51 protein-coding genes and 4 pseudogenes (1 of these 55 running past the window's edge) are annotated in these 55,973 nt (G+C 68.9%); 26 read left to right on the top strand and 29 right to left on the bottom strand.

Annotated elements, in window-relative coordinates; genetic code table 11:
• Both R2S09_RS29770 and R2S09_RS29765 read left to right on the top strand, forming a co-directional pair.
• Positions 1-535 carry the 3' portion of an SGNH/GDSL hydrolase family protein gene (locus R2S09_RS29770; RefSeq protein WP_316744390.1) on the top strand. It extends 680 nt beyond the left edge of the window, so the window shows 535 of its 1,215 coding nt (coding positions 681-1,215); its start codon lies off the left edge, out of view; its stop codon occupies positions 533-535.
• Between the two features lie 373 nt (positions 536-908).
• Entirely contained in the window at positions 909-1,085 is a 177-nt protein-coding gene (locus R2S09_RS29765) for a hypothetical protein (protein ID WP_316744388.1), read from the top strand.
• 60 nt (positions 1,086-1,145) lie between these two features.
• On the opposite strand, the gene R2S09_RS29760 is transcribed toward R2S09_RS29765, so the two are convergent.
• Positions 1,146-1,700: a low molecular weight phosphatase family protein gene (locus R2S09_RS29760; protein WP_316744387.1), complete on the bottom strand. Its 555-nt coding sequence runs from the start codon at positions 1,698-1,700 to the stop codon at positions 1,146-1,148.
• The gene (locus R2S09_RS29755) at positions 1,697-3,277 is read right to left on the bottom strand and encodes a polysaccharide biosynthesis tyrosine autokinase (protein ID WP_316744385.1); all 1,581 of its coding nucleotides are present in this window, start codon (positions 3,275-3,277) and stop codon (positions 1,697-1,699) included. Before R2S09_RS29755 ends, R2S09_RS29760 begins: the two co-directional genes overlap by 4 nt.
• A gap of 369 nt (positions 3,278-3,646) precedes the next feature.
• Here R2S09_RS29755 and R2S09_RS29750 point away from each other — a divergent pair, with 369 nt between their 5' ends.
• On the top strand, positions 3,647-4,138 hold the full coding sequence (locus R2S09_RS29750) for an LPXTG cell wall anchor domain-containing protein (protein ID WP_316744382.1): 492 nt from the start codon (positions 3,647-3,649) through the stop codon (positions 4,136-4,138).
• Between the two features lie 110 nt (positions 4,139-4,248).
• Entirely contained in the window at positions 4,249-6,024 is a 1,776-nt protein-coding gene (locus R2S09_RS29745) for a DUF4012 domain-containing protein (protein ID WP_316744381.1), read from the top strand.
• Positions 6,025-6,171: 147 nt separating this feature from the next.
• On the opposite strand, the gene R2S09_RS29740 is transcribed toward R2S09_RS29745, so the two are convergent.
• The 3 genes and pseudogenes from R2S09_RS29740 to R2S09_RS29730 all read right to left on the bottom strand — a co-directional run bounded on the left by R2S09_RS29740 (position 6,172) and on the right by R2S09_RS29730 (position 8,452).
• Entirely contained in the window at positions 6,172-6,405 is a 234-nt protein-coding gene (locus tag R2S09_RS29740) for a hypothetical protein (RefSeq protein WP_316744380.1), read from the bottom strand.
• Between the two features lie 904 nt (positions 6,406-7,309).
• Positions 7,310-7,653, bottom strand: a pseudogene (locus R2S09_RS29735) (helix-turn-helix domain-containing protein); the annotation flags it as partial.
• A 139-nt stretch (positions 7,654-7,792) separates the two neighbouring features.
• A complete protein-coding gene (locus R2S09_RS29730) occupies positions 7,793-8,452 on the bottom strand; it encodes a sugar transferase (protein ID WP_316744379.1) in 660 nt (219 codons plus the stop codon).
• Positions 8,453-8,636: 184 nt separating this feature from the next.
• Between R2S09_RS29730 and R2S09_RS29725 the strand changes: the two genes are divergently transcribed.
• The 3 genes from R2S09_RS29725 (at position 8,637) to R2S09_RS29715 (ending at position 11,904) form a co-directional block, all read left to right on the top strand.
• Positions 8,637-9,635 carry a UDP-glucuronic acid decarboxylase family protein gene (locus R2S09_RS29725; RefSeq protein WP_316744378.1) on the top strand — a complete coding sequence of 333 codons (999 nt, stop codon included), beginning with the start codon at positions 8,637-8,639 and terminating at the stop codon, positions 9,633-9,635.
• A gap of 59 nt (positions 9,636-9,694) precedes the next feature.
• A complete protein-coding gene (locus R2S09_RS29720; protein ID WP_316744377.1) occupies positions 9,695-10,492 on the top strand; it encodes a WecB/TagA/CpsF family glycosyltransferase in 798 nt (265 codons plus the stop codon).
• 176 nt (positions 10,493-10,668) lie between these two features.
• Positions 10,669-11,904 (top strand): hypothetical protein, encoded by a 1,236-nt coding sequence (locus R2S09_RS29715; protein ID WP_316744375.1) that lies wholly within the window; start codon positions 10,669-10,671, stop codon positions 11,902-11,904.
• A 38-nt stretch (positions 11,905-11,942) separates the two neighbouring features.
• Here the strand turns inward: R2S09_RS29715 and R2S09_RS29710 are convergent, their stop codons facing one another.
• From R2S09_RS29710 to R2S09_RS29680, 7 genes are all read right to left on the bottom strand, one after another.
• Positions 11,943-12,902: a phosphotransferase gene (locus tag R2S09_RS29710; protein ID WP_316744373.1), complete on the bottom strand. Its 960-nt coding sequence runs from the start codon at positions 12,900-12,902 to the stop codon at positions 11,943-11,945.
• On the bottom strand, positions 12,899-13,648 hold the full coding sequence (locus tag R2S09_RS29705) for a class I SAM-dependent methyltransferase (RefSeq protein ID WP_316744371.1): 750 nt from the start codon (positions 13,646-13,648) through the stop codon (positions 12,899-12,901). Before R2S09_RS29705 ends, R2S09_RS29710 begins: the two co-directional genes overlap by 4 nt.
• A 1-nt stretch (position 13,649) precedes the next feature.
• Positions 13,650-14,555 (bottom strand): glycosyltransferase family 2 protein, encoded by a 906-nt coding sequence (locus R2S09_RS29700; protein WP_316744370.1) that lies wholly within the window; start codon positions 14,553-14,555, stop codon positions 13,650-13,652.
• Between the two features lie 134 nt (positions 14,556-14,689).
• A complete protein-coding gene (locus R2S09_RS29695; protein ID WP_316744369.1) occupies positions 14,690-15,865 on the bottom strand; it encodes a glycosyltransferase family 4 protein in 1,176 nt (391 codons plus the stop codon).
• A gap of 17 nt (positions 15,866-15,882) precedes the next feature.
• Positions 15,883-17,160, bottom strand: coding sequence for an O-antigen ligase family protein (locus tag R2S09_RS29690; protein WP_316744368.1), 1,278 nt, complete (start codon positions 17,158-17,160; stop codon positions 15,883-15,885).
• A 212-nt stretch (positions 17,161-17,372) separates the two neighbouring features.
• Complete coding sequence (gene gmd, locus R2S09_RS29685) at positions 17,373-18,410, bottom strand: GDP-mannose 4,6-dehydratase (protein ID WP_316744367.1); 1,038 nt, start codon at positions 18,408-18,410, stop codon at positions 17,373-17,375.
• Between the two features lie 55 nt (positions 18,411-18,465).
• Positions 18,466-19,194, bottom strand: coding sequence for a hypothetical protein (locus tag R2S09_RS29680; protein WP_316744366.1), 729 nt, complete (start codon positions 19,192-19,194; stop codon positions 18,466-18,468).
• Between the two features lie 444 nt (positions 19,195-19,638).
• Between R2S09_RS29680 and R2S09_RS29675 the strand changes: the two are divergent.
• Positions 19,639-20,367 (top strand): annotated as a pseudogene (locus tag R2S09_RS29675) (transposase).
• A 510-nt stretch (positions 20,368-20,877) separates the two neighbouring features.
• On the opposite strand, the gene R2S09_RS29670 reads toward R2S09_RS29675, so the two are convergent.
• The 3 genes from R2S09_RS29670 to R2S09_RS29660 form a co-directional block, all read right to left on the bottom strand.
• Positions 20,878-21,357, bottom strand: a complete 480-nt coding sequence (locus R2S09_RS29670; RefSeq protein ID WP_316744365.1) for a hypothetical protein — start codon at positions 21,355-21,357, stop codon at positions 20,878-20,880.
• Complete coding sequence (locus R2S09_RS29665) at positions 21,354-22,640, bottom strand: molybdopterin-dependent oxidoreductase (RefSeq protein ID WP_316744364.1); 1,287 nt, start codon at positions 22,638-22,640, stop codon at positions 21,354-21,356. Before R2S09_RS29665 ends, R2S09_RS29670 begins: the two co-directional genes overlap by 4 nt.
• A 633-nt stretch (positions 22,641-23,273) precedes the next feature.
• Positions 23,274-24,014: a nitroreductase gene (locus R2S09_RS29660; RefSeq protein WP_316744363.1), complete on the bottom strand. Its 741-nt coding sequence runs from the start codon at positions 24,012-24,014 to the stop codon at positions 23,274-23,276.
• A gap of 508 nt (positions 24,015-24,522) precedes the next feature.
• Here R2S09_RS29660 and R2S09_RS29655 point away from each other — a divergent pair.
• Together R2S09_RS29655 and R2S09_RS29650 are read left to right on the top strand one after the other, a co-directional pair.
• Positions 24,523-25,209 carry a TetR/AcrR family transcriptional regulator gene (locus R2S09_RS29655; RefSeq protein ID WP_316744361.1) on the top strand — a complete coding sequence of 229 codons (687 nt, stop codon included), beginning with the start codon at positions 24,523-24,525 and terminating at the stop codon, positions 25,207-25,209.
• Between the two features lie 172 nt (positions 25,210-25,381).
• Complete coding sequence (locus tag R2S09_RS29650) at positions 25,382-25,915, top strand: DUF4863 family protein (protein ID WP_316744359.1); 534 nt, start codon at positions 25,382-25,384, stop codon at positions 25,913-25,915.
• 66 nt (positions 25,916-25,981) lie between these two features.
• On the opposite strand, the gene R2S09_RS29645 is transcribed toward R2S09_RS29650, so the two are convergent.
• Positions 25,982-26,119: a hypothetical protein gene (locus R2S09_RS29645; RefSeq protein WP_316744357.1), complete on the bottom strand. Its 138-nt coding sequence runs from the start codon at positions 26,117-26,119 to the stop codon at positions 25,982-25,984.
• 499 nt (positions 26,120-26,618) lie between these two features.
• Positions 26,619-27,107 carry a hypothetical protein gene (locus R2S09_RS29640; protein ID WP_316744355.1) on the bottom strand — a complete coding sequence of 163 codons (489 nt, stop codon included), beginning with the start codon at positions 27,105-27,107 and terminating at the stop codon, positions 26,619-26,621.
• Between the two features lie 406 nt (positions 27,108-27,513).
• Between R2S09_RS29640 and R2S09_RS29635 the strand changes: the two genes are divergently transcribed.
• A complete protein-coding gene (locus R2S09_RS29635) occupies positions 27,514-27,930 on the top strand; it encodes an ATP-binding protein (RefSeq protein ID WP_316744353.1) in 417 nt (138 codons plus the stop codon).
• Between the two features lie 327 nt (positions 27,931-28,257).
• Entirely contained in the window at positions 28,258-28,569 is a 312-nt protein-coding gene (locus tag R2S09_RS29630) for a hypothetical protein (RefSeq protein WP_316744352.1), read from the top strand.
• A gap of 245 nt (positions 28,570-28,814) precedes the next feature.
• Here the strand turns inward: R2S09_RS29630 and R2S09_RS29625 are convergent, their stop codons facing one another.
• The 4 genes from R2S09_RS29625 to R2S09_RS29610 all read right to left on the bottom strand — a co-directional run bounded on the left by R2S09_RS29625 (position 28,815) and on the right by R2S09_RS29610 (position 32,723).
• Complete coding sequence (locus R2S09_RS29625) at positions 28,815-29,279, bottom strand: MaoC family dehydratase (protein WP_316744350.1); 465 nt, start codon at positions 29,277-29,279, stop codon at positions 28,815-28,817.
• The gene (locus tag R2S09_RS29620) at positions 29,276-30,787 is read right to left on the bottom strand and encodes a long-chain fatty acid--CoA ligase (RefSeq protein ID WP_316744349.1); all 1,512 of its coding nucleotides are present in this window, start codon (positions 30,785-30,787) and stop codon (positions 29,276-29,278) included. The genes R2S09_RS29625 and R2S09_RS29620 overlap by 4 nt, the downstream gene beginning before the upstream one ends.
• Before the next feature lie 126 nt (positions 30,788-30,913).
• Positions 30,914-31,789 carry an amidohydrolase family protein gene (locus R2S09_RS29615; RefSeq protein ID WP_316744417.1) on the bottom strand — a complete coding sequence of 292 codons (876 nt, stop codon included), beginning with the start codon at positions 31,787-31,789 and terminating at the stop codon, positions 30,914-30,916.
• A 31-nt stretch (positions 31,790-31,820) separates the two neighbouring features.
• Positions 31,821-32,723, bottom strand: a complete 903-nt coding sequence (locus R2S09_RS29610; RefSeq protein WP_316744348.1) for an SDR family NAD(P)-dependent oxidoreductase — start codon at positions 32,721-32,723, stop codon at positions 31,821-31,823.
• Positions 32,724-32,918: 195 nt separating this feature from the next.
• Here R2S09_RS29610 and R2S09_RS29605 point away from each other — a divergent pair, with 195 nt between their 5' ends.
• Positions 32,919-33,836, top strand: coding sequence for a PaaX family transcriptional regulator C-terminal domain-containing protein (locus R2S09_RS29605; protein ID WP_316744346.1), 918 nt, complete (start codon positions 32,919-32,921; stop codon positions 33,834-33,836).
• Positions 33,837-34,273: 437 nt separating this feature from the next.
• Here R2S09_RS29605 and R2S09_RS40670 read toward each other — a convergent pair whose 3' ends face one another.
• Positions 34,274-34,474, bottom strand: a complete 201-nt coding sequence (locus R2S09_RS40670) for an LLM class flavin-dependent oxidoreductase (protein WP_399144954.1) — start codon at positions 34,472-34,474, stop codon at positions 34,274-34,276.
• Positions 34,475-35,035: 561 nt separating this feature from the next.
• Here R2S09_RS40670 and R2S09_RS29590 point away from each other — a divergent pair.
• The 4 genes from R2S09_RS29590 (at position 35,036) to R2S09_RS29575 (ending at position 38,536) form a co-directional block, all read left to right on the top strand.
• The gene (locus R2S09_RS29590) at positions 35,036-36,115 is read left to right on the top strand and encodes an aromatic ring-hydroxylating dioxygenase subunit alpha (RefSeq protein ID WP_306192130.1); all 1,080 of its coding nucleotides are present in this window, start codon (positions 35,036-35,038) and stop codon (positions 36,113-36,115) included.
• Complete coding sequence (locus R2S09_RS29585; RefSeq protein WP_306192131.1) at positions 36,112-36,342, top strand: hypothetical protein; 231 nt, start codon at positions 36,112-36,114, stop codon at positions 36,340-36,342. Before R2S09_RS29590 ends, R2S09_RS29585 begins: the two co-directional genes overlap by 4 nt.
• A 29-nt stretch (positions 36,343-36,371) precedes the next feature.
• Positions 36,372-37,340 carry a PDR/VanB family oxidoreductase gene (locus R2S09_RS29580; RefSeq protein WP_316744345.1) on the top strand — a complete coding sequence of 323 codons (969 nt, stop codon included), beginning with the start codon at positions 36,372-36,374 and terminating at the stop codon, positions 37,338-37,340.
• A 419-nt stretch (positions 37,341-37,759) separates the two neighbouring features.
• Entirely contained in the window at positions 37,760-38,536 is a 777-nt protein-coding gene (locus R2S09_RS29575; RefSeq protein WP_306192133.1) for an IclR family transcriptional regulator, read from the top strand.
• Between the two features lie 447 nt (positions 38,537-38,983).
• On the opposite strand, the gene R2S09_RS29570 is transcribed toward R2S09_RS29575, so the two are convergent.
• The 3 genes and pseudogenes from R2S09_RS29570 to tnpA form a co-directional block, all read right to left on the bottom strand.
• Positions 38,984-41,245, bottom strand: a complete 2,262-nt coding sequence (locus R2S09_RS29570; RefSeq protein WP_316744343.1) for a M4 family metallopeptidase — start codon at positions 41,243-41,245, stop codon at positions 38,984-38,986.
• 1,059 nt (positions 41,246-42,304) lie between these two features.
• Positions 42,305-44,002 (bottom strand): hypothetical protein, encoded by a 1,698-nt coding sequence (locus R2S09_RS29565; protein ID WP_316744342.1) that lies wholly within the window; start codon positions 44,000-44,002, stop codon positions 42,305-42,307.
• A 261-nt stretch (positions 44,003-44,263) separates the two neighbouring features.
• Positions 44,264-44,608 (bottom strand): annotated as a pseudogene (gene tnpA, locus R2S09_RS29560) (IS200/IS605 family transposase); the annotation flags it as partial.
• A 178-nt stretch (positions 44,609-44,786) separates the two neighbouring features.
• Between tnpA and R2S09_RS29555 the strand changes: the two are divergent.
• The 5 genes and pseudogenes from R2S09_RS29555 to R2S09_RS29535 form a co-directional block, all read left to right on the top strand.
• Positions 44,787-45,059: pseudogene (locus tag R2S09_RS29555) on the top strand (zinc ribbon domain-containing protein); the annotation flags it as partial.
• 267 nt (positions 45,060-45,326) lie between these two features.
• Complete coding sequence (locus tag R2S09_RS29550; protein WP_306192139.1) at positions 45,327-45,563, top strand: alpha/beta fold hydrolase; 237 nt, start codon at positions 45,327-45,329, stop codon at positions 45,561-45,563.
• 580 nt (positions 45,564-46,143) lie between these two features.
• Positions 46,144-47,937: an FAD-dependent monooxygenase gene (locus tag R2S09_RS29545; protein ID WP_306192140.1), complete on the top strand. Its 1,794-nt coding sequence runs from the start codon at positions 46,144-46,146 to the stop codon at positions 47,935-47,937.
• Positions 47,938-47,941: 4 nt separating this feature from the next.
• Positions 47,942-48,997: a maleylacetate reductase gene (locus tag R2S09_RS29540; RefSeq protein ID WP_316744341.1), complete on the top strand. Its 1,056-nt coding sequence runs from the start codon at positions 47,942-47,944 to the stop codon at positions 48,995-48,997.
• Complete coding sequence (locus R2S09_RS29535) at positions 48,994-49,905, top strand: intradiol ring-cleavage dioxygenase (protein ID WP_306192144.1); 912 nt, start codon at positions 48,994-48,996, stop codon at positions 49,903-49,905. The genes R2S09_RS29540 and R2S09_RS29535 overlap by 4 nt, the downstream gene beginning before the upstream one ends.
• A gap of 59 nt (positions 49,906-49,964) precedes the next feature.
• Here the strand turns inward: R2S09_RS29535 and R2S09_RS29530 are convergent, their stop codons facing one another.
• A complete protein-coding gene (locus tag R2S09_RS29530; RefSeq protein WP_306192145.1) occupies positions 49,965-50,876 on the bottom strand; it encodes a helix-turn-helix domain-containing protein in 912 nt (303 codons plus the stop codon).
• Positions 50,877-50,948: 72 nt separating this feature from the next.
• Positions 50,949-51,857 carry a LysR substrate-binding domain-containing protein gene (locus R2S09_RS29525; RefSeq protein WP_306192146.1) on the bottom strand — a complete coding sequence of 303 codons (909 nt, stop codon included), beginning with the start codon at positions 51,855-51,857 and terminating at the stop codon, positions 50,949-50,951.
• A gap of 85 nt (positions 51,858-51,942) precedes the next feature.
• Between R2S09_RS29525 and R2S09_RS29520 the strand changes: the two genes are divergently transcribed.
• The 4 genes from R2S09_RS29520 to R2S09_RS29505 all read left to right on the top strand — a co-directional run bounded on the left by R2S09_RS29520 (position 51,943) and on the right by R2S09_RS29505 (position 54,929).
• Positions 51,943-53,145 carry a thiolase family protein gene (locus R2S09_RS29520; protein WP_316744338.1) on the top strand — a complete coding sequence of 401 codons (1,203 nt, stop codon included), beginning with the start codon at positions 51,943-51,945 and terminating at the stop codon, positions 53,143-53,145.
• The gene (locus R2S09_RS29515; RefSeq protein ID WP_316744337.1) at positions 53,142-53,813 is read left to right on the top strand and encodes a 3-oxoacid CoA-transferase subunit A; all 672 of its coding nucleotides are present in this window, start codon (positions 53,142-53,144) and stop codon (positions 53,811-53,813) included. The genes R2S09_RS29520 and R2S09_RS29515 overlap by 4 nt, the downstream gene beginning before the upstream one ends.
• The gene (locus tag R2S09_RS29510; protein WP_306192149.1) at positions 53,810-54,481 is read left to right on the top strand and encodes a 3-oxoacid CoA-transferase subunit B; all 672 of its coding nucleotides are present in this window, start codon (positions 53,810-53,812) and stop codon (positions 54,479-54,481) included. The genes R2S09_RS29515 and R2S09_RS29510 overlap by 4 nt, the downstream gene beginning before the upstream one ends.
• Positions 54,482-54,593: 112 nt before the next feature.
• Complete coding sequence (locus R2S09_RS29505; protein ID WP_316744335.1) at positions 54,594-54,929, top strand: hypothetical protein; 336 nt, start codon at positions 54,594-54,596, stop codon at positions 54,927-54,929.
• A gap of 74 nt (positions 54,930-55,003) precedes the next feature.
• On the opposite strand, the gene R2S09_RS29500 is transcribed toward R2S09_RS29505, so the two are convergent.
• Positions 55,004-55,342: a DUF6233 domain-containing protein gene (locus tag R2S09_RS29500; RefSeq protein ID WP_316744334.1), complete on the bottom strand. Its 339-nt coding sequence runs from the start codon at positions 55,340-55,342 to the stop codon at positions 55,004-55,006.
• 224 nt (positions 55,343-55,566) lie between these two features.
• Positions 55,567-55,973: helix-turn-helix domain-containing protein (locus R2S09_RS29495; RefSeq protein ID WP_316744332.1), on the bottom strand; the 407-nt coding region annotated here is incomplete at its 5' end.

The following is a 55,973-nucleotide window of genomic DNA, read 5'->3' as shown; positions in this document are numbered from 1 at the left end:
CCGGCTGCAGAAGTCCGGCACCACGACGGTGAAGGGGGTGGCCAACGAGGGCATCTCCGGCAACAAGGTGCTGGCGGACGGTGCCGGCCAGAGCGCACTGAACCGGCTCGACCGGGACGTGCTGTCCCACCCCGGCGTGCGCACGGTGTTCGTCTTCGAGGGTGTCAACGACATCAAGGCCCACACCGGCGTGACCTCCCAGGACATGATCGCCGGGTACCGGAAGATCATCGAACGCGCCCACGCGGCCGGAAAGTGCGTCGTGGGTGCCACCGTCGGGCCCTTCAAGGGCTGGTCGGAATGGGACCCGGCGGCGGAGGCCCTGCGCCAGGAGGTGAACGCGTTCGTCAGGGACAGCGGAGCCTTCGACGCGGTCACCGACTTCGACCGCGTGCTGCGCAGCCCGTACGACCACGAACGCATCCTGCCGTTCTTCGACAACGGCGACCACCTGCACCCCAACGACAAGGGCATGCAGGCCATGGCCGACGCCGTGGACCTCACAGGCGTCGACTGCGCATCCGGGCCCAGCTGAGCCGCCCGGCCCGGCCCCGCCATGCCATGCCATGCCAGACGGTCCCGTAACCCCGCGTCCTGCGCGGGCTACGGGCAGCGTCGCAGGAGAGGCCGGAGGATGGGGACCACCCCGTTGATGCGGGTGCGGATTGCCGGGACTTCCGTGGTCGCCCCGGAGCGGGGTCTGTCAGCCGACAGTGGATCTTCAAGCAGGAAGTGACACCTGATGACAGACATGACCGTGTCGGCCGAGGCCGCGGAGGACGTGCAGTCGACGGGGCTGATTCGGTGCTGCTGGCGGTGTCTGAGCCGGCCACCAACGCGTTGTGACATGCCGGCGGGTGACTGGGTTCGGACAAGGGCTGGGGTGGCTGGAACCACCGCCGCCACCGATGGCGCGGGACGGATTCTGCCACCTCCGCGGCCGGCCCCGCCGCATCGTCACCATCATCCGCGAATGCCGCCGTGCCGTCCAGGCTCTTCTTGCGGAAGGCCGCCCACTGCGCGACATCAGCTCCGACCTGGACCTCGACTCCTACACGGTCCGCGCCGTCACGCGCGGACCGTGAACGTCGACGAGCCGCTGGTCATTCAATCAGCGCTGACGGTGGCCGACGGGCTTTGCCGACTCAGACGGCCGCCCCGCTGCGCTCCCACAGACGGACCAGCCCGCTTACTGCCCCGTCGATGTCGAGGGCGCACTCGTACAGCTCCTGCCGTGGCCTGGCCCAGGGATCCGCGATGTCGTCCTCGGCCGGCGGGACCGGTGAGGCGACCCCCCGGCGGGCGGCCGCGGCCGCGACCACGGCGGCGAAACCGCCGGCGGCTCCCGGTCCCTCCCCGTCGGCGAGCCGTAGGAACTCCTTCAGCGTGAAACAGCGTCGCATGGCCGACGGCGCGAGCCGCACGGCCGCCTCCCGGTGCTCGCGTGCGAGCCCGAGGACCAGCGAAGCGCCTGCCACGAGCTGCGCCGTGAGGGGGCGCGAGGTGAAGCCGGAGCCGTCCCCGCCAAGCTCCTCCAACACCGCCCTGGTGGCCTCCTCCATACGGGAGCGGTGCCATGCCTCCGTACCGGCGCTCTCCGGTACCAAGGCCGAATCGAGTGGAAGCCTCGCCGCCAGTAGCCGCTCAGCGAGCACGGAGCGGTGCACATTGCCCGTGCAGACGAACAGGATCCGGCTCACTTCTCGCCTGTCCCACGGGCCCCGGGCGTGGCCGCCTTTTCCTCGGGCGCCGACGCGCGCGGCGCGGGCAGCTCCCCGTACTGGCCGTAGCCGTATACGCCGTAGCGGCCGTAGCGGCTGCCCTTGGGAACCGGAGCCATGCTCAACACGGTGCCAAGGACACGGACGCCCACCCGCCCCAGCGAGTCCGCGGCGGTGCGCACCTGGTCGCGACTGGTCTTCGCGGCCCGTACGACGAGCAGCGTCCCCTGGGCGAGCGAGGCGAGCCCGATGGTGTCGGCGACCGGCAGCAACGGTGCGGTGTCCACAATCACGACCTCGTACGTGTCCGCCAGGTCCCGCAGCACCTCCTTCATGCGTGCGGAGGCGAGCAGCTCCGTCGGATTCGGCGGTACGGCACCGCTGGCGAGCACCGAGAGGCCGCCCGCGACCTGCTGCATCACGTCCTCGATACGAGCCTGCCCGATGAGCACCGTGGTCAGACCCGCGTCCTTGACGAGGCCGAAGGTCGCCGCCACGCACGGGCGGCGCAGGTCGCCGTCCACCAGACAGGTGGAAACACCGGCCTCGGCGAGCGAGAGGGCGAGGTTGACCGCGGTGTTGGTCTTGCCCTCATTGGGCACCGAGCTGGTCACCACGATGATCCGCGGCGGGTCGTCGACCTGCGAGAACTGCAGGTTCGTGCGCAGCTTGCGGAAGGCCTCGGCGCGCTTGGAGTGTGCGTCGGTGCCGACCAGCGGCCGCCTGGGGGCGTTTTTGTCGTAAGGAATGGTGCCGAGGGTGGGCAGCGCGGTGTACTCGCCGAGCGTCTCGCTCGCCTTGAAGGTGGTGTCGAGCGTCTCGCGCAGAACGACCACGCCGGCTCCGAGCAGCAGGCCGCCGAAAGCGCCCGCTGCCAGGTTCAGCAGCGGACGGGGCGAGACCGGATCGGTGGGGGCGACGGCCTCCTGGGTGACGCCCAGGGAGACCGGTGAGACGGGCGTGTCGCCGCTCGTACGGCTCTTCTTGGACCGCTTGGCGTCAGCCGGTCGCTTGGGCGTCTCCAGCCGCTCGACGACCGAACTGAACTGCTGGGCAACGGCGTTGGCGATGCGCGCAGCGCGTTTGGGCGCGGTGTCGCGGACGGTGATGTCGATGAGCACGGTGTTGAGCGGGGCCGCGGCGGTGATCTGGGATGCGAGCTGCTCCGGTGTGATGCGCAGGCCCAGCTGCTTCACCACGGGCGCAGTTACCTGACGACTCGTCACTACTTCTGCGTACGACTGCACTCGTGCCTGAGAGAAGCTCTGACCCTGGGCCAGCTGGGCGGAGTCTTCCCCGGTGTGGGTGGCGACGAAGAGCTGCGTCCTCGCCTCGTAGGCGGGGGTGCTCAAGCTCGTCACGGCAAGCGCCGCCCCGACCGCGAGAACCAGGCAGACCGCGACGGTCGGCCAGCGTCTGGCAAGAGCCTTCAGGAATCCGTGGAGGTCCAAGCTGTATCCCTCATAGAACCGAGAGAACCATCCAAAACGGGATGTTCTGTTCCCTGTGTACGCGGTCGACCATAGGGGCTCACACGCTTCGGCCGGGGTAGCCACCCTCGTGGCGGGCCGTCGAACGACACCGGCGGCGCACCCCACCCCGCCTCGCGCGGAGGTGGTCGCAACGGGGTGTCAGGGCGCGGACGCTGCACCATCCGGTGGCTTCTGGCCGCAGCCACGCCCACCGATGCCAGAATGTCGCATTTATTCCAGTTATGTAGGTATTCCATGTACTTGGATCTTGATGGCGGGCCACGTTACAGCTGACCGGTACTGGAGCCGAGGAGAGTGAAGAAGATGAGGACATCGACTAGACGACGGGGTGCCCTGGCATCGGCAGCATCAGCTGCCGTGCTCATGGCCGTACCGCTCATGGGGGCTCAGACCGCCTACGCGCAGTCTGAGTGCACGGCGTACCCCGCCAGCGTGTGTCTCACTGTCAGCCCGGTCACGGTGACCGCCGGAGGCACGCTGACCTTCAGCGCGTCAGGCTTCGAAAACGGGCAGACGGTCACCGCTGTGGTGGCATCGCGCGAGATCGTCCTGGGCCGGTTCACCGCCGACGCGACGGGAACCCTGACAGAGAAGACCGTGACCATCCCCTCACGCATCACGGCGGGGTACCACACCTTCAAACTGATCGCCCGCAACCCGAGTCGGGAGCTCACCGCCCGCATCAAGGTGCTGCGTGACGAGGACGGTGATTCTCACCACCACGGACACAGCGGTGGGGGCCACGGACACTACGCGTCCGACTCCCATGGCGGATCGGGCGAGCAGGGCAGCCACCACCAGCAGCCCCCGTCCCTTGCGCAGACCGGCAGTGAGAAGGCCATGGCACTGGTCGGCGCTGCCGGGGCACTGGTCGTAATGGGCGCCGGCACGGTGGTGGCCGCGCGCCGTCGCCGCAGTTCATGACGGAGCAAGACATCCACACGCAGGTACGACGGCATCCCTGCCCCGGCCGGGATGCCGTCCGTGTTCCCCGGCCCGGCCGCTTTCGTGATCGAGCACCAGGCCGCCGCCTCATGCTCAGATGCGCCCTGCTGGTCACCGCAGCGCTTCCGCTGGTCGGCGCCGTCTGGATCGCTGTCACCGCACTGCTCGCCCGCTCGGAACTGATCGCGGCCCAGCGGGACCTCGACACCCTGCGGCAGTCGGGGACGTCCGCGTCGGTGACCGCCTCCCCCTCAGGCGTGGCGACCGCATCCGCCCTGGACTGGCTGGTACGTTCCGCAGCCGCCCACGCGGCTCGCGCGCACCGCCTCACCACCGGCCCGGCCTGGTACTCCGCCGCCATGCTGCCCCTTCTCGGCGACCCGGCTCGAACAGTGCGCGGCGCCGCGTACGCGGTGGACCGACTGACCGGCACGGTGCTGACCTCGCTGGTTCAGGCCATGCCGCAGCCGGCACCGGACGGCCGTGGCAACGGGATGGCCCAGGCCCTGGAGGCGTTGCAGAAGCACGCACCACAGATCGAACGGGCCGCACGCACCGCGACCCAGGTACGGGCCGACGTGCACGCCCTGCCCAAGTCGACCTGGCTGCCGGCGGCCGACCGGGCCCGTGCCGGCCTCCAACAACAACTCGACCGTCTCGACCCGGTGATGACCGACGCCTCGGTGGCGGCCCGCATCCTGCCGCCCATGCTCGGCACACAGGGAGAACGACGTTATTTCCTGGCCTTCCAGAACTTCGCCGAAGCGCGAGGCACCGGAGGCCTGCCGGGAGCCTTCGCCGTCCTGCGGGCCGACCACGGCCGCCTGTCCTTCGAGCGGTTCGGCAACGACACCGAGATGGCGAGGATGAAGGCGAACGTCGACCTGGGAGCCGACTTCGACGCCCTTTACCAGAGCAGCGACCCCACCCATGTATGGGTCAATTCCAACATCAGCCCGCACTTCCCCTACGCAGCCCGCATCTGGGCCGCGGCGTGGCGCGAGCACACCGGTGAGAAGGTGGACGGAGCGATCGCCGTCGACCCGGTCACACTGAGCCGCTTCCTGAGGGTCACCGGCCCGGCGCGCATGACCGACGGCACCGAGCTCACCGCCGACAACGTCGTGAACCTCACCGAGCAGGCCAGCTACGCACGCTACAAGGACGTCACCCGACGCAAGGCGTTCTTCGTCGACGCGGCCCGTGCCGCCGCCGGGCCGCTGATCGCCGCGGCCCACGACAGCCACCAACTGCCGGCGCTGCTCGTCGCCGTGAACGACGCCCAGCGGGCGGGACGGCTGAAGATCTGGAGCGCCCACGCGAACGAACAACGCCTGCTGGAATCCCGCCCCTACTCGGGCACGCTCCCGGACACACCCGGCCCCTTCGCCGGGCTGGTGGTGAACAACGCGGCCGGCTCCAAGCTGGACTACTACCTCGACCGGAGCATGGTCTGGGAAGCGGGCGAATGCCGCCCGGGCGGCGGCCGCGCGGTCACGGTGACCGTGACCCTGACCAACCGGGCCCCGGCCTCCGGCCTACCCGATTACGTCACGCTACGGGAGGATCACCCGGCCTACCCAACCCGCCCCGGAGACAACCGACTCTTGGTGTCGTACTACGCAGGCGTCGGCGCCGACCTAACCGGCGCAACCGTGGACGGGCGCCCGGCGATGCTCGCGCCCGGTGTCGAACGCGGCCATCCCGTGTACACGGTGGACATGGAGCTTCCCGCCGGCTCCCACCGCACCCTGGTCCTGCACCTCCTGGAACCCCACGCCACCGGCACCCCCATCCTGCTCCGGCAGCCGCTTGCGACACCGCTGCGGGCCACGCTGAAGCCCGGGCGTGCCTGCGGTGTCTGAGCCGGCGGGGCGGGCGGGCCGTCGTGCTCCTGAGTGCGCCGGTGCCCCGGCCGGACGCGGTCCCTGCGGATGTGCGGTACCGCGTCCGGCCGGGGCGGCGACTGTGTCACGTCGTGACGAGTTCCGCCGGTCAGCGAGACGGCCGGGTCAGTGACGTCCCAGTGGGCGGAAGATCCATCCGGCCCGGCGGACCGAGTAGCGGCAGACCCGGACAGCAACCATGCCACAGCGGTCGACCCGCGGTGTGGAAACGATGCCCGTCTCGAAGGAGTCCGCGGGCAGCGGCATCAACAAAGCGGCTTCGTGGGCAAAGTCCTGGCCGATGGTGCGGATCCGCATCCCGGTCCGGCGATTCTCCTCGGCCAGTTCGAACTCGGCCAAAGCGGCGTTGAGTTCGTCGAGCGAGTCGACTCGCGCGACGGGGGTGAGGTAGTGCGGCGGAAATGGCCGACCTGCCCCTCCACCCCTCCCTTCTCATGGGACCCGCGCCGTCCCGGCTCGCAGGAGAACGGGGTCGAGCCGTAGTGGCGCTGGAAGTCCGCCCACCGCGGATGTTCCCCCCGTTTCCGCGACTGGCCTTTGTGGATCACCCGCGACACCGCAGGGGACAAGTTGTCGTAGCGGATCTGCCCGCCCGGGATCCCGCCCAGCGTCCGAAACGCGTGCACGTGCCCGTCCAGGAACGCCTCCTGCCCGCAGGAGACCGTGATGCGGTGCACCGCCTTGCCCGAGTAGGCGAGCCGGGAGGCGAACACGTAACACTTGGTGCGTTCGCAGATCAGGTCCAGCCACACCTCGCCGAAGTCGACCTCCGCGTCCATGCCCGGTCGGTTGTGCCGAATCACGCCGGGTCAGGATCCGCTTGACGGTGTGTCGCTGCTTCGGCGGCGCCCGCAGGTCGTCCAGCAGCCACTCGTCGATCGTCTTCTTGAACTGCTCCAGCCGCGGCGAGGACCGCACAGGTGTCTTCCACGGCCGAGGTACCGGTGAAACCAGTGCCTCACGGACCAACCGGCGTGCACCCGGTACTTACGGGCGAGCGCCCGAACCGACAGCCCCTCGTGCCACGAATCCCGCCGGGTCCGCAAGAACAGTTCTTCCTTGGACAACTCCACCCGGCATAGCCCCCTCGCGGTGGCCTACCGCGACGGTCCCACCCCACTCGGCCGAGTGGGGTGGGACGAAACCGGAACAACCCCCGAACGCTCCCGTAGGCCCCTGCGGGCGGGGCCGACTCAGGCCGGAAAACGGGGCGAGTTCAAAGCGTCAAAGCCAGCCGGTCGCGTTCGTAGCGGCGTATGACCCGGCCCGTGGCCAGGTCCAGGTGCGTGAGCCGGGCCAGGCCGAATCGGGTCAGCACGCGGTGCACCGTAGCCGGGTTCAGGCGCCGCAGGCCCGCGATGCGGGCTGGTCCCCTGCGGCGCAGGATGCGGACCTTGATGATCCGGCGTTCGGTGCGGGTCGGGGTTCGGCTGGGCTCGCCGGTAGCGGTTGGCCCAGCGCTGGGCCGTGGTCGGCGAGACCTGGAAACGCTCCGCGGCACGTCTGAGGGGCCAGTTGTCCTCGGGCCACGCATCGGGCCAGGCGCAGGCGGCCAGTCTCGGTGAGGGGTGCATTACGGTGGAGCACGAGGGCCTTTCTGGCTGGTGTAGACGTCGCAATCCACACCGAACCCGGAAGGCCCTCACCCGTTCAAGATCCCACAGCCGAGACCTGCCTCACCTGTCCACAACCTCCCGAGACAGAACAGCTAGCCCGGGCCGTCGACTCAGTAGGCACCGTCACCTCGCAGCACCGCAGGCAGCGTGCGGAAGAGGATCGCCAGGTCCAGCTTGGGGGACCAGGTGTCAACGTACTGCAGGTCCAGGCGCAGGGCCTCCTTCCAGGGCAGGCTGGACCTGCCGCTGATCTGCCACAGTCCGGTCAGTCCTGGCCGCACCTGCAGGCGATGGCGTGCCACCCCGGTGAACGCCGAGTCCTCGACCGGCAGCGGCCGGGGACCGACCAGGGACATCTGCCCCTTCAGCACATTCACCAACTGCGGCAGTTCGTCCAGGGAATAGCGGCGCAACCAGCGCCCGGCCGGAGTCACACGCGGATCGTCACGGACCTTGAACAGGTGCCCGTCCGACTCGTTGTGAGCCGCCATGGCTTTCCGCATCCTCTCGGCCCCGACTCGCATGGTACGCAGTTTGAGGACCTCGAACTCCTGCCCGCGCCACCCCGTCCGCCGTTGGCGGAAGAGAAGGGGGCCTGGCGTGTCGACCTTCACGGCAACAGCGGCCGCCAGGAGCAGCGGAGCCAGTAGCAGGAGCAGAACGGCAGCTCCCACCAGGTCGATGGTGCGCTTGATCGCTCGGTCCGTCCACGGTGAGTGCCGCCGCAATGCAGCCCCGTGGAGAGCCGCCTCTACAGCGGATACCGCCATCTCGTGCCTCCTTTGGGTTGAACAGGTGAAATGTCCCTGTCTACAGGCATGTCAGAAGGACTCAATGCCTCAATCACTTCATGACTGACTAATAGATAGATACACGACATATGCCAGATTTAGCGAAGCAAACACTGCAACTTGCCCCCGTCCGGCTTTGGACGGCGTGGCCGAAAGGACCTGCATGCGTGCGGTAGTGACGGGTGGAGCCGGGTTCATCGGTTCCCATTTGTGCGAACGGCTGCTCCGTGAGGGCCACGACGTCGTCTGCGTGGACAACTACGTGACGTCCAGCCCCCGCAACGTCGAACACCTCAGGGACGACCGGCACTTCCGACTCGACGAACGGGACGTCACCGAGGGCCTGGAAGTACCCGGCCCCGTGGACATCGTGTTCCACCTGGCATCACCGGCCTCGCCCGTGGACTACCTGAGGCTGCCCCTGGAGACGCTCGGTGTGGGCTCGGCCGGCACCTGGCACGCCCTGGACCTGGCCGCCGCGAAGGGTGCCCGGTTTCTGCTGGCCTCCACCTCCGAGTCCTACGGCGACCCGCAGGTTCATCCGCAGCCGGAGAGCTACTGGGGCAATGTCAATCCCGTCGGGCCCCGCTCGGTGTACGACGAGGCCAAGCGTTTCGGTGAGGCCCTGACCGTGGCCTACCGCAGACACCGCGGTGTCGACGCCAAGATCGTGCGCATCTTCAACACCTTCGGTCCGCGGATGCGTGTGGACGACGGAAGGGCCATCCCCACCTTCGTCGGCCAGGCACTGCGCGGAGATTCGATCACCGTGTCCGGTGACGGAAGCCAGACCAGGTCACTGTGTTACGTGGACGACCTGGTCGACGGACTGCTGCGCATGCTGGCCAGCGACCACGGTGGCCCGGTCAACCTCGGCAACCCCCACGAGGTCTCCATGTTCGAACTGGCGGAGTGGATCAGGAAGCTGACCCAGACGAGTTCGGACATCACGCTAATTCCACGGCCCGAGGACGACCCGGAACGACGCCGCCCGGACATCACCCTGGCCCGCGAGCTGCTGGGCTGGGAGCCCGTGACTCCGGTGGAACAGGGCCTTCGCGACACCATCAACGACTTCCGACTCCGCCTGGCCTCCAGCGACCTCGCCGAGCGCAAGAACGGGGCCGTGCCCTCGTCGTTGACCGTCTCGGCCCGCTCATGACTGCTCCAGAGAGGACCGAAGGAACGCTGGGCCCGCACACGGCCCCCGTGGTCCAGTGCATGAACGTCCCCATCACCGCCCACACACCGGAGAGCGCCGCCCAGCACGTCGTGGATCTGGCTCGGCGCATCCGCGCGGCCCGGGGCGCGGGCCACACGACTGCGTCGGCCGTACGCCGCGCCGCCGACGCGGTCCCCCGTGGTGACGTGCACCTGTGCAACGCCTACACGCTCGCACTCGCCGACCGGGACCCGAACCTGCGCAGCATCCTCCGTACGGCGACCGTCAACCTTCCGGACGGGCAGCCCGTCGTCTGGGCGAACCGCCTGCTCCACCGCGGCACGGTCCTGCCGGCCACCCGGGTTTACGGACCGGACCTCCTGCTGGACGTGATCTCGCTCGGCCGGCGGTCCGGACTGCGGCATTACCTGCTGGGCTCCACTCCGCACGTGCTGGACGCCCTGCACGGAGAGCTGCGGCGCCGCTTTCCGCAGGCCCTGATCACCGGCACTTGCTCGCCACCCTTCCGGTCGCTGACCGCAGCGGAATTGTGCGGGCAACGCGACGACGTCCGTGCGGCCGACGCGGACATCGTCTGGGTCGGACTCGGCACTCCCAAACAGGACCGCTGGGCTGCCGAACTGTGCACCGAACTGCCAGTCGTGTCCGTGGCGGTGGGCGCGGCCTTCGACTTCATCGCCGGCGCCAAGCCGCAGGCACCGCCGTGGATGCGCCGCAGCGGGCTGGAGTGGGCGTTCCGCCTAGGCTGCGAGCCGCGTCGCCTATGGCGGCGTTATCTGTTCGGTAACGTCCAGTTCCTTCAAGGAGTGATGCGTCAGGCCATGAGCCGCGGGTGACCGGGTAGCGCGAGCAAATAGGGAAAACGAATCAACAACACCGTGACGGAGTGATGGCTTCCATCCCCTCTCCTGAAGACCGGCCCATCCGCGTACTGGAGAAATCCACTACGGCGACTCGAACGGGTCCCTGCGCTGGAACCCTCAGACGGTCGTTGCTAGCCAGGGTCGTCAGCATGCCCATCAGCGCGTTTACCGTTCTGCTGTCGACGCGAATCGTGGTCGACTCCGTCGGTGTCAGGGGTTACGCCCTCTACGCCCTTGTTGTGACGCTGCCCTCCTTGATCCCGGGCGATCTGGGTACTCTGTCGGCGATCGTGGACGGAGGAGCGAGGAGCCCTGCAGGGAATTTCATCCCGTTGCGGGAAGCCGTGATCTCCAGCGCCCGCGTGCTGAAGTGGGCGGCCCTCATCGGGATGGTGGCGGGCGTCGTTCCCGCCTTCCTGGGAGGGTGGAGCAAGCTCCTCGGGCACGCCGCGGCGCCCGGTGCCGACCCAGCCGTCGCCGCGGCGTTCACCCTGTTCGGCTGCAGCCTCTTCCTCGGTCTGGGGAACTCCGTCCTCATCGCGCTCAATCGCGCCCACCTCACCCTGCTGCTCCAGATCGTCGGCAGCGTGCTGACCCTGGTACTCCTCTTTGCCGCGGCCACGATCCAGGCGCCGCTGGCGGCCTACGTTGCGGCGGGCTTCCTGGCTCAGTGCACGATCGGTGCGGTACGTCTGGTGCTGGCAGGGCGCATCATCGGCACACCTCTTCTCCGCGTGCTCATGAGAAGTCTATGCACCAGGCACTACGGACCACGGATCCTCAATCTGGCTGCACCCACGGCCGTCATCAACACGTGCTTTACCCTGATCTACTCCAGCGACCGCCTGATCCTCAGTCACATGAGCGGCACAACAGCCGTGGCCGCCTACTCCGCAGCGGCTCAGATGTTCGCTCCCGCGACTACTCTCATCACCGCCACAGGTCTCCCCCTGTGGAGCATCTTCGCCCAGCAGCGATATGGGTCCCGCAAGGCGTCATCACCGCGGGAGGTCGCGCTGCTGACTGGGCATTTCGCGCTCGGCGGCCTGATTCTGGGGCTGGCGCTGATCCTGATCGGCCCCATGGTCGGCTCGTGGATGATGCATGACCGGGCAGAGGTCGACGCAGGCCTGATGACGGCCTTCGCGGCGCTGCTGCTCGTCCAGGCGGCTTGCCAGCCCCTCGGGCTGTGGCTGACCGACGCAGCCGGCTTGCTTTTCCAGGCGAGGAACTTCGTGGTCATGGCCGTCGCGAACTTCGCCCTCTCCATCCCCCTGGCCCGTGCACTGGGTGCGCCGGGTCCCGTGATCGGCTCCGCGACCGCGCTCACGATCATCGTGTTCGTGCCGAGTTTCCGTCGGTCCGTGTTCAGGGTGTCGGCGTAGTGGCAGCGTGAGACCGCCCCCTTGGCCTCCTGCAGAGGTCACGGACCCTGCGGGAGGGGAACTCCGGGCGGGTCGTAGCCCGAGACACCCACGGCGGAGGCCACGCTGTCACGAAACTGGCGTACTCGCCGGGCGCCCGCTGCGGGTAGGGACGTGAAGTACGTCTGAAGTGCCTGCTCGACAAGCGACGAAGAGTATCCGAGACGGTGTGCGAGCTGCGCCAGTGTTCCGTGCGGGTGCGTCAGTTCCTGAACGACCTGCTTGGTGTCGAACCAGCGAAGGTGCGACCCGGCTTGAACGAGATAGTGAATCAGGTCCGTCATGGGCCGGCCGGTGAGCGTCGCGCGCTCCCAGTCAACGATTCCGAGCCCCGCAGGAGTTCTGAGAACGTTCCACGGCGCCAGGTCCCCGTGCACGACGGGGCCGCCGTTGCCTGCCTCGGCGAGCGCCTGCGTGATGTTCAGCAACTCGCGGCGTGACAGCAGTCCGGCCTGGTGCGACGTCACCCACGCGTGCGTCACCATCACGAAGCGGTCCCCGGTGATGTCCGCGGAGACGAGCGAGGGGATCCTGAATGGAAAGCCTGCGCCCGAGACCGTGCCGAGGAATTCCGCCTCGTTGCGCAACGGCAGGTCTTCCAGTGAACCGATCTTGAGGACGTAACGAGGCGCGCCCGCGACGGAGACGGCGACCACACATCTGCCGGGCGTCGACGAGTGCATGAACGCCATGCCGTCGACGGCGACGGGCAACGTACGGAGGAATCCTTCCACGCATGCCAGGGGATCGGGCACCCGAGGGCCGGTGTTCGTGCAGGTCACAAACTGGTCGAACAGGGCAGCCGCACGGCCGATGGGCCGTGACGGCCGGTCGATGAGGCGGGCGGCTGCCGCGCCGGCACGTCCGCCGGTGGTGGTGAGTCCGATGCGTTTGCCCAGACGTCCCGAGCGCAGCAGCGCGCGTCGCCAGACGAACGTGCTGTCGACCGCGTCGTTCATCCCACTGCCCTGGCGATGTACAGCTGCTCCACCATCAGCCTTTGCGTGGCCTTCCCGAGGAGTGCCGAACCGCCCACGGCGTCGACCCTTCCCAAGGGCCGCGAAGGCAGCATCCGATGGACAACCGGTGGGAAGAAGGAGAAGCCGTGACGGTGTTCGATGCGGAACCCCGCCGCCTGCAGCAGGTCGGTGACGTCTCTGTGCCTCAGCTCGTTCGGGCGCTGCGGCCTGCGTCTGGGGGTGCGAATGGCGAGTGACCGGAGACTGGGAAAGTGCCCGTGGTTGTTGAGCACGAGCAGGGCACCGGGTCGCATGTGCTGCCTGATCCTGCGCAGGACCGGCATCCTTACCTCTTGGGGCGCGTTCAGCAGGAACCGGAAGACGGTGACTGCGTCGTAGGGGCCGGCCAGAACGTCTTCCGTCAGCACACATCCGACCTTCACCTGCGCCCTCGGACTGGCGGCGGTCGCGCGCTCTGCCATCTGTGCGGAGATGTCTACGCCGGTCAGCTCGTCCGACACGTCCTGCACGGCCCGGAGAATCCGGCCGGTGCCGCAGGCGAAATCCAAGACTCTGAGCCGGCCTCGGCGTTCCCGTTCCCTGCGCAGCACCTCCAGGAGAACGGGCCGTTCGAGTCTCCAGACATAGTCGTCGTAACTTCCTTCGTCGTACTGGCGATCATAGTGCTCCACCCTGTCCTCCTCGAGGAACCGGGTTTCGTAGCCGCTCCATCCTGAGCGCGTCATGTCACGATCCTGTTCTTGTCGGGAACCTGTGTTCTTCCACCAGCCAGGTGACGCGGCGATGCGCGCTGTCGGTGAGCCACCAGCGCAGATCTGCTGCCCGGCCCAACCGGTTGGCCCGGGCCTGCCTGACGTATCCACGGCTGACCAGTTTCTGCGCGGCATGTGCCGACAGGCCCAGAAGGCGTGAGACTCGTCGCATTCCCACCGTCGTGGGCAGGCCGTGAATCGAGTGGACGAGTTCCAGCTCCGCCCGGTCCTTCTCGGTGGGACGCTGGGTGACCTGGGCGCTGTGCAGACGATAGGCCGCCAACGCCCGGGGCACGTACCGGAACCGAGCACCCAGGGCTGCCAGTGAGAGCCACAGGTGCCAGTCCATGACCCTGCGCATGCGCGGATCCCAGCCCGTCTGCACCAGGAGACTGCGCCGGACGAAGGTGGCGCAGGACGGAATGAAGCATCCGTATCGACGGAGTGTGAGTCGGGAGAAACGATGCGCGGGAAGAAGCCTCAGGTATCCACCGTGCGCATCCACGAACACGCAGTCCCCGAAGACTACGTCGGCCTCCGGCTCGGCCGCGATGGCGTCGGCCGCGGCCGAGATGGCTCCGGGAAGGTAGAACTCGTCGGCGTTCAGCCAGCCGAGCCAGTCGGAACTGGCGCGCGCCGCAGCCCGATTCAAGGCGTCGGACTGCCCTTGGTCTGGCATGACGACCTGCCGGAGTTGCGGGTGGCGCTGCGCCAAGGTGTCCAGCAGTTGGGGCGTACCGTCGGTGGACGCCCCGTCCTGGACGATGTGACTGAGGCCGGGGTAGCACTGGCGTGCTACGGAGGTCACAGCGTCTTCGATGTATCGCCGATAGTTCAGACTCGGCGTCAGAATGTCGATGGCGGGTCGTCCGGTCGTCACATGCCTCTCCCTGTGAATTCCTTCGCGAACTGGGGGCAATTCCATCGTATTTATCGCAAATTCCGTCTTATTGAGAGACACGCAGGTCACTGGCCGACGGCGAGATTCGACGAGGCCGGTCACCGGCTCGGCGCTCACCCAAACACAGGAGGCCGCTCGGCCAGTGCCTGGGCATAGACCCGCTCGATCTGGCTGATCCAGGCCTGCTCGGTGTAGAGTCGCGCGAAGATGTCGCGGCAGTGCCCTCTGAGTCTGGGGAACACGCGGGCGGCATGGGCGAGCACGTCACTGATCGGTTCGTCCCAGGTCGCGACCAGCCCGGTGCCCTGCTGGCGCACCGCCTCGGCGGCCGAGGAACCCGCGAACGCCAGAATGGGTACCCCCGCCGCGAGCGCTTCGGGGTAGATCATGGGTGAGCCTTCCAGACACCGGCTGGGAAACACCAGGCCCAGCCACTGCGGTAGCCGCCGAATCAATTCCCCGTGGTCCAGCGGACCCAGAAATCGCACCTGCGGTGCCACCCGCTGGCACTCCTTCATCAAGGGACCGTCACCGATCACATCCAACCGCTCGTGTTCCGGCCAGATCCGCAGCAGTTCCAGCAGACCCTTCTCGGGGGTCAGACGGCCCGCGAAGACCCACCGCGACATCGGCACCGGCGAGTGTCGTGCGGGGTCCGCGTCCGCAGGCCAGCTGTCCTGAGCGGGATAGGAGCCGCCCGTTGCAGGGCTGAAGTTGGGGATCAGCGCGCAACGCTCCGGCCGGAGCCCGGCTCGAAGATAGATCTGGCGGCTGGATTCGGACAGGAGCACGACCCTGTCCGCCCGGCGCAACAGCGGATCAGCTGCGGCACCGCCCCGGCTCGACCACGCCAGAGGCGCCGATGCCACCCGGGAGCCCCGGTAGCAGCCGTGCCGGAGCCCGGCCCAGCGGTCTCCGTCCAGGCACGAGGTGCATACCGCTCCGTTTCGGTACAACGTCCCGCCCGCACACAGCGGCCGGAAGTTGTGCAAGGTGGCAACCACGGCTCCCTTCCAACGCCGGACCCAAGAGCGTCCGAAGTTGGGGAACAAGTTGTGGACGTGGACCACGTCCGGACGCACATCGGCCAACTGAGTCAGCGGTGAGTGGCCGTACCCGGTGGTCACTCTGGTTGCCGTCCTGATCGGATACAGGCGACTGACGGCCAGTTCGTCGGTGTGGGCCGCGACCAGGTGCACTTGGTGGCCGGCCTTGCGCAAAGCCTGTTCCTGGGCGAGCACGGCCTGGTTTTCGCCGCTTGGCACGGCCGAGGCGTAGAAACTGTGCACCAGGGCCACCCGGCAGGTCACCGCAGCCCCCCCTGCAGTTGCCGGACGCCACCGCAGCGGGTGTCCCATGCGCCCTTCCGACCGTGCCCCGGCGGGCGGAAGGCAAGGAGAATTCCACCGGCCCAGAAGAAGGGCACGGCGCCGAACGGCGACTCAAGGATGACGCCCAGCATCGAGGCGATGAAAATGGCCAGCACCAGGAGCACGCACAGCGCGCTGAGCGGTTCTGTTCCCCTTCTGGTGCAGAGCTCACGCGTGGCAGCGGAGACAATGACGATGAGGAGTGAGGCGATCACCACCAGGCCAACAGTGCCCAGCCTCGCCAGGACGGTCAGCGCATAGTTGTGAGGTGAGCGTACGCCTTCGAACCGGTCTGATCCCAGGGCGATGTCAGCTCCCGACGACCGGAGGAAGTCCGGTCCGAACCCGACACCGACCAACCCCCGGACCGGGTCGGCGAACGCGTAGTTGACAGTTCTGCTCCATGCGACCTTCCGTCCGTTCGAGGTCCCCTGAGCGTTCAAAGTGATTTCCTGGGAATAAGCAGTGCTGTCCAGGCCTGCGATGAGGCGTTGCCCGGCGGGGCTGTTGGGAAGCAGGGTCAGCAGAGCCAGGACCACGGTGACTCCACTGGCGAGCGTGCGCACGGTGGTCCGGCCGTTGCCGGACAGTCTGCCCGCAAGGCCTGCGAGCACACAGGCGGAACACGCCAGCAGTCCGGCCCTCGAATGCATGGTGAGTGCCAGGGCCAAGGACGCCACTGCCAGCGCGACATTCAGCCAGTTGCCGTCCTTGGCCCTGAAGCGCAGGATCGACACCCCTGTCAGGACGCCGAGCAACGCCGTGTCGAAGTCTGGCCTGAGGGCGAGGAGCGGCATGCCCCCCGAAGTACTCAGGTTCGAGGAGAAGCCGGGCGCCAGGATCAGCAGCGCCACCCATCCGAAGTGGACGACGAGGGCCCCGTACAAGATACGGAAGGTCCGCCGTCGAGAGGCATTCCCGGCACAGGCGAAAGAAGGTGCCGACAGGTAGGCAACTGCCATGTAGAGGAACGGGGCCGCGTCGCGCGCGACGGCTTCCGGCTCTCCTTCGAAGGTGAGCAGGCGAACCAGCGTCAAGAGAACTGCCAGGCCAACCAGGTGCAGGGTCGGCCGGCTGCGGCGTGTCGTGCGTCGGCGTAGCCGATGAGCGGCGATCGCGTGGAGCCAGGTTCCCGCCAGGAGCACATCGGTGATGTACACCGGTCCCACGGCGATATGGGAGGCCCAGCGTCCACCGCCGAGCAGCACGGCCACTACGACGGTACCCGCGACCGCTTGACGAGTGCCAGCGGCACCCGGGGCGGCTGGCGGCGTGGCGCTCGGCTTGTGGCGTGATGCCGAACCATCCCCATCCGAGTTATCGGTCGCTGCTGCCGACGTGACTGTCACACACACTCCCTGCTGGTGGCTGATGAACCAGGAGTTCCGGCTGCGCGCACCGAAGCCGGATCGACCAAGCGCCGTCGTCACCGAGCGGGTGCGAGACGGTTCGCGGTCCTTGACGCGCCGACGGGAGAAGGGACGGGGGAGAGCGTGGCGAGTTCGGCATCGACCATCAGGCGGGCCAGTTCCGGTGCCCGCACCGTGGGGCGCCAGGAGAGCACCCTCTCCGCCTTCGACGCGTCCCCGACCAGGTCGTCGACCTCGGTGGGCCGCAGATAGCGCTCGTCGAATCGCACGTGGTCCCGCCAGTCGAGGCCGACGTGGGCAAAGCACTGCGCCACGAAGTCACGCACGCTGCAACTGACGCCGGTGGCGATCACGTAGTCGTCCGGTTCGTCCTGTTGCAGCATCCGCCACATCGCCTCGACGTATTCGGCCGCGTATCCCCAGTCCCGGCGAGCGTCGAGGTTGCCGAGGTACACGACGTCCTGCAGACCGGCTTTGATGCGTGCGGCGGCCTTGGCAACCTTGCGGGTGACGAAGGTCGGGCCGCGGCGAGGTGACTCGTGATTGAACAGGATGCCGTTGACCGCATACATCCCATAGGCTTCACGGTAGTTGCGCGTCGCCCAGTAGGCGTACACTTTCGCGACGCCATACGGTGACCTGGGGTGGAACGGGGTTCCCTCGTGCTGAGGCGGCGGAGTCGCGCCGAACATCTCCGAACTGGACGCCTGGTAGAAGCGGCAGGGAAGCTGCGTCATCCTGATTGCTTCCAGCAGTCTGGTCGTACTGAGCCCCGTGGCATCCCCGGTGAACTCCGGTTCGTCGAACGACACGCGTACGTGTGACTGGGCGGCCAGGTGGTAGACCTCGTCCGGCTGCACGTGCTCGAGCAGACCGGCAACACGAGTCCCGTCCGTGAGGTCACCGTAATGCAGAAAGAGGCGGGCATCCGGATCGTGTGGGTCCTGATAGAGATGATCGATGCGTTGCGTGTTGAATGTGGAGGCACGGCGGACGATTCCGTGCACCACGTACCCTCTTTCCAGCAGCAACTCTGCCAGGTAGGAGCCGTCCTGTCCGGTGACTCCGGTGATCAGTGCTGTCTTGTTCGTCACGCGCACTCCTTCTGTGCGCCCGGTGAGGGCGCAATGTATCGAATCCGAAAGCCTGTTACGTAGCCACAGATTCGGGGACACCTCGTACCTCGGGAAGTCCCGCCACGTACGGAGCGGCCTCCGGGGCTGCCAGCAATACGCAGCCACGACGAGCCCCAGTCTCCTGATGAGATGGGCACTCGGGCCAGAAGACCTGATACGGAGTGATGGCGTCGCCCACGTATTTGATGGACAGTTCCGTACGGCCGTACACGTCGAACCCGTAGCCCGGGTCGTCCGGGACCTTGAAGTCGTCAATGACAATCACGGAGTTCGTCCAACTGCTGGTGATGATGTCCACCTCCTCTCGAAGCGGCAGATCCGCGTCCCAATGTGCGTCAAGGTAGAAGAGCACGCGCGACCGGGGGAACGAACTCGTTCCGCGGAGTTCCCGGAGAGCCCTTCTCGAGTCCGACTTGACGACGCGGATGTCTGGCACCTCGCGAAACTTTCGGGCTGCCTGACGTGCGAGTCTGCTGTCCTTCTCAACCGTCCACACCGGACAGCCGGACACATTCCAGAGGAATTCGGTGGTGGTCCCCCGGTGCGTCCCCGATTCGAATACCGCCTGCGGCTGCAGCTCTCGGATCAGAGAACGGAACAGGGTCTGCCGGAACCTCTGCCCATTGAGAGGGGGCCATGTCTTGTGAAGCCAGGGATGGAGGCTGCGAATCCTCGCCATCGACTTGCCGATGAAGGGAACGTCTGATTTGTTGTTCGTTTCTTCGGTTTGCAGGTTCACCATCGGATCTGACCTGTCCTGTCTCGTAGATCAGTGTGATGAGATTGACGCCGCTGATCGTCGGTGGATCACGTACGCCCGACAACAGATATTGACGACTGACCAGGTCGTCACCTACCCGACACGCGGTAAAAGATCGTCGTGGATGGAAGCGGCGCCGGCGCGGTAGAAGCCTGGGACGCTCATCTCGGTGGGCTTGAGGTGTCTCAAGGACTCCATATCCAGCGGCACAGGCTGGCCGAGGTCGGTGGTGACGTAGTCGGCGAGAGGCTGTTTACTCCTCTGCGCAAGAGGTGATCCTGCTGGGTGCTGGTCGGACCCCCGGCGGACACCGGTAATGTGACGCATAGTGAGTGACCTGACGAACTCGGGGCTGTCCCGTAACTGCTGGTCACGGGTGAGATGATCTTTCTGTGTCTGCTGTGATCACGGTCGGAGCCCTCCTGGATAGTCCCGTTCACCGGGCTGAGTTCGCGTCAGTTCGACAAGCTGATCACCGCGCTGCGGCGCGAGGGCGCAGATCCTGTGCGCAGGAGCCGACCCTGGAGCCTGCCGCTGGAGAACCGGGTCCTGCTGGTCGCCGCGTACTGGCGGACCAACCTCACACTGCGGCAGCTTGCCCCGCTGTTCGGCATCTCGAAGTCGGCCGCCGACCGCATCATCGACTACCTCGGGCCGCGACTCGCGCTCCAGTAGCGCAAGCGGTTCCGCAAGGACACCGTGCTGATCGTGGACGGCACCCTGGTCCCCACCCGCGACCACACCATCGCCGAGCAGTCGAAGAACTACAGGTACTCCACCAACCACCAGGTCGTCATCGACGCCGACGCCCGGCTCGTCGTCGCCGTCGGCCGGCCCTTACCCGGCAACCGCAACGACTGCTGGGAGCTGTCCGGAGCGAAGGACGCCGTCGGCCAGACCACGGTGATCGCGGACGGCGGCTACCGGGGCACCGACTTGGCCATCCCGCACCGCCGCGAACGCGGCCAGGCCGAACTCCCAGTTTGGGAAGAGGAGCACAACGCCTCCCACCGCAAGGTCCGCGCCCGTGTCGAGCACGCCTTCGCCCGCATGAAGGGATGGAAAATCCTCCGCGACTGCCGCCTCAAGCGCGACGGCGTCCACCACGCCATGCTCGGCATCGCCCGCCTGCACAACCTCACGCTGGCGGGATGACGGAGAAACAAGCCGGTCATCCAGCACGCCGGAGATCATTTACGGGACGGCCCTTACGAGCTCGTGCACGGTAGGCGGTGAGGTGTCGAGTTCTCGATCGTCGATCATGGTCGTGTGGTGGGGAACGCGTCTCGTGCAGTGATCATCAGCGATCGAAGGATTACCGGCCTGTCGGTCGACGTGATCGCTGAACTCGTCGCCGAGGTAGGGCGGTTGTGCACGAGCGACACCAGGCCAAGCTCGCGTCCAGGCCGCGGAAGCGGGCTGTAGGCGCGGGTGCGAGGCACCGGGTGGTGTTCGTCGACCGGCTCCTGGCCACCCTCGTGCATGTGCAGCATGCCGGAGCCGTTCCAGCACCCAGGGCGGCGCCCCGGCCTCCTCGGGGCGGGGCAGGACAACATCAGCGGTGGTTGTCATGGGCTACCTCTTGGTCGGGCATGACGGTGTGACATTTCGCAAGCAGGACGACGTGCGGCGTCAAGAGCCGCAGGGGCAGGGGGATGCGCGTCCTCAGGTGGTGGGGTCCGGGTCATCCCGATCACGCCACAGGCGAAAGGCAAGGTGGAGGCCCGAGAGACCGAACAAAACTCCGGTGACAGCCAGCCACCGCGACCGGAAGACACCCGGGTCGAGCAGCGTCGCGGTCCGGAACTGCGCGCTGCTGTCCAGGGAGATGAGCGGCCAGTAGACGAGGAGCAGGATGAGTGAGACGAACGCCGGGATCCGGATGTGGTTCACGACGGCGATGCGGCGCGGCGAGCGTGGCCGGCCGGCGCGCACCGCCAGGTGCAGGAGCCAGTCCGCGCTGCCGTACAGCGGGACGGCCACGAGGTCGTGGATGACAGCGGCGCCGACCGCCCACTGGACCACGCCCCACCAGTCGCCGGCGAGCAGTTGGGCCATGGCGTAGCCACAGAGGGCGAACGAGGCGAGCAGGGCAACGAGATGCCACCAGGGTTCGCCGTACAGGACGTGGAAGAGCCGCTTCATGCCCGCCCCGGGAAGTCGGTGGCGCCGAAGGTGAGCCGGCCGACCCACTTGGTGTTCATCACGCCCGGCGCGGCAGGCACGATGACGCGAGCCGGGTAGCCATGGTCGGGCGTCAGCGGCGCGCCGTTGACCCGCAAGGCCAGCAGCGAACGGCCGTCCCGCACTTGGCCCGCGCTGAGCGCCACCGCGCGGAAGGAGCCGGCCAGTTGAACCGACTCGACGAACACCCCCGGCGGATCCTCCGTATGGCCGACCAGCGCGGCGAGGTCCCGCAGCCGCACGCCCTCCCAGTGCTGGTCGCTGGTGGACCACCCTTCGACGCACGCGATGGGCAGAGCCGAGCGGCGCTGGGCCATCCGTTGCAGGTCGACGAGGCTCAACCGGACACTGCCGCCGGCGCCGCTGACCGTCAACCGCCAGTCCGAACCGATGTCTTGGGGCCGGATGTGGGCGGCAGCCGCGGGCTTGTTCACGGGGAAGCCCCCGGGGCCGGTGCCTGGGGAGCGGCCGTGCGGCGCGAGCAGGGCGGTGCGGCGCAGCGGCCCGCCGATGCTCTGGCCGGCCGTCACCACCAGGAGTGCGAGCGAGCCGAGCCCGACCATCCCGAGCGCGCCACGCCGGGAGATGGTCGGATCCGCGGGGTCCGACGGGACCAGCCCGGTCGTGTCGGCGGGCTCCGGCCGGGTCCGGGAGGTCGGGGTCCGCAGTTCGGCTCGCAGGTCGCGACTGCGCAACGCCTTTGTTGCGGCGGGTAGTTTGAGTGCCACATGGGCGAGCACGGCGCCGAAGAACACCCAGGCGCCGTAGAAGTGAAGGGGGTAGAACGAGCCGGGGAAGATGTAGTCGAGCTGCACGTTGAGGATGCCGGTGGCGAACTCGAACAGCCCACCGCCGACGAGGAGCAGCAGCGACAGCCGCTCCAGGGCGTGGCCGGCCGAGCGCACGGGCGGCAGGGTGAACAATTTCGGGACCACCGACCAGAGCTTGGCCAGCAGCACGGGGACCAGCACGATTCCGAGGGTGACGTGCACGCCCTGGTTCACCCGGTAGAGCCAGTACGGGTGCGTGGGCCAGGAGAAGAGGTAGAAGCCGAGCAGTCCCTTGCCCGGGGTTTTGTCGTTCACGTGCGACAGGTCCGGGTTGTACGCGGCGTACGACAGCAGGCCGGTGAGGAACAGCACCGGGATGCCGACGAGCAGCACGGCGCCGAACACCGACGTGAGCCATGGGCCGCGCAGCGGGCTGCGCCAGGGACCTGGCCGGCGGGCAAGTGAGGCTTTCATGTGGGCTGACCCTAGGTGCACGAACCTCGCAGGTCACCGGATCGACTCGTGACGAAAGTCTGACGTCGTCCTTGACCGCATTCAGTCCTTGCGGAAGTCCGACGTCCTGCTGAGTCGCCGTGACCGGGGGAGCGCTGGGTGCCTTGGGTGCGGCGGGTGAACTCCTTCTTGGCGAGTCCGCAGACCCCGGAAGGCACCGTTTCAGCACCCGGACCCTCGGATGCGTCCCGGGACGCACACGACCACCCCCTGTAAGACGGCACGCCCCGCCGGCGGGACCAGGCACGCCGCTCACGGCGGCGGTCGCCATCCTCGTCGCCGGGTTCGGCCCGGCCCTCGCCGCACGGCTGCCCCGGCGCGCGCTGCCGTGGGCGGCATGGGTCGCGGTGATGGCGTGGACCTGGTCGCTGGCCCTGGTGGACGGCTGGCAGCGTGGCATCGCACCGCGGCTGATGGAGACCGGTGAGTACCTGGCGCAGCTCCACCGGTTCGACGACTTCGGGCCGGCGCCGCGCACTACACGGACCACATTCCGATCGACTCCCCGCGGCACTCGACCACGCACATCGCGGGCACCCGGCCGGCGCCGTGCTGACCTTCGTGGGCCTGGACCGAATCGGGCTCGGGCGGCGGTCAGCCGGCTTCGTCTTCGTGGAAGGTCGCAAAGGAAACGACGGGTTCGCGCGGGGTGCGCAGCCGGTTCAGGCGGTGCGCGGGGTCGGCGTAGCCGAGGGCGACGCCGCAGACGATCAGCTGGTCGTCGGGGATCAGCAGGTGCCGGCGCAGCACGGGAGAGAAGTCGATGACGGATGCCTGGGGACAGGTGTCCAGGCCGTCGCCGCGCGCGGCGAGCATCAGGGCCTGCAGGAACAGGCCCGCATCGACGAGTGCGCTCTGCAGCGGGTGGCGGCTGGTCGTGAGGACGATGCCGACGGGCGCGCCGAAGAAGTCGTAGTTGCGCCGGTGATGGTCGAGCCGCGCGTCGGTGTCGTCGGCCCGGATCCCGAGCGTGTCGCGGTACAGGCTCTCACCGAACCGGCGGCGTCGTGACCGGAACGGCTCGCGCCAGCCGTCCTGCTCCGGCTGGTAGGCGTAGTCCCGTCCCCGCCCCTCGCCGTCGCCGGCGTGGGACCGCAGGAGGGCCGCGGTGAGTGAGCGTTTCGCCGTCCCGCTCACGACGTGGACCTGCCAGGGCTGGCAGTTGGAGTTGCTGGCGGACCGGGCCGCCAGTGCCAGGAGCCGCTCGACCGTGGACCGGGGGACGGGCGTCGGCAGGAACGCTCGCACGCTGCGCCGGCTGCGGAGGGCGTCCTCCACCGTGACCGGGGTCGCGGCCGGGGCGGAGATCGGCGCCGTGACGGGAGTGTGGTTCATGATCGTTTCCATGCTCGGGCCGCGGACGCGAGGGTGCCGGAGGAGACGCGCCCGGCGGGTGGGGGAGACGGCGTGCTCGTCGTCGCGCCCCTGAGAGCCGGCCGGCCCGTCGCGGCCGGCCCTCTCGTCGTCCTCCTCTCCGCGCGCCCGGTAGCCGGGCGGTCTCCGGGCGGCGGTGCAGTCCGGCTCGCACCGCGCCGGGGCCGCGGTCTCGTCCGAGCCCGGACGTTCCGCCCTCCGGCGGCAACGGCCGCCGGAACGCCGTGGTCGATCGGCTGCTGCGCGGTCGCCATCGTGGGGTCCTCGCCTTCGGTCACGTCACCACGCTCCGTGGTCGGCGTCACGCTAAGGACGAGTTCAGTTACAGTCAAGAGCTGTAAAGGAAATGCCCTGATGGGTCGATGGAGGCGCTCCGGGCGGCGGGCCGGAGTTCGCGTAGTGTGCTGGTGCGGCGGGGGGGCCGAGGGCAGACCCGGCTCCGCCTGGCTGGTGCGTCGGAAGGGATGAGATGGCGAAGGCGAAGGCGACGCGTTCCGGTGAGCGGGCCGGTGCGCGCGGGGGGCGCGCGGAGGCGCAACCGGCGGCGCCTGCCGGCGGACGGCCCCGGGATCCGGCGATCGAGGAGGCGATCATCCAGGCCACGCGCAAGCGGCTGGCCACCGACGGCTACTCCTCCATGACGATCGGGGACATCGTCGCGGACGCCGGCGTCACCCGGCCGACCCTGTACCGGCGGTGGGCGAACAAGTACGACCTCGTCATCGACGCCCTGCAGTACGGGCTGCGCAAGCAGCGAGAGGCCTACCCTCCGCTGGACATGGAGCAGTTGGCTCCGCGCGAGGCACTCGTCGAAGCGGTACGGCGTCTTGACCCCCGCTACCACAACGAGCGGGCCATGGCCCTGCACGGCAACTTCATGGCGGAGGTGGAGCGCGCGCCCGGCCTGCTCGAGCAGTTGCGGGAGCACGGCGTGCGGCCCCGCTGCGAGGAACTTCTGATGACGCTGGTCTCGCTGCAGCGCCGTGGCGCCGTGCGCGAGGATATGGACCTGGACATGATCGTCACCCTGTGTTTCGGCAGCTACTTCGCCGACTACCTGCGGACCGGCGACGCGGTCGCGGACGACTTCGCGGAGCGGGTCGTCGGCGCGGTCTGGCCGGCGCTCGCCGTGGACGGCGAGAACCGCCCCGTCTGAGGAGGCCTTCGGGGCGGTGCCGAGCGGGCACGGCCCAGGACCGCGTCCGGCGCCGCTTCGTCCGGCTTCGACGGACACGGACGGGACATTTCGTTACAGTTATTGACTGTAACGAAATACCCAGGCATCGTTCTTGTGCCAGACCCAGTGGCGACACGAGAGGACTCCGCGCATGAGCGAGGACAGCCGCAAGGCACTGATCGAGCGCAGCATCCCGTTCCTGGCCGAGGTCAGGAACCGTACGGCCGGCAACGAGCTGGAGAGCTGGCTGAACACCACCTACGGCCCCGCCAGCGACCTCTACCAGGAACTCGCGCGCCTGATCAGGATCGGTGTCCTGGAGGAGGGCTGGGCGGCGAACATCGAGGTGGACGGACGCCGCTACCGCCGCAGCCTCATCGCCGAACCCACGGCGGAGACCCACTACTTCAGCATCACCGCCGTCTACATGAACAGCCTCGAGCGCTACCGGGGCCAGTACCACGCGCACCCGTACGGCGAACTGAACCTCGTCGCCCCCATCGACCCCGGCGCCCAGCTGGTGGGGCCGAACGGCTGGCAGGGACCGGGCTGGACCGCGCCCGCCCCGGGCAGCCACCACTACCCCGAGGTACGGGGAGGCGCGCTGATCGCCCTGTTCTACCTGCCCGCCGGACGCATCTCGTACGACATCTGTCCTGCCCGGTCCGCCGGTGCGGCCGCATAGGGCGGCGCCACAGCGGGCCAGGGACGGTGTCCGGGGCGGGGGAGGGGCGGTTCGGGCACGGCGTAGTCACCGGGGCAGGACCGTGCGGGTGTGCTCCACCCCGGGCGGCGTCGCGAAGCAGGTACCCGCCAGGGCCAGCCACCGGCGGAAGCCGTCGGAGGCCGGGAACGTCACGGTGTGGTGCTCGATGCTCTCCCAGCGCACGACCAGGCGGTGACGCCGCGGATGCTCGATGACGCGGCGCAGTTCGGCCCCGTGGCAGCCGCGGCCTCGAGGAACACGGGGGAGGGCCCCGGGTGATCGCCTGCTCGAACGCCTCCTCGCTGCCGGGCCGGACGTCGATCCGGGCGACCCCGGTGATCACGGCCGCCCTCCTGCCCGGTGCTCCGGCTCGGCGGGGTGGGCGTGCTCGGCTGCGGGCCGGACGTGTTCGCGTCGACGCGGGCGGTGGCCCCCGTCGCCACGACGGTCCGGGTCGCGTCCACCGAGGCTTGCGTCCACTGGATCCGCATCGGCGCTTTCGTCACGGACGACCGACGTTCCGGCAGGTTCCGTCAGTGTGGGGGAGCGGCACGGTCTCGGGCGGTCCGCCGACCGCCGCTCCGCCACTCACCGGGCCGGCGAGGACCGGTTCGTTGTGCGGGGCGCCACTCCGATTCCCGGGCGAGGACATCCGGCCGATCGGTGCCCGTGCCACGGGTCGTCACGGGTCGTTGCAGACGGACATGTCGAGCGTGCGAGCCAGGCCGTGGATGTTCTCATCCACCCGTCGCAGGTGCCGTAGCACCCGCCGCGTCGCGTGCGCGTCCTCGGCACGCGCCCCGCCGGCACCCACAGAGATGTGGGCGGGAATCCCGGAGCCGCCTTCGAGTGGGGTGCCGTCGCCGCCTCGGCCGGCCACCTGGACGATCAGGGCCGCGAGGTTGCGGTCGATCCGGTCGGCCTCGTCCACGAGGTACGGACCGGTGCCGATGCGGATGCCGGTCGGCATCAGTTCGGCGGTGCCGGCCAGGCTGCGGGTGTGCAGGGCCGCCGTCTCGAGCAGCCCCAGCACGGCGAGCGCGGTGCGCCGCCGGGACCGCAACGGGCTGATCGGAGTGATCAGCGGCTGCGCTGCCAGGCGCAGGCTGTCCAGGGCCGAATCCAGCGCCCGGGCCGGAGCGAGGGGATCCCCGACGGGTTCGCCGCCCATCCGTGCCAGCGACTGGGAGGCACCGCGCGCAGCCGCTCCAACACCTCGTGCAGCAAACGGGACCCCGCAGCCGGGTGACCCCGCGGCGGGCAGGCACCGTGCCGCGGAGTCCGTCGCGTGCGGAGGCGGCGCCGGCCGCGTACCCGTCGGACAAGTTGCTTGACGCTCGTGATCAATACAGCTGGCGCGTGAGAACACGAAGATGACCGCCGTCCGCGCCTGCGGACGTTACAGATCGGCGGGAGCGGAGTCGGTCGTGGACCCGGAATGCGAGAGGAGCCGTTCAATGTTCAATTAGTGTGCGGGGAGGTAGCCCTCCCCGGTGGAAGGAGGCGCGGCGATGACCGCGATCGGCACGAGGCCTTCCGGTTTGCGGGTGCCCGGGCAGAGTGGCCGCTCTCGGCAGGTGCGGCAGCGTGCGGTGCTGACGCTGCCGTCCCGGGCGGCGCTGGTGGCGTCGGTCCGCGACTTCACTGCCGGCGCGCTTCGCCGGTGGAGGGTCGGCACCGAGGAGCAGGACGCCGCCGTACTGATCGTGGACGAGCTGGCCGCGAACGCGGTCCTGCACGGCCGCGCGGAGACGACCCTGCAACTGGACCTCGACGGCGACACACTCCGCATCGCCCTCACCGACTTCGGCGCGCGTGCTCACGTGGCGGACCCCGATGTCGCACCCGACGAGCACGGTCGGGGCATGGGGATCGTGGAACGCCTGGCAGACCACGTCGAGATCCGGCCCGGCCGTAACGGGTGCCGCGTGCTCGCCTGGCTGCGCGTCAGGCAGTTCTCCGGCATCGCGGGGGAGCCGAATCCGGCGGCGTAGGAACCTGACGGGGCGACCGCCGCTCCGCGGCGCGGAACAAGCGCGGGGGCGCCGTCCCGAGGCCTGCCGCGTGCGGCGCGCCGGCTCCGGGACACGCGCGTGCTTCGTGCAGCCGGACGCGCGCAACGTGCGGGAATCCGCTTGGTCACGCTGCGCATACCCGGGGTCAGACGACCGACGTACCCAGCTGACAAGCGGAGGCACAGCTCCAAGCGGACGTTCGCCCACACATCCCCGCCTCGCGGGTGGTCTTCGGCGCCGGCGCACTCGGTCCGGCCGTCTACGTTGCCTTCGTCATCGGCGCCAAGATGTTCGTCAACGGCGGCCATGGCGGCATCACCAGCATCGCGGGGCACCTTCTACCCGACGGCGATCCGCGCCAACGGTGCTGCCTGGGCGTCCTCGGTCGCCAAGATCGGCGCCGTGGTCGGTCTCTGGTTCGGCGCTGCCATCCTCGACGCCGGTCTCGGAGCGCGCGGAGCGTTCACCGTGTTCGCGGTCTGCCCGGCCGTGATGGTGCTGGTGCTGTTCGCGCTCGGCCGGGTCCAGCGCAGGCTGCCGGCCGAGGCGGAGGGCGCACTGTCAGGGGAGGCACCCGCGACCGGTGCGACGCCGGTGAGGACGGTGGTCCCCTCCTGACCGGCGGGTCCGTCCCCGACGTGATCCGCAGCTGAGGTACGCACGAGGGTCCCGGCCGGGGAGTTGCCTCCCCGGCCGGGACCCTTCGGCATGTCGGCGGCCATGCGGAGCGGCCGTACATCGGTGCCCTCACTGAGGGCGAGTACGGCGCGTTCCAGTTCCTCCACGTACCGGGCGACCTCGCGGTCGACGAACTTGCGGACGGTGTCCCGGTGGCCGGGGGGATTCTCCGCGTAGTGCCGGCTCTACGCGTAGTGCCGGTAGATCGCCGACGCCACGCACGCCGGCTTCTCCGAGCCCTCCACCTCGATCGTGAAGGTCAGGCGCATCTCGACGCCGTTGCCCTTGACCTCCTCGACGGAGTCCACTGCGCCGTGCAGGCGGATCTTCGCTCCGACCTTCACCGGGCTGGGGAAACGGACCTTGTCCAGGCCGTAGTTGATGCTCATCGAGACGCCGTCGATGGCGAGCAGGTCGTTGAAGAGGGGAATGACGAGGGACAGGGTCAGGTAGCCGTGGGCTATCGGGGCGCCGAAGGGGCCGGCCGCCGCGCGCTCGGGGTCGACGTGGATCCACTGGTGGTCGCCGGTGGCGTCGGCGAAGGTGTTCACCCGCTCCTGGGTGATCTCCAGCCAGTCGGTGCGGCCGAGGTCGGTGCCGGCGAGGGCCTTGATCTCGTCGAGGCCGGTGACGGTACGGAGGGCAGTCATGCGGGGGCTCCAGAAGAGTCGGTGGTTCCGTAGGTTTCCCGGATGCGGGGCTTGAGCAGCTTGCCGGCGCCGCCGCGGGGCAGTGCGTCGGCGAAGACTACGGATTTGGGGATCTTGTATCGGGCGAGACGCCCGTCGAGGAAGGCCAGGATCTCGTCGGCGCCGGCCTCCGCCCCCGGCGCGAGGACGACGACCGCGCGGCCCACCTCGCCCCACTTCTCGTCGGGTACGCCGATCACGGCGCAGTCCGCGACGGCCGGGTGTTCGTACAGGGCCTTCTCCACCTCGGCCGGGTAGATGTTCTCCCCACCCGAGATGATCATGTCCTTCACCCGGTCGACGACAGTGACGTACCCGTCCTCGTCCGCGATGGCCACATCGCCCGTGCGGAACCAGCCGTCCGTGAAGGCGGCCATGGTCGCGTCCGGCAGGCCCCAGTAGCCGGACATGATGGTGGGGCCCTTGACGAGCAGTTCGCCGCGCTCGCCGCGTTCGGCGTCGTGCCCTGCGGGGTCGGCGATCCGCACGTCGTTGAAGAAGTGCGGAACGCCCGCGCTGCCCGCCTTGGCCAGGGCGTTCTCCTCGTCCAGCAGGCACACGCCCGGGGCGGCCTCGGTCATGCCGTAGCCCTGGAGGAAGCGCAGGCCGCGTTTTTCGTACGTACGGATCAGCGCCTGCGGGACCGGTGCACCGCCGCACATCATCTTCCGCACCGACGACAGGTCGGCCGCGGCGAACCGCTCCTCCGCGGCGATCTGCTGGAACATGGTCGGAACGCCGAACATGACGGTCACGCCGTGCTCCTCGACCAGGTCGAGGGTGCGGGAGGGCGAGAACGACTCCTCGAGGATGAGCGTGCCGCCTTTGAGGAACGTCGGCAGGCACGTCATGTTCAGGGCCGCCGTATGGAACATGGGTGCGAACAGCAGGGTCACCTCGTCGGAGGCGAAGTCACCGTCGACGAGTGTGTTGATGCTGTTCCAGGTGAGGTTGCCGTGGCTGAGCACGGCGCCCTTCGCGCGCCCCGTGGTCCCCGAGGTGTACATGATCACCGCGAGGTCGTCGAGGGTGACGTTCTCGTCGAGGGGGGAGTTCGGGGCCTGTGCCAGCGCCTTGTCGTACGTGTCGTCGACGGCGGCGAGGCGGCCGACTCCGGAGGCGGCCGCGAACGCGCCGAACGACGCGGAGTGGACCAGCATGGACGTACCGGAGTCGGTGACGCAGTGCCTCAACTCCGCTTCGGCGAGGCGGATGTTGAGCGGGACGAAGACGGCGCCCAGCCGGCCCGCCGCGAACAGGGTCTCCAGGAACGCGGGATGGTTCGGGCCGAGGAAGGCGACACGGTCGCCGCGGCGGACACCGAGGGAGCGGAGGTGGTGGGCGAGGCGGGTGGCGCGGTCGTGGAGCTGGGCGTAGGTGTACCGGGACCCCTGGTGGACGACGGCGAGGCGGTGGGGGGTCTTGCGGGCGCGTCGTGCCGTCCAGGAGCCGATGCCGTGGTTGCGCATGAGGGAGCTCCTTTGCGTCCCTGGGTGCCGCGGGAACCGGCGCGGATGAGTCCTTGGTGCAGCGAGCCGGTCTTGGTGGGTTCGGATCAGTCCTTGCTGAGTCGGATCAGTTCTTCGCGCGTCGGATCAGTCCTTGACGAAGCCGAACAGCCGGGCCGCGTTCTCCTTGAGGATCTTCGGCCTGACCTCGTCCTTGATCGGCAGCGCGGCGAAGTCCTTCAGCCAGCGGTCCGGGGTGAGGAGGGGGTAGTCGGTCCCGAACAGCATCTTGTCCTTGAGCAGGCTGTTGGCGTACTGGACGAGCTGCGGCGGGAAGTACTTCGGCGACCAGCCCGACAGATCGATGTAGACCTGCGGCTTGTGCGTGGCCACCGACAGCGCCTCGTCCTGCCAGGGGAATGACGGGTGGGCCATGATGATCGGCATGCCGGGGAAGTCGGCGGCCACGTCGTCGATGTACAGCGGGTTGGAGTACTTCAGGCGGATGCCGCCGCCGCCCGGTGCACCCGCGCCGATGCCGGTCTGGCCGGTGTGGAAGACCGCGACGGCGCCCGCCTCCTCGATCGCCTCGTACAGGACGTACGCGGACCGGTCGTTGGGGTAGAACGCCTGGACGCTCGGGTGGAACTTGAAGCCGCGAACCCCGAAGTCCCGCACCAGACGGCCGACTTCCCGGGCTCCCGCCCTTCCCTTGGCGGGGTCGACAGAGGCGAACGGGATGATGACGTCCGGGTTCTCGGCCGCGGCCTCGGCGATCTCCTCGTTGGGGACGGCCGGGACGCCGGTCGCGGCCTCCGCGTCGACGGTGAAGACGACGCACGCCATCTTCCGCTCGCGGTAGTACACGGCGATCTCGGGGAGTGTCGGCTTGCGGTGGCCGTCCTCCACCTTGAAGTACTTGCTGGACGCCTCCTCCAGCTCGGAGGAGAGCGAGCCCCGTCCGCGCGAGGAGACCTCGGCGTGGGTGTGCACGTCGATCGCGGTGATCGCGTCGATGTCCATTCTGGTGCCGGTGCCCGTCATGCCGGCCTCCTCACAGCTGCGGGGCGGGGATGCCGTACGTCTCCGGGTGCCGGCCCACCGAGGTCGGCCAGGCGGCGGCGATCGCGTCCGCCGACCAGCCGCCGTCGGTGTACGCGGCCGAGACCTCCTGCGGGTGCGACCACAGCGACAGCTTGTCACCGCCGATGCCGACGCACTGGCCGCTGACGTCCTTCGCCGCGTCGGAGGCGAGGAAGACGACCAGGCCCGCGCAGTCCTCGGCGGTACCGAAGGCGACGCCCTTGCGCAGGGAGTCCGGGAAAGGCGTGCCGTCGTTCTCGTACGCCTCGATGGAGGGGGCGAACAGCGGCATGGTCTTCGTCATCTCGGTGGCCGCGTTGGGGACGACGGCGTTGGCGGTGATGCCGGCCTTCGCCAGCTCCATGGCCCAGGTGCGGACCATCGCGACGATGCCCGCCTTGGCGGCGGCGTAGTTGGTCTGACCGAAGTTGCCGCGCTGTCCGGCAGGGGAGCCGGCGACGATGATGCGGCCGCCCTCGCCCTGCTCGCGCATCCGGACCGCGGCGGCGCGGGCGCAGGTGAAGGTGCCGCGCAGGTGCACGTGCTGGACGGTGTCGAAGTCGTCGTCGGACATCTTCCACAGGACGCGGTCGCGCAGCACTCCCGCGTTGGTGACCATGACGTCGAGCCGCCCGAACTCGGCCACGGCCCGGTTCACCAGGGCGTCGGCGGCCTCGCTGGTGCCGACTGCGACGACCTCTGCGACCGCACGCTCTCCGTCCTCGGTGATCTGCTTGACGGCCGCCTCGGCCGCCTCGGCGTCCACGTCGTTGACGACGACCGAGGCGCCGGCGGCGGCGAGGGCGCGGGCGTAGGCGAGGCCGAGGCCGCGCCCGCTGCCGGTGACGACGGCAACCTTGCCGGAAAGGTCCATGCGTGCATCTCCTTGAGGGGCGGAGAGACGGGGGAGCGCAGGAGGAAGCGGCCGGGGGGACATCGCCCCACGGGGTGTGCCCGGTCCATTCCGCTCGTTCGAATCTGCGCGCAACGCTAGGCAGTCTCCTTGCGGCGGTCAAGAGAGTGCGTAACATCGGAGACGTACGACGGTGGCGTGATGCGGGAGGGCGACATGGCACGCGGCAGAAGCGGTGCGACGGGCAGAGACGCCGCGCGGGACGACGTCGCGGTGTACGAGGCCACGGAGGGCGAACTCCGGACGGGTCCGGGTTCCGAGGCGACCCTGCGCCCCCAGTCCCTCATGCTCACGTTCCTCGGCAACTTCGTGCTGGGCAGCGACGTCTGCGTCTACTCCGGCAGCATCATCGAGGTCTTCGGCCGCACGGGCGTGGGCGAGCACGCCACCCGTTCCACCCTGACCCGCATGGCGGGCCGTGGCCTGCTGCAGCGCCGCCGCGAGGGCCGCCGCATGTACTTCGGTCTCACCGACCGGGCGGCGGCGATCCTGCGCGACGGTGAGCACCGCATCTGGAAGCAGGGCGCCGTCAATGACGACTGGGACGGTACGTGGACGCTGCTCACCTTCTCCTTGCCCGAGTCCAGCCAGCGGCAGCGCCACGACCTGCGCTCCCAGCTGACCTGGGCGGGCTTCGGCCCACTCATCGGCGGCCTGTGGATCGCGCCGGGCCGGGCGGACGTCACCGCGATCACGGAGGACCCCGAACTCGGCTCCCACGTCAGGGTGTTCCGCTCCACCGCGGACCCCGCCACCGACATCTCCCGCATGGTGCACGAGACCTGGGACCTCGCGACCCCTTCGGCCGGCTACGCCGCCTTCCTCGACCGCTGGTCCGCGTTCGCGGACGGCCGCGGCGCGTCCGACGTCGACGAACTCGCCGTCAAGCTCCGCCTGCTGACGGAGTGGCTCCAGATCGTCCGCGCCGACCCCCACCTCCCGATCCAGCACCTCCCGGCCGACTGGCCCGCCGCCGCGGCGGAGGACGTCTTCCGCCGCGCCGACGCCCGCGTCGACGCGGCGTCCCGGGCGCTGGCGGAGGAGCTGCTGGAAACGGTGCCGCTGCGCGAGTGACGGATACCGGCCGCCGCCCTGGACGCCCCCGCCTCGACGTACTCTCCCCATGCCCGTTGCGGCGCGGGGTGCCCGGCCGGGGCGGTGATCCGCCTGGCGGTGTCCGGTCTGGCGAACGCCTGGACGGCGGGGTGCGCCGGGTGCCGGTGATCGCCGCCGGGTTCACCGGTTCGGAGATCACCTCCACCTGTCGGGAGCGGGGCATCGAGGTGACGGTCGCCGAGCGCGGCCCCGCACCCCTGGTGGACGCGGGGACCGGCAGGGCCGGGGCGGCGCAGGGCAGTCGTCGATCCGGTAGTACCTCCTCTGGAAGGAGAACCGCTGTCCGGCGGGCGTGTTCCACAGGCCGGTGACGACGACCGGCTGCTCTTCGAGCCGGTCGAACCGTGCCCGGTGGCGGGGAAAGGGATGCCGAATGCCCGGTGTCAGCGCTCGTATCAGCCGGTGCCCCGGCCGAGTTCGACGCGCCCGCCGCTCATCGTGTCGACGATGGCGACGATGACGGCCGGCAGACCGGGTGAGCGGAACGTCGCCGCGGTCAGCAGGGTGCCGAGCCGGATGCGCCGGGTGTCGCGGGCCGGCCCGGCGAGGGTGGTCCACAGGTCGCTCGGCACGGTGTGCGGGTCCTGCCGGTCCACACCGAGGAGGTGGCTGAGGAGGCGTGGAATCCGCCGGGGGCGCCCGCGGCTGGGCGTTCCGCCAGGGCGCGGCGAGCACACTGGGACCGCGCGGTATCCGCGTCAACTGTGTCCGGATCGGGGCCCTCCGGTCGGCGATGGCGGCCAGCAACTCCCCACCGAGGGCCGCGAGGCCCGCCGTCGCGCCATCGTCCTCGGCACGGAGGGACGCTCTGGGACCCGGCCTACGCGGCCCTGTTCCCGGCCGGCGACAAGGCGCGCTGGATCTCCGGGCACATCCTCACCATCGAGGGCGGCGGCATGGGCCGCCCGCCCCGCTGAACGGCTCCCGCCTCGGCCTTCCGTTCAGCGGAAGGCGCCCTGTTGGCAGGCCCGTGTCCGCAGCACTCTGGAAATCGTCGGCGTTCCAATCCGGCCCCTCGGGGCAACCGGCGTCCGAAGCCCGCAAGCCTCCGGTCCGCAGTCCGAAACGCACAACCCGAAACCCACAACCCCGGGTCCTCAGTCCCAGTCCGCAATCCGTCGATGCGTCGGGTCCGCCCGCACGCAAGGGAGATGACGATGACGTCATTCGCGCGCAACCAGTGGTACGTGGCCGCCTACGGCAGCGAGATCGGGAGGGAGTTGTTCAGCCGCACCGTCTGCGGCGAGTCGATCCTTTTCTGGCGTACTGAGGCGGGCGAGGTCACCGCCATGGCGGACCACTGCGTACACCGCCGTTTCCCGCTCTCCGAGAAGCCGAGCCGGCTGGACGGTGACACGGTCGTCTGCGGCTACCACGGCTTCACGTACGGTGCCGACGGCGTGTGCGTGAGCGTGCCCGGCCAGAAGCGCGTGCCCCGTACCGCCCGGCTCGCCTCCTACCCCGTCAAGGAGCAGGACTCCTTCGTGTGGGTGTGGATCGGCGACAAGGACAAGGCCGACGAGGCCTTGGTACCCCGCGCCCCCTGGCTGGACTCGCCCGACTACACCACCGTCAGCGGCATGGAACCGCTGGCGGCCCGCTACGGCCTCCTCGTCGACAACCTGCTCGACCTGTCCCACGAGACGTACCTGCACGGCGGCTATATCGGCACCCCCGAGGTCGCCGAGACCCCCATCACCACCGAGGTCGACGAGAGGGCGGGCGTCGTGTACGTCAGCCGTCACATGGACGACGCGGCCTGCCCACCGTTCTACGCCAGGTCCACCGGCATCACCGGCCGCATCACGCGCTGGCAGGACATCGAGTACCACGCTCCCTGCCTGTACCTGTTGCACTCGCGCATCGCCCCCGTCGGCGCACCCGGCCCGCGAGAGGACGGCAGCGACCCGGACGCCTTCCACGTCGAGGTCGTCTACGCCATCACCCCCGAGACCGAGCACAGCACCCACGACTTCTGGGCCGTGGCCCGCGACTTCGCCCTGGACGACCAGGAGGTCTCCCACTTCCTGCACGAGAACAACCGCACCGTCGTCCTCCAGGACGTCGTCGCCCTGGACAAACTGGAGCAGGTCATCGCCTCCGAGCCGGCCGGGACGCAGGAGCTCAGCATCAACATCGACACCGGTGGCCTGGCCGCCCGCCGCATCCTCAAGCGGATGGTCGAGGCCGGCACGGCCGCATCCACGGCGGCCGGACCCGAGGCGGCCGTCCGATGAGTCCGCAGCCCACGACGATGCTCGACGGAGACACGGTCTACCGGATCGTTTGGGTCCCCGGCACGGACCGGCTGCGCGGCTGGTGCTGGTGCGGTGAGTCCCGGGAGTCCGAGGACCCGGTGGAGCTGTGGGAGTGGTTGCTCGCGCATCCCGACGAGCACCCGGGCCGTGGGACCGACCCCGCCCCGGGCCCCGCGCCCCGCCCCCACCGACTCGTCGGCTCCTGACCGCGTACTGGCGTACTCAAGGACCTCTGATGACCACAAGCAACACCGCAGCCGAGGCCGAACTCGACCTCGTCGTGGCCCGCCGCACCGACGCAGCCGACGGTGTGGTCTCCCTCGACCTGCGCCGGGCCGACCACGCCCCCCTGCCCGCCTGGACGCCCGGCGCACACATCGACCTGGTGCTCGCCCCGGATCTCGTACGGCAGTACTCGCTGTGCTCGTCGCCGGACGCCACCCACGTATGGCGCGTCGCCGTCCTGCGGGAGGACGAGGGGCGCGGCGGATCCCTCCAGGTGCACGACAAGCTGGCCGAGGGCGACCCGGTCCGGGTGCGCGGCCCGCGCAACCACTTCCTCCTGGAGCGCGCCGAGCGGTACCTCTTCATCGCCGGCGGCATCGGCATCACCCCGATCATCCCGATGCTGGAGCGGGCAGAACGGCAGGGATCCGCATGGGAGTTGGTGTACGGAGGGCGTACGCTTTCGTCGATGGCCTTCCGTGAGGCACTCGTCACGCGGTACGGGGAGCGAGTGCGGGTTCGACCTGAGGACGCGTACGGGCTCCTCGACCTCGACGCGCTCCTGGGGACGCCGCGGCCCGGCACACTCGTCTACTGCTGCGGCCCGGAACCACTCCTCAAGGCCGTCGAGGAGCGGTGCGCCGACTGGCCGCCCGGCACCCTCCACGTCGAGCGGTTCGCGCCGAAGGAGCTTCATGCTCCTGTACGGGACGGGGCGTTCGAGGTCGAGCTGGCGCAGACCGGCGTCACGGTGACCGTCCCGCCGGACAAGTCCGTGCTGCGGGCGGTCGAGGAGGCCGGGGTGCAGGTCCTCTTCTCCTGCCAGGAGGGCACGTGCGGCACCTGCGAGACGGCCGTGCTGGAGGGCACGGTCGACCACCGAGACTCCCTCCTCACACCCGCCGAACAGGATGCGCACGAAACGATGATGATCTGCGTCTCACGGGCGGCGTGCCCGAGGCTCGTCCTGGATCTTTGACGGCCGGCGTCGCCCGGGGGCTCGTCCCGGATCCTCGACGGCCGTATGACGGGCCGGTACGACGGCCGGGGCATGCCGCCAGGACGGCCCGCACCGAAGGTCTTGCGTGGCCCCCACCGCCGACCTAGCCCGGACACGCCGGTTACGAGCAGCCGCCCCCCACCCGACCCCTGAGGAGGCCGAGGGAAGGATGAGAGCGCGCTCGCGAGAGCCCGCGCCACCCGTCCGCGCCCCGGGGAACCGCCACGCTCGTGGTCGCCGGGGCATTCCGTTCCTGCCGGACCGCTCGCCATCCGACCAGCATCCCGTCGTCCAGAATACTCGCCAGAGCATTGACGGCCGTTACGGTTCTGCCTAGCTTTTCGGTGACGTACCCGAGTCCGCTGTGGAGCGGCGGGCACCCGCACAAGGAGGTCCGCATGCAGCGCCGAGCCCCGACCGACAGCTGCTCGGTGACGGCCAGGGCTCTGCAGGTGCTGGAGGCCTTCACTCCGGACCGGCCCGTCCTGCGGCTCGCCGAAATCTCACGCCACACCGGCCTGCCCCTCACTACCACCCACCGGCTGGTGAAGGAACTGGCCGGCTGGGGCGCGCTCGAACGTGAGCCGGACGGCGGCTACCGCATCGGGCTGCGGCTGTGGGAGATCGCCTCCCTCGCCCCGCGTGGCCTCGGCCTGCGCGAGGCCGCCCTGCCCTACCTCTCCGACCTCGGGCACATCACCCGCGAGAACGTGCAGCTCGCCGTCCGCGAGGAGCTGTCCGTCGTCTACGTGGAGCGCCTCGCCGGCCGTGGCGCGGTCCGGGTCCTCACCCGCGTCGGCGGGAGATTCGACCTCGCGCCCACCGGCGTCGGCCTCGTCCTCCTCGCCCATGCACCCCGGGAGATCCAGGAACGCGTGCTCGCACGGCCGCTCGTCCGGCACACGGAGAAGACCCTGTGCACCCCGGACGAGGTCCGCCGCGCCCTCGCCGAAGTGCGCCGCACCGGGGTCGCCATCAGCGACCGGCAGGTGACGATGGACGCCATGTCCGTCGCCGCCCCCGTGTACGGGCCGGACAACACCGTCGTCTCGGCCGTCTCGGTCGTCGCCCACGCCGACGCCGTGAACCCGCACGCCCTCGCCCCGCTGGTGCAGGTCGCGGCGCGCGGGATCTCACGGTCCCTCGGGGCACGGCTCAGGTCCTCGGTCGCCTGACGGACACGATCGGGCCGCCTGACGGACGGACACGGCCAGGTGGCAGAGCGGATACGGAGGTCCAGCCAGGCGGTTTCCGGGCGGACTTCAGGTCCGTCTTCAAAGTCGCTCATGGAGCTGCTTCCGCGAAGTCGGCCGGCCGCTTCTACCTGCTGTCTCACACCCTCTCGTAGAGGACCGGTTCCTCTGCATTGCCGATGAAGGCCGGGCCGCAGTGTGGTGGCAGACTTCGCCCGCCCCGAGAGGTCCAGTTCGGTTCCGTGGTCGAGCTGGGCCGGCGGGATGGCCTGATCATCGGCGCCGGAGGTGAACCGCCACTCGGTGTGGGTGGCAGTGGAGTAGAGGGTGACCTGGGCTTGCGGCCACAGATGTTATAGGGCGTTTTCCTCTCGATGCCGACGCGTGGGCGTGGCCGGTGCCGGAGCGGCGCCCGCCACGCCCTGCGTGTCAGAAGGTCAGGCTCCAGCGGTCGAGGTAGCCGGGTTCGGGTTGGAAGATGCCGGGGGTGTCGTCCGTGACCCGCAGCTTCCAGGTGCCGTTGGCGGGGACTGCGGAGGCGTCGACGGTGTACGTCGCATGGATCTCGCCTTCGCCGGTGTCCCAGTACCAGGGCTTGACCGGGATCTCCGTTCCGTTCTCGCTGACGAGGGTGACGACCTGGCCGCCGACCCAGGGGTGGACGAGGTCGATGGTCACCTTGAGGTCGCTGGGCGCGTTGCCCTTGCGGCCGGTCACGATCAACGGGGACTCGATCGTCTTCCAGTTGGGGATGTCGTAGCGGGCGGGGTTGACGAAGTAGCGCCCACCGGAGGCCAGGACGGGCCAGTCGAAGCGCACGGTGCGCCGGGCCTTGTGCTGGGCGGTGTTCTCGACGGTGACGGCCGTCTTGAAGATGCCGGCCTTCTTGGGTGTGCCGCTGATCAGGCCGGTGCGCGGGTTGATGGAGAGGCCCTTGGGCAGGTTGTGCGCGGAGTAGTTCAGCTCTCCGGCGCTGGAGCCGACCGCTTCTATCTGGCGGGTGGTGGGCTGGCCGACGGCGACGGGACGGGTGGAGGGCGCCGTGACGGCGATGTGGCTGACGTAGCGGCTGCCGACGCTGACCGCGGCCCAGGCGTTGCCGACCGCTTCATAGGTGGCGCTGCCCCGCCCGAACAGGTCGGCGGCCGCCTGGAGGGTGGCGGTGCGGGCCGCGGCGTAATCGGTGGTGCTGGTCATGTACGTGGTCAGGGCCCGGTACCAGATGTCGGTCGCGTTGCGCAGGCCGATGCCGGCGACCGGGAGGCCGTCGTAGGTGGGGCTGTCGTAGTCGACGCCGTTGATCGTCTTCTTCCCGCTGCCTTCGGACAGAAGGTAGAAGAAGTGGTTCGCCGGGCCGGAGCTGTGGTGGACGTCCTGCTTTCCGGTGTCCGGGGTCCAGTAGTCCTGTGAGGTGCCCTTGACGGGGTCGGCGTCCTTGGAGGGCTGATCCATGTAGCGCAACGGCTTGCCGGTGCCGCGGACGTCGGCGAGTTCGCCGATGGTGTAGTCGGGGACGTCGGCGGGACTGTTCGCGAAGAACTCCACGGCAGTGGCCATGATGTCGCTGGTCGCCTCGTTCAGACCGCCGGACTCGCCGGAGTAGGTGAGGTTGGCGCTGGCGTAGGTGACACCGTGGGTCATCTCATGGGCGGCGATGTCGAGTTCGGTCAGCGGGTTGGCGTTGCCGTGGCCGTCGCCGTAGGTCATGCAGAAACAGAGGTCGTCCCAGAAGGCGTTGGCGAAGCCGTCGCCGAAGTGGACGCGGGAGAGGGCTCCGACACCGTTGTCGGCGATGCCGTTGCGGCCGAAGCGTTCCTTGTAGAAGTCCCAGGTCTCGCGCTGGCCGTAAGCGGCGTCCACGGCGGCGGTCTGGCGGTCAGCATTGGTGCCGTCGCCCCAGACGTCGTCATCGTCGGTGACCAGGTCGCCGTTGCCGCCGGCGCCGGTCATGTCGTACGTCTTGTGCCCGCCGCGCTCCGGGTCGGTCAGCTCGTAGACACCGTTGTCGTTCACCGTGCCTATCTCGACCTGGCCGCTGTAGCGGCTGTGGCCGACGCCGGAGTGGATCTCCTCGACGCTTCGGAGCCGCTTACCCGTCGCGGCGTCCGTGACCACGTCGAGCCGGCTCGGCGTCCCGTCGGTCTGCGTGCCGGTGACGTAGGACTGCCAGGCGAGGGTGGGCTTGCCGTCGCCGATGAAGACGACGAGGCGGGAGTCACCGCTCGCGGCCGGGTTGCGGGTGCGCTCGTTCTTGGCCGCGGAGAGCGCGGATTTTTTCGCCTCCGCGGCGCTGACCGCCGCCTTCGTCGTGGGCACCGTGATCCGCGCGGACGACGCCTTGGTGACCGTGCGGGTGCCCGCCCGTTCGTGGACCACCAGGTCGCCGCCGATGACGGGCAGGCCGGCGTAGGTGCGCTCGTAGCGCGTGTGCACCGTGCCGTCGGCGTCTTCGATGACGTCCTTGGGTATCAGCGCCTCCTGTCCGCCCAGTCGCAGGGCGCGGGCGGTGGTGGCGCGATCGTCGGACTCCGCCTCGAGCAGCCGCTTGCGCTGCGCGGCGGAGAGCACCTCGGGGCGGCCGGCGGGACGGGACTCCGCGACGATCTTGCGCGGCGCCGCCTCGTCCCGGTCGGACGCGGCGACGGCGTCGGTCGCCGGGATGAAGGGGGTCAGCAATGCGGCGAGAGCCACGGCGGCGGTCACAGCGACAAAGCCGCGTACGCCGCGCCCGCGGCGGTCGGGAGAGGGATTCGGGGATGAAGTGGCTCCCGTGTCGAACGGGTGGCTGTTCACTCGTGCAGCTCCTTGTGTCGGCCGGTAGAACGGCCGCTCGGGAAGGGAACGTTGGAGACCCTTGACGGCTCCGAGAAAAGTGACGTGCGAGGGATGTTCGCGCGACGCGGTGGATCGTTTCAGCATGTCCGCCCTGTGTCACCACTGCGGAGATCAATGTCCGAAAGTCGGAGAACTTGTCGCCGCGGGCCCTCCAGAGAGCGGTATCGGCCACGTGCGGATTTACCGTGCGGCAACATCGGGATTACGTTGCCGAACGCCTGTTTTCAGTCATGGCTTTCTGTGTCATGCGTTGCCCGGTTGACGCGAGTATGCGCGACTTTTCGCTGACCAGGGCAGCGGCGTTGCAGCAGTCGAAGGCATCCGAGGGCTCAACGAACCTGCGGCATCGAAACTTTCGAGCCAGTACCCGAGGGTCGCTGGGTCAACCGGGTGGGCGGTGCGCCGGCGGTGTGGCAGACAGGAGCGCGCCGGACCCTGGCGAGACTCGTCCAGGTCCGCTTGGGCCGCCCGGAACCAGATCTGGTGGGAGATTGTTCGGATCGCCATCGGCCCGTCAGCCCGAATGCCCATGCTGCTCCCCGTCACCAGCCGGGCCGGGTCTCGGGCCTCATCGGGCGGGGCGGCGGCTCTTTCCCGTCGACCACCGACACCGCCCTGCGAAGGCGGTGTCCGAGCAACGACCGCACCCGGCCTCGGCGATGTCGTCATCACCGCGATGCGGCGGCCCGCGGCCCTGCCGAGCCCTGGACGAACGCCGGCGAGCCCTCCGACCGCGCCCCGCTGAGGCGGCCGTCACCCTCACCGCTTTCCTGACCGCTCTTCACCGCCCCGCCCCGCACGAGGCACCCGCAGGACGGGGCCGCAGTGGCCCGCCGGCCGACACTCGCGCTCACACCCCGGCCCGCGTCGAACGACGCGGGCCCAGGCAGTCAGGGCAAGGCAGGTGATGGGCGGTCAGTCCACCGACCGTACGGCGGGCATGGCGAGGGAGACCGGACCGGTTTCGGCGCCGCTCTTGCAGGAGTCGTGACAGTCCTTCTCCAGGCTGCAGCACAGGGAGCAGATCGCCCCGTGGTGGAAGGGGCAGTTGGCCACGTCTGGGCGCTCGAAGTCGGTCGCACATACCGAGCAGGTCAGCGTCGCCGCCGACGGCAGACCGTTCGCGCCGAGGAGCGGTTCGTCGAGGTCGTCGACGCGGGCGATGTAGTACTTGCCCTTGGTGAGCACCGCGAGCAGCGGCGAGAGCACCATCGCCAGGAACAGGGCTATGAAGGGCGAGTACGCCTTGCCGTAGTCCCCGAAGGCCTCGAAGTACGCGGCGATGGAGACCGCCGAGGCAATCAGCATCGAGCCGAAGCCCACGGGGTTGAAGTTGTGCAGGTGGGCCCGCTTGAACTCGATGTACGAGGGGCTGAGCTCGAGCGGCTTGTTGATGACCAGGTCGGCGACGACCGCGCCGATCCAGGCGATGGCCACGTTGGAGTAGAAGCCGAGTACCGTGTTGAGGAAGCCGAATACGCCGCCCTCCATCAGGGCCAGCGCGATACCGACGTTAAGGAAGATGTAGACCACGCGGCCGGGGTGACGGTGGGTCAGCCGGGAGAAGAAGTTCGACCAGGACAGTGAACCGGAGTACGCGTTCGTCGAGTTGATCTTTATCTGGGACAGGATCACGAAGAAAGTGGCGAGGCCCAGGGCCACCGGCGCGGCGAAGGTCTTGAACCCGGAGACGTACTGCTGGATGGGCTCGTTGGCCTTGGTCAGGCCCACGCTGCCGGCGATGTAGAAGGCGAGGAAGGCGCCGCCGATCTGCTTCAGCGCGCCGAGGATCACCCAGCCCGGACCGGCGGAGAGCACCGCGCCCCACCACTTCTTGGAGATCTCCGTCGTCTTGTCGGGCATGAATCGCAGGTAGTCGACCTGCTCACCGATCTGCGCGATCAGCGACAGGGCCACACCCGCACCGGCGCCGATGCCGAGCATGCTGATGCCGGATCCGGTCGGTGACTCGCCTGCGAAGTGGGTGAACTGCGAGAACCTGCCCGGCTCCTGGATGGCGATGGACACGAACGGGGCGACCATCAGCACCAGCCAGACCGGCTGCGTCCACACCTGCATCTTCGACAGCGCGGTCATGCCGTAGATCACCAGCGGCAGGATGATCAGTGAGCAGATGAGATACCCGATGGCGAGCGGGATGTGCAGACCCAACTCCAGGGCCTGCGCCATGATCGAGCCCTCGAGAGCGAAGAAGATGAAGGTGAAGCTGGCGTAGATGACCGAGGTCAGGGTCGAGCCCAGGTAGCCGAAGCCCGCGCCCCGGGTCAGCAGGTCCATGTCGATGGAGTACTTCGCCGAGTAGTAGGAGATCGGGATGCCGGTCAGGAAGATGACCACCGCTGCAGCCAGGATCGCCACCATCGCGCTGGAGAAGCCGTTGGAGATTGCGATCGAGCCGCCGATCGCGAAGTCCGCAAGATACGCGATGCCGCCCAGGGCCGTGGTGGCCACTACGTACGGAGTCCAGCGGCGGAAGGACTTCGGTGCGTAGCGCAGCGAGTAGTCCTCCAGCGTGTCGTTCTGCGTCCAGTCGTTGTACGTCCGGCTGCTCGCCGTCGCCGGCGATGCCTCTCTGTCGACGATCTCCGTCACGGCTCTTCCCTCTTCCGCATGTATGGTCACCGCCCGGACAGCCCGGGGGAGTTCCACGGAAGATTCGCGCCGCATTGTTTCTCGAACGTTTCGCATCCTTTAAGAAGGAGCTTTTTGACGAGCCTTTTTTGTGACGCGCGTAGATGAAAGGCTTCAGGTGTCAAAATCGGCCTGAAATGTAAACGCTTCAGGGTGCCTGTGGGCTGGTCTGTCAGTTGTTGCAGGAGCTTGCATAGAGCTGGTCGGTGAAGTTTTGTCAGAATTCCATGCGTGTCCGCCCCACAGGTACCGGCGTACGTGCGTGTCGTACTCCTTGCGCAACAGGCGGGCGGAGATGCCCTTGAGGGAGTTGGCCAGCTTGGAGAGCTGGACCTTCGGCGGGTAGTGCACGAGCAGGTGTACGTGATCCTCCTCGCCGTTGAACTGCTTCAGGTCGGCCTCGAAGTCCGTGCAGACCTCTCGCATGATCTCTTCGCAGCGCGTCAGCATGGCGTCCGTCATGGCCTTGCGTCGATACTTGGTGACGAACACCAAATGCACGTGCAGGTTGTAGACGACGTGACGGCCGGTGCGCATGTCAGGGTTGGGATTCCAGCGTGGTGACATAAACCAACAGTGTATGGTGACCGTCATGAGTGAACTCGGCCTGGTGAAAACGGCAGTTCGGGCACCGTGCCCGACTGGCGCTCAGCCCCGCCGAGATCCGCATCCTCGATGCCCAGGCGCATGCGGCCCGCACCATGTGGAACTGCCTCCACTCCTGGTGGACGATGACACCGAAGATGCCCGGTACGGCGGCCGGCTCGTCAAGGTTCCCGCCCCGCACACCTCCCAGCGGTGCTCAGCCTGCGGATTCACCACCCGCGGCAGCCGAGAGAGCCAGGAACTGTTCGCCTGCAAGAACCCCGACTGCGGCTGGACGGCGAACGCCGACTGGAACGCGGCCCGGAACATCTTGCACCTGTACCGGATCGGCCACGTCATCGTGGAGGTCCCGGCCGCCGGAAGGCGCGGTCGCAGGGCGGGTAAAACCGTCAAGCCTGTCGCCGCAAGGTAGACAGGAATCCCCTTCCTGAGCTTGCGAAGGGAGGGGAGAGCTTCAAAAGTTCCCCTCCCTCACGGCGCAGGGACCGGGATTCTGGAACTTCGGGTTCTTCAACGTCACCAACGGCCTTCCCGAGCGGACCATCAAGGGACACGAGACGGAGTGGGTCGATCGCTTCTCGGACATGCTGGAGTACAACAAGAACGGCGCAACGCCTCAGGACGCGGCGGTCTACGGCAACTACCTCGAGGACAGCGCGCATCTGCGGGCCAGCTTCGAGTGGTTCGGGCCCTGAACAAGGACGTCGCCGACAACGCCGTCTACGGCAAGAAGAGGCTGACGATGCCCGTGCTGGCCCTCGGCGCCCAGTACAGCCTCGGCAACATCCTCCCGGACCAGGTCCGCCACTACGGGACCGACGTCACGGGCGAGGTCGTCGCCGACTCCGGCCACTGGATGTGGGAGGAGAAGCCCGCCGAGATGACCGCGCGCCTCCTGAACTTGCTCGGCCGCTGACCCTGGCCGCTGACTGCCGGCCACAGGAACTCACCGCCCCGGCCGGCACCGCCGTGGACACGGACCGGCCAGGGCCCAGCACCAGCAGGGGTGCGGTGCCCTGGCCGGCAGGAGTGCCGGTCCGGGCGGCGGTGACAGTCCGCCCGGCGATCAGGCGATCCGCCAGGCGGCCGCACGACTGCCGAAGGCCAATGGGGCGGGGGCGAGCAGTGGCTGTCAGTCCGCCTCGGGGGCGGCGGCCACCCCCCTGGGCGCGCGTGTTCCGCGAAGGCGTCGCCTCTTCTCCCGGGACTGCGGCGCTGCCCGTCCGCAGGACCCCGAACACCGTACAGGACACGGACGACGCCACGTTCACCCGCCATCACGCCCCACAGCGCGGGCGGCTCCTGTACCCCCGCAAAGGCGGCCGAGCGAGCCGCGCTGCCGACACGCCCCGAGAGACACAACGTTCCCGTTCTTCGTGGATCCGCCATGCTTTGGCGTTCCCGCCGACATCGCACCGTCCCGTTCCGTGATTGCCGGACCGGTCTCACACTGACGTATCCAGCAATGCTGCCGGATCGATGAAAGGCCGCACACCATGCCCATGTTCAGCGACGGGATTGCCGAGACCGAACTGCCTGCCGACTCGGCCGTGACGACCGATGTCGTGGTCGTCGGTTCCGGCCCGGCGGGTGCCTCTGCCGCGCTGCTGCTGTCGACGCTGGGCGTCGACACCATCATGATCTCGAAGTACCGGTGGACGGCCAACACTCCCCGCGCGCACATCACCAACCAGCGGGCCATGGAGGTCTTTCGCGATCTCGGCATCGAGGACCAGGTGCTCGCGGACGCCACCGAACACGGCCTGGTCGGCGACACGGTGTTCTGCACGAGCATCGCCGGCGAGGAGATCGGCCGGATCCACACCTGGGGCACACGCCCCGACCGGGAGGCCGACTACCGTCTCGCGTCGCCCTGTCTGACCGTCGACATCCCACAGACCTATCTCGAGCCGATCCTGGTGCGCAACGCGACGCAGCGCGGTGCCCAGACCCGGTTCTCCACCGAGTACCTCACCCACTCCCAGGACGCCGACGGCGTCACCGTCCAGGCCCTGGACCGGCTCACCGGGCAGGAGTACAGCATCCGCGCCAAGTACCTGATCGGTGCGGACGGCGCCCGCTCCAAGGTGGCCGCGGACATCGGCCTGCCGTTCGAAGGTGCCATGGACATCGCGGGGTCGATGAACATCACCTTCAAGGCCGACATCACCCGTCACGTCGCCCATCGGCCCTCCGTTCTGTACTGGGTCATCCAGCCGGGCTCGAACGTGGGCGGCATCGGTGCCGGACTGGTGCGCATGGTCCGCCCATGGAACGAGTGGCTGATCGTGTGGGGCTACGACATCGCCGAAGAGCCCCCGGTGGTCGACGAGCAGGCCGCCGTCCAGATCGTGCGCAGCCTGCTGGGGATCCCGGATCTCGACGTGGAGATCACCGGGACCAGCCTGTGGGGCAACAACGAGATGTACGCGACCCGGCTGCAGCAAGGGCGGGTCTTCTGTGCGGGTGACGCCGTTCACCGGCACCCGCCGAGCAACGGCCTGGGGTCCAACACCTCCGTCCAGGACGCATACAACCTCGCCTGGAAGATCGCTGCCGTTCTCAAGGGGCATGCCGGTCCGTCCCTGCTGGAGACGTACAGCACCGAGCGAGCGCCCGTCGCCGAGCGCATCGTCAAGCGGGCCAACAGGTCCAGCCGCGAGTTCGTGGAGATCTTCAAGGCGCTGGGCGTCCTCGATGCGAAGACCGAGACGGAGATGGCAGCGGCCATCGAGGAGCGCAAGGCCAACACTCCTGCCGGCGCCGCCAAGCGGGCCGCCCTGGTGCGGGCGATGGACCTGAAGAACTACGAGTTCAACGCGCACGGTGTTGAACTCGGCCAGCACTACACCTCGACGGCTGTCGTCTCCGACGGCTCCGAACCGCCCGCCCCCGCACGCGATGCCGACCTCTACTACGAGATGTCCACCGTCCCCGGCGCGCACCTGCCGCACGCCTGGGTCGGCAACAGCGCGCAGCGCCGCGCTCTCATGGACCTGGCCCCCTACGACCGCTGGACACTCCTGACCGGCATCGCGGGCGAGCCGTGGGAAGAAGCGGCCGAGAAGGTCGGCCAGAGCCTGGGCATCCCGCTCACGACCGTCGTCATCGGCCCGGGCCGCGAAGTGAGCGACCTGTACTACGACTGGGCCAAGCTCCGCGAGATCGGCGAAAGCGGAGTGCTGCTGGTGCGCCCCGACAAGCACATCGCCTGGCGGGCCATGGAGCTGCCCGAGAACCCTGAAGACGAGCTGCGGCACGCCCTGCTCGCGATCCTGGGAAGGGACTGAACGCATGCAGTTCGTACACGACACGCTCCCGCAGCGGGTGCGGTTCGCCTCCGGAGCGGCCGCGGAGGGGCTCGCGGCCGAAGTCGCCGCGCTCGGCGTGCGGCGGCTGATGGTCATCGCGGGAACGGCCGAGAAGGACCTGGCCGACCGCATCACCGCGGGTCTGCCTGTGGTTCACCGGCACAACGACGTCGTCATGCACGTGCCCGGCGAGGTTGCTCAGCGGGCGCGGGCAGCCGCCGCCGAGTGGGACGTCGACGCCCTGGTCAGTGTCGGAGGCGGTTCGACCACCGGCCTCGCCAAGGCGGTCGCGCTGACCACGGGGCTGCCGATCATCGCGGTACCCACCACCTACGCCGGCTCCGAGGCCACCGCCGTCTGGGGGATGACCGAGGACTCCGTCAAGACCACCGGAACCGATCCGAAGGTCCTGCCGCGCGCGATCGTCTACGACGCCGCACTGTTGCTCTCCCTGCCCGTCGAGCTGAGCGTCGCTTCGGGCCTGAACGCCCTGGCGCACTGCGTGGACTCCATGTGGGCCCCGCGGACCGACCCCATCAACCAGGCCCTGGCCGTCGAGGGCGCCCGGGCACTGCGCGTCGGCCTGCCGATGGTCGTCGCGCAGCCGGATTCGGTGGAAGGCCGGGAAAAGGCGCTGTACGGCGCCTACCTGTCCGCGTCGGCGTTCGCGTCCGCGGGCGCCGGGCTGCACCACAAGATCTGTCACGTGCTGGGCGGCATGTTCAACCTTCCGCACGCCCAGACCCACGCCGTCGTCCTGCCGCATGTCCTCGCGTTCAACGCTCCGGGTGTTCCGGAGGCCGAGCAGCGCCTCGCCGCGGCCCTCGGCGCGCCCACCGCCAACGAGGGACTGGCACGGCTGCGTGACCAGCTGAACGCCCCGCGCTCACTGGAAGACCTCGGGATGCCCGAGGCGGGCATCCCCGACGCCGCCGAGGCCGTCGTCGCCGCTGCCCCGGCCGGCAACCCGCGGCCGGTCACTCTCGATGCGATCACCGAGCTCGTCCGCATGGCCTGGGAAGGAACCGAACCGCGATGACCCACAACACCACCGTCCCCGGTGCCCCTGTCCCGACCGAGCAGCAGGAGCGGGAGGCCGAGATCACCCGCAAGGCGGTCGAGTCCTTCGACGGCTGCACCGACCCTCGACTGCGTCAGGTCATGCAGGCACTGGTCCGCCACCTTCACGCGTTCGTACGGGAGGTCCGCCTCACCGAGCAGGAATGGAACAAGGGCATCGAGTTCCTCACCCGCACCGGTCACATCACCGACGAGCGTCGTCAGGAGTTCATCCTGCTGTCGGACGTGCTCGGCGCCTCCATGCAGACGGTCGCCGTCAACAACGAGGCGTACGGAGAGGCCACCGAAGCCACGGTCTTCGGACCGTTCTTCCTCGAGAACAGCCCCGAGATCGAGAATGGCGGCGACATCGCTCTCGGCGCCGAGGGAGAGCCCTGCTGGGTGGAAGGCACCGTCACCGATATCGCGGGCAAGCCGGTGCCCGGGGCACGGATCGAGGTGTGGGAAGCGGACGAGGACGGTTTCTACGACACCCAGTACGGCGACGACCGGATAGCGGCACGGGGACACGTCTTCACGGATTCCGACGGCCGCTACTCCCTCTGGGGTCTGACCCCGACGTCGTATCCCATCCCCCACGACGGGCCGGTGGGCAAGCTGCTGGAGGCGGTCGGCCGCTCGCCGATGCGAGCCCCGCACCTGCACTTCATGGTCAGCTCGCCCGGTCTGCGCACCCTGGTCACACACATCTTCGTCCGTGGCGGCGAGTTCCTCGACAGTGACACCGTGTTCGGGGTCAAGGAGTCGCTCGTCAAGGACTTCGAGGCGCAGCCGGCGGGTACGTCCACTCCGAACGGACGCGACCTCGGCGAGAGGGCCTGGTCCCGGGTCCGCTTCGACATCGTGCTGGCGCCCGACGGCACATGATCCGCTCCACCCGGTCTCCGGGCCGCAGATGACAGCTGCGGCCCGGAGACCGGCTGGGCTCATGCCTGTGACCGCGCCTCGCGCAGCACGTCTGTGGCCCGCAGCCCGAAACGCTCCTTGAACCGGTGGGAGAAGTGGGCGGCCGATCCGAATCCGCAACGGGCGGCCACCTCCGCAACGGTCATTTCTCCCCCCTCCTGCAACAGCGACCGGGCACGCTCCAGGCGACGCAGAAGCAGGTACTGCGGAACGGTCGAGCCACCTGAGGCGAACACACGCGACAGATGACGTTCGCTGATCCCGACGCCCCGGGCGATGCGGGCAGCCGAGAGCCCCGAGTCGGTGAGGTGCTCGTCGATGTACGCCTTGGCGACGGTCAGGTGCACCGTGGACAGGGAGGGTGGGCGACCGGTCACCACGGAGCCGAGCAGGTCCAGCAGAACGTCCTCGTCCACGCTCGCGGAGGATTCCCGGTGCAGTGCCTGAGCGACCAGCGTGGCCAGGGTCCTGGTCTGCACGATGCCGTCCTCGACGACCAGTGGCTGCGGCAGGGACGTCTGCCCGCCGAGATCACGCCACACCGCGCGCGGGACCTTGACCGCAAGCTCTTCCAGGCCGTGCGAGAAACCACGCATGAAGGGCTGGTCCGCGTCGCACACCAGCAGCTGTCCGGGATGCAGCAACTGGACCCCGTCGTCGTGGTAGAAGAAGGCGTCGCCCGCCAGGTTCAGGTAGCACGCCACGGCGTTCGAGGGGACTCGACGTATCTCCGCTCGGGGCCGTTCGACGACGTGGGGACTGCCGAGCACCCGGGCCACATGCACCCTGGGTAGCTGGAGGTTGATCTCCGTCGCGTCCAGGGCGGCGTCCTGCAGGGAACGGCAGCGCAGCCCGATCAGGGTTTGGGCATTGTGCTCTTCCCACAGGGCGATGCGTTCGGCTTCGGGCAGGCCCACGGTGCTGAATCGCACCGGAGCGCCTCTCGTCCCGCTCTTCATCCCTCCAGGGTAGAGGGCACGGTCTCGATCCCTTGAGGGCGGAGGTCACGGTCTCGCGGTGCTCGATCCGAGGTCGTCGACGCACTCTTCGATCACCGCGGAGACCTGCTCGATCGCGGGGGTGCTGCGACGGGCAAGGCGGGCGAGCGCCAGATCGATCGACTCGCTTTCGGCGAGTGGTACATAGGCCACGCTGCCGAGGCGGAGGCTCTGTACGGACTCGGGGACGAGCGCGACGCCGTGTCCGGCCGCGACGAAGACGACCAGGGTGGCCGTCTCGCCGACCTCCATCAGCGACGCGGGCTGGAATCCGGCCTGCCGGCACGCGGCCAGGACCCGGTCGTACATGGAGGAGCGGGCGCGGGACGGGTGGACGACGAACGGCTCACCGGCCAGGGCCTTAAGCGAGATGCGTCGTTGCCCTGCCAGCGGATGATGCGAGGGCAGCACGGCCACCAGGGATTCGGAGCGCAGCGGCGTGGTCCGGATGTCCTCGTGGTTCACCGCGCCACGGAGGACCGCGAGGTCGTACGTGCCGGCGAGCAGGCCGTCGACCAGGTCGGGGGTGAGGAGTTCGCCTCGCAGTTCCATGCTGATCCCGGGCAGCCGGGCACGCACGGTACGCGCGACCCGCGGCAGTACGTCGTAGGTGGCTGTGCCGATGAAGCCGATGGAGACGCGGCCGGCTTCGCCGGTGGCCAGCTCCCGCATGTGGAGCCGGGCCCGCTCCTCCTCGGCGACGAGGGCGCGTGCGTGCTCGACGAGGTGATGGCCGGCTTCGGTCAGCGCGACGTGCCGGGTGGACCGGGTGAACAGCGAGGTCCCGAGGTCCGTCTCCAGCTGTTTGATCTGTTGGGAGAGTGCCGGCTGCGCCATGTGCAGGCGGGCGGCCGCACGTCCGAAATGGCATTCCTCGGCCAGCGCCAGGAAGTACCGGATCTGCCGTAGTTCCATGAGTCCCTATTTTATATGGGTCGCTTATCAATCGATCGCGATTAGGTCTTGGACGCACTGAAGTGTGAGCTCCTACGGTGGCGGTGTGACCGACAGTTATCTCTACTCGGCAGCGCGAACCCCCTTCGGCCGGTTCTCGGGCGCTCTTGCCCATGTCCGCCCCGACGACCTCGCGGCACAGGTCATCAGCGGGACACTGGCACGGACACCCGGGCTGGAGCCGGCCGAGATCGGCGACGTGATCTGGGGAAACGCCAACGGTGCAGGTGAGGACAACCGCAACGTCGGCAGGATGGCCGTCCTGCTGGCCGGGCTGCCCACCTCGGTACCCGCCACGACCGTCAACCGTCTGTGCGGATCGTCCCTGGACGCCGCCCTCATCGCCTCGCGCGCCATCGAAAGCGGCGACGCGGACATCGTTCTCACCGGCGGGGTCGAGTCGATGACCCGGGCCCCGTGGGTCCTGCCCAAGCCCGAGCGCGCCTTCCCGCCGGGGGACGTGACCGCGGTGTCCACCACTCTCGGGTGGCGCCTGATCAACGAGCGCATGCCCAAGGAATGGACGGTCTCCCTGGGCGAGGCGAACGAGCAGCTGGCCGACCGCTTCGCCATCTCCCGGGAGCGTCAGGACGAATTCGCCGTACGCTCCCACCGTCTTGCCGACGACGCCTGGAACGCCGGCTTCTACGACGACTTGATCGTTCCCGTCACGGACCGCGACGGCACCGCTCTGCGGCGGGACGAGGGGATCCGCCCCGGTTCCACCATCGAGAAGCTCGCCACGCTCAAGCCGGCCTTCCGCACCGACGGCGTGATCACGGCCGGCAACGCCTCACCGCTGAGCGACGGCGCCTCGGCGGTCCTGCTCGGCTCGGGCTCGGCCGCGGCACGCATCGGCATCGATCCCGTGGCCCGCATAGCGGGCCGGGGAGTGTCCGCGGTGGACCCGCAGATGTTCGGTTACGCCCCCGTAGCGGCGGCGGACAGAGCACTGAAGCGTGCCGGCATCTCGTGGGCCGACGTGGCCGCGGTCGAACTGAACGAGGCATTCGCCGTGCAGGCTCTGGCCTGCGTGGACGCCTGGGACATCGATCCGGCGATCGTCAACGCCAAGGGCGGTGCCATAGCGCTCGGCCATCCGCTGGGCGCCTCCGGCGGCAGGCTTCTGGGCACGCTGTCCCGCCGCCTGCAGGAGTCGGAGCGGCGATGGGGCGTCGCGGCCATCTGCATCGGAGTCGGCCAGGCACTCGCCGTGGTCCTGGAGAACGTCACCGGGAGCAGCCGATGACCGCGCAGGTGTGCGCTGATCCGGACGAGGCGGTCGCCGGCATCCAGGACGGCTCGACGGTACTCGTGGGAGGCTTCGGAATGGCCGGCATGCCGGTGGCCCTGCTCGACGCCCTGATACGGCAGGGGGCCACGGACCTCACGGTCGTCTCCAACAACGCCGGAAACGGCGGCACCGGCCTTGCCGCGCTGCTGGCCGAGGGACGGGTGCGCAAGGTGATCTGCTCCTTCCCCCGCCAGGCGGACTCATGGGTGTTCGACGACCTCTACCGGGCGGGCAGGATCGAGCTCGAAGTGGTTCCCCAGGGCACCCTCGCCGAGCGGCTCAGGGCGGCCGGAGCAGGTATCGGCGCGTTCTTCTGCCCCACCGGCGCCGGCACGCTGCTCGCCGAGGGCAAGGAGGTACGCGAGATCAACGGCCGTATGCATGTACTGGAGTACCCCATCAGCGGAGACGTGGCGCTGATCAGTGCCCACCGTGCCGACCGGATGGGCAACCTCGTCTACCGCAAGACCGCCCGGAACTTCGGCCCCGTCATGGCCACGGCGGCCACCACGGTGGTCGCCCAGGTCCGCCGGATCGTCGAGACCGGCGCGATCGACCCGGAAACCGTTGTGACACCCAGCATCTTCGTCGATCGCGTGGTAGAGGTGGCTGATCACGCATGACCCAGAATCCTCCGGTCGCGAGCGGACAGGGCCCGCTGAGCAAGCACGAGGTCGCCGCCCTGGTGGCTCGTGACATTCCGCAAGGTGCCTACGTCAACCTGGGCATCGGCCAGCCGACCCTCGTCGCTGACCACTTGGCCGCCGGTTCCGGCGTCGTCCTGCACACCGAGAACGGCATGCTCAACATGGGACCCGCCGCGGCAGAGGGACAGGCCGATCCGGACCTGACCAACGCCGGCAAGGTCCCCGTCACCGAACTGCCCGGAGCCGCCTACTTCCACCACGCCGACTCCTTCGCGATGATGCGCGGCGGACATCTGGACATCTGCGTTCTCGGTGCGTTCCAGGTCTCCGCACACGGCGACCTGGCCAACTGGCACACGGGTGCGCCCGACGCCATTCCCGCGGTGGGCGGGGCCATGGACCTCGCGATCGGGGCGAAGCAGGTCTTCGTGATGATGGACCTCTTCACCAGGGACGGAGCGCCCAAGCTGGTAGGTGAGTGCAGCTACCCGCTCACCGGGCTCGCCTGTGTGAACCGCGTCTACACGGACCTGGCGGTGTTCGACATCACCCCGCGCGGGCTCAGCGTGAGGCAGACCTTCGGCATCGATGTGCCTGAACTCGCCGATCGCCTGGACCTGCCCTTGCTCGGCGTGGACGCGTGACCCTGCGAGCCGCTCGTCACGATCTTCGGAAACCGCGATCACCATCTGGTGGATCACGGCGGAGTGACACCCGGCCGGAAGCGAGGACGAGATCGAGGGTGCCCTGGCGCTCATGGACACGATGACCGTCGACGCTCTCGAAGGCCCCGACTTCGTCGATCACTGCACCCAGGCCCTGGAGCAGGTGATCGAGGCCAAGCGCGAGCACCGGGAGCCGCCGGCCGCACCGGAGCCGGAGGCCGAGCCCGGCCGGGTGCTGGACCTGATGGCCGCGCTGAACGCCTCCGTGCAGCAGGCCAGACAGGCACGCGGCGAGGGCCAGGGGGCCGAGGTCCACGAGATGCCCGCACCGAAGAAGAAGGCCGCGAAGAAGCAGCCCGCCAAGAAGACCGCCGCGAAGAAGACGACGGGGAAGAAGACGGCCGGCCGCCGGCCACGGAGCACGTGAGGTGCAGCAGGCGCGGGGCTACCGCCCACGCCTGTCAAGGGATGTCTGGTCACGCGCTTGCCGCGCGGTCAGCCTCACCCGTCCAGGTAGCCCAGCGCGGCGTCGGGCCGGCAGTGCCCGCACGCGTCGACGCCCTCGCTCAGCGCCCGCAGGGCGACGTCCCGCGGTACGGCTTTCCAGCGTTTGCCGGCCATGTGGCAGCCGCCGACGTGCACGGCGAGCGGCGGCGCATTGCGGTTCAGGCTGCTCTCCAGGATCCAGTCGGGTATCGACGGCCGGGCCCTTTCACCTCGCCGCCGTTCCTGCTCGCGGCGTTCGGCGTCGGCGATCTGCCGCCGTACCCGGTCCAGGGTGAGGACGAGCCAGGTCTCCAGAGTGCGGAGACGGGGCAGGTCAGGCGGCAGATCGGTCACACGTTCGATTCTATGGTCGGGGTGGAAGACTGCAATCCAAAGGGGCCGGTGTCCTGTGACATCCAAGCTTGAGCGTTGCCACCGAAGAGTGATGGCCAGTGGTTCGTGCCATCGAAGTTTGACCAGCCGGGGTGCTGGTGTGCCAGGGGTAGGGGTTGTGGGCTCGCGGAGGGCCTGCGCTTCGGCCCGGCCTTGAGGGGGCCTGTTGCCGTCGCGGGCGGGTCTCAAGTCTCCGTTCGTCGGGTTGACCCGTGGTGGTCGCAGCGACGACGGAATATCGCGCGGTACTCTCTCGGCCGCTGGCCCGTATGTCTGGCAAAGATGCTGCTGAACGCCCCAGGGTCGCCGTACCCGACGTCGGCGGCGATGCTCGCGACGGTCCTGTCGGTCGTCTCCAGCAGGTGTCTGGCTCGACGCACCCGGACCGTCTGCAGGTACGCGAGTGGCGTCTCGCCGGCTTCGTCGCCGAAGCGGCGGAGCATGGTTCTCGTGCTTACGTGGAACTCCTGGGCGAGGGCGGGCAGGTCATAGCGAGCACTGAGGTTCTGGTCGAGCCACCGCTTGACGCTGAGCGAGAACTCCCTGCCCACAGTGGGTATGAGCCCCGGGTCGACATAGGGAGCCTGCGTGG

The organism is Streptomyces sp. MK7 (assembly GCF_032658145.1).
GTDB lineage: Bacteria > Actinomycetota > Actinomycetes > Streptomycetales > Streptomycetaceae > Streptomyces > Streptomyces spiralis.
The sequence above is the reverse complement of the archived record's forward strand: the minus strand, read 5'-3'. Positions and strand labels throughout refer to the sequence as shown.

What these genes read in the sequence shown, in the direction of transcription:
- R2S09_RS29765 (WP_316744388.1), top strand. Translation starts at nt 909, where the DNA reads ATGGCGCGGGACGGATTCTGCCACCTCCGCGGCCGGCCCCGCCGCATC.
- R2S09_RS29745 (WP_316744381.1), top strand. Translation starts at nt 4,249, where the DNA reads ATGCTCAGATGCGCCCTGCTGGTCACCGCAGCGCTTCCGCTGGTCGGC.
- R2S09_RS29730 (WP_316744379.1), bottom strand. Translation starts at nt 8,452, where the DNA reads ATGGCGGTATCCGCTGTAGAGGCGGCTCTCCACGGGGCTGCATTGCGG.
- R2S09_RS29725 (WP_316744378.1), top strand. Translation starts at nt 8,637, where the DNA reads ATGCGTGCGGTAGTGACGGGTGGAGCCGGGTTCATCGGTTCCCATTTG.
- R2S09_RS29720 (WP_316744377.1), top strand. Translation starts at nt 9,695, where the DNA reads ATGAACGTCCCCATCACCGCCCACACACCGGAGAGCGCCGCCCAGCAC.
- R2S09_RS29715 (WP_316744375.1), top strand. Translation starts at nt 10,669, where the DNA reads ATGCCCATCAGCGCGTTTACCGTTCTGCTGTCGACGCGAATCGTGGTC.
- R2S09_RS29710 (WP_316744373.1), bottom strand. Translation starts at nt 12,902, where the DNA reads ATGAACGACGCGGTCGACAGCACGTTCGTCTGGCGACGCGCGCTGCTG.
- R2S09_RS29705 (WP_316744371.1), bottom strand. Translation starts at nt 13,648, where the DNA reads ATGACGCGCTCAGGATGGAGCGGCTACGAAACCCGGTTCCTCGAGGAG.
- R2S09_RS29680 (WP_316744366.1), bottom strand. Translation starts at nt 19,194, where the DNA reads ATGGTGAACCTGCAAACCGAAGAAACGAACAACAAATCAGACGTTCCC.
- R2S09_RS29670 (WP_316744365.1), bottom strand. Translation starts at nt 21,357, where the DNA reads ATGAAGCGGCTCTTCCACGTCCTGTACGGCGAACCCTGGTGGCATCTC.
- R2S09_RS29665 (WP_316744364.1), bottom strand. Translation starts at nt 22,640, where the DNA reads ATGAAAGCCTCACTTGCCCGCCGGCCAGGTCCCTGGCGCAGCCCGCTG.
- R2S09_RS29660 (WP_316744363.1), bottom strand. Translation starts at nt 24,014, where the DNA reads ATGAACCACACTCCCGTCACGGCGCCGATCTCCGCCCCGGCCGCGACC.
- R2S09_RS29655 (WP_316744361.1), top strand. Translation starts at nt 24,523, where the DNA reads ATGGCGAAGGCGAAGGCGACGCGTTCCGGTGAGCGGGCCGGTGCGCGC.
- R2S09_RS29650 (WP_316744359.1), top strand. Translation starts at nt 25,382, where the DNA reads ATGAGCGAGGACAGCCGCAAGGCACTGATCGAGCGCAGCATCCCGTTC.
- R2S09_RS29640 (WP_316744355.1), bottom strand. Translation starts at nt 27,107, where the DNA reads ATGGGCGGCGAACCCGTCGGGGATCCCCTCGCTCCGGCCCGGGCGCTG.
- R2S09_RS29630 (WP_316744352.1), top strand. Translation starts at nt 28,258, where the DNA reads ATGGCGGCATCACCAGCATCGCGGGGCACCTTCTACCCGACGGCGATC.
- R2S09_RS29625 (WP_316744350.1), bottom strand. Translation starts at nt 29,279, where the DNA reads ATGACTGCCCTCCGTACCGTCACCGGCCTCGACGAGATCAAGGCCCTC.
- R2S09_RS29620 (WP_316744349.1), bottom strand. Translation starts at nt 30,787, where the DNA reads ATGCGCAACCACGGCATCGGCTCCTGGACGGCACGACGCGCCCGCAAG.
- R2S09_RS29615 (WP_316744417.1), bottom strand. Translation starts at nt 31,789, where the DNA reads ATGGACATCGACGCGATCACCGCGATCGACGTGCACACCCACGCCGAG.
- R2S09_RS29610 (WP_316744348.1), bottom strand. Translation starts at nt 32,723, where the DNA reads ATGGACCTTTCCGGCAAGGTTGCCGTCGTCACCGGCAGCGGGCGCGGC.
- R2S09_RS29605 (WP_316744346.1), top strand. Translation starts at nt 32,919, where the DNA reads ATGGCACGCGGCAGAAGCGGTGCGACGGGCAGAGACGCCGCGCGGGAC.
- R2S09_RS29590 (WP_306192130.1), top strand. Translation starts at nt 35,036, where the DNA reads ATGACGTCATTCGCGCGCAACCAGTGGTACGTGGCCGCCTACGGCAGC.
- R2S09_RS29585 (WP_306192131.1), top strand. Translation starts at nt 36,112, where the DNA reads ATGAGTCCGCAGCCCACGACGATGCTCGACGGAGACACGGTCTACCGG.
- R2S09_RS29580 (WP_316744345.1), top strand. Translation starts at nt 36,372, where the DNA reads ATGACCACAAGCAACACCGCAGCCGAGGCCGAACTCGACCTCGTCGTG.
- R2S09_RS29575 (WP_306192133.1), top strand. Translation starts at nt 37,760, where the DNA reads ATGCAGCGCCGAGCCCCGACCGACAGCTGCTCGGTGACGGCCAGGGCT.
- R2S09_RS29545 (WP_306192140.1), top strand. Translation starts at nt 46,144, where the DNA reads ATGCCCATGTTCAGCGACGGGATTGCCGAGACCGAACTGCCTGCCGAC.
- R2S09_RS29540 (WP_316744341.1), top strand. Translation starts at nt 47,942, where the DNA reads ATGCAGTTCGTACACGACACGCTCCCGCAGCGGGTGCGGTTCGCCTCC.
- R2S09_RS29535 (WP_306192144.1), top strand. Translation starts at nt 48,994, where the DNA reads ATGACCCACAACACCACCGTCCCCGGTGCCCCTGTCCCGACCGAGCAG.
- R2S09_RS29525 (WP_306192146.1), bottom strand. Translation starts at nt 51,857, where the DNA reads ATGGAACTACGGCAGATCCGGTACTTCCTGGCGCTGGCCGAGGAATGC.
- R2S09_RS29515 (WP_316744337.1), top strand. Translation starts at nt 53,142, where the DNA reads ATGACCGCGCAGGTGTGCGCTGATCCGGACGAGGCGGTCGCCGGCATC.
- R2S09_RS29510 (WP_306192149.1), top strand. Translation starts at nt 53,810, where the DNA reads ATGACCCAGAATCCTCCGGTCGCGAGCGGACAGGGCCCGCTGAGCAAG.
- R2S09_RS29505 (WP_316744335.1), top strand. Translation starts at nt 54,594, where the DNA reads ATGGACACGATGACCGTCGACGCTCTCGAAGGCCCCGACTTCGTCGAT.